Below are 57671 nucleotides of genomic sequence, written 5' to 3' on the forward strand. Positions count from 1 at the left end.
TGGTGGTGCATGTCAAAGAGCACCGTCAGCCTGAGCAACTGCCACTGGAAGCGGTGTCGGCGCCGATTCGCGCGCAACTGGCGAAAGAACATGCCAGCGATGCGGTGAAGGCCAAGGGCGAGGCGCTGCTGGCAGGCCTGCGTGACGGCAAGGTGCCGTATGCGGCGACCAAGCAGGAAGGTCAGAGCTGGAAGGTCGTGGAAGCGGCCTCACGCAGCCAGGAGGGTGTTGATCCTCAGGTGCTGCAGTCGGTGTTCCGTATGCCTAAGCCTGAAGGCAAGGACAAGCCGGTTTATGGCAGCCTGACGGCGGCGGATGGCAGCTTTGTGATTGTGCGTCTGAACGGCGTGAATCAAGCGGCTCCGGCGTCGGATGAGGAGAAGAGCCAGTACCGTCGTTTCCTGTCATCCCGTGAGGGGCAGCAGGATTTCGCGGCCTACCGTAAGCAGTTGGAAGCGGCGGCGAAGATCGAGAAGTATTGATCGACGCAGGATGCTGTTAACAGAAAGCCCCGATTCGCGAGAGTCGGGGCTTTTTTGTATTCGCTGGGGTAGGGCAAGATCAAGAGCGTCTGCCGTTAGGCAGAACCCAAGGCAAAAAAAACGGCAGATCATTCAGCCTCAGGGCCGTCTGATCCACCGCTTTCGCCAGCTAGCCGGCGCTTGCAGGTCTTGCGCCCGTTTTCAGAGCGTCATCACGCTGAAAACGGGCAGGCAACCATCAACCTTCCAGATCACCCATCGCCGTGGTGTTGAAACCACCGTCGACGTACATAATCTCGCCACTGACACCGGACGCCAGGTCAGAGCACAGGAACGCGCCTGCGTTACCCACTTCTTCGATGGTCACGTTGCGACGCAGTGGAGTCTGTGCCTCGTTCGCGGCCAGCATTTTGCGGAAGTTCGAGATACCCGACGCCGCGAGGGTACGGATCGGACCAGCCGATACTGCGTTGACGCGGGTACCTTCCGGGCCGAGGCTGCGGGCCAGGTAACGGACACCGGCTTCAAGGCTGGCCTTGGCCATACCCATCACGTTGTAGTTCGGCATGGTGCGCTCGGCGCCCAGGTACGACAGCGTCAACAGGCTGCCATTGCGGCCCTTCATCAGGTCGCGGCCGGCTTTGGCCAGGGCCACGAAGCTGTAAGCGCTGATGTCGTGAGCGATGCGGAAACCTTCACGGGTGGTGGCCTGGGTGAAGTCACCGTCCAGTTGGTCGCCCGGCGCGAAGCCCACGGAGTGCACGATGCAGTCCAAGCCGTCCCACTTCTTGCTCAGTTCTTCGAAAACCTTGGCGATTTCTTCGTCGCTGGCGACGTCGCAAGGGAAGCACAGATCAGCGTTCGAACCCCAGCTCTCGGCGAATTCCTCGACGCGCTTCTTGAGTTTTTCGTTCTGATACGTGAAGGCAAGCTCAGCGCCCTCGCGGTGCATGGCGGCAGCGATACCGGATGCGATGGACAATTTGCTGGCGACACCGACGATCAGGACGCGCTTACCGGCGAGAAAACCCATTGTTTTGTTCCTCTTCAGGTTAATCGACAGCTGCCGGCGCCAAGAAGGCGGCCTCCAGCAGCTGCTGTGTATAAGGATGTTGCGGCGCGGCGAAGATGTCTTCTGCCACACCCTGTTCGACCACTTGGCCTTGTTTCACCACCATCAGTTGGTGGCTTAACGCCTTGACCACCGCCAGATCATGGCTGATGAACAAATACGTCAGGTTGTACTTGGTTTGCAGGGAGCGTAACAGCTCCACCACTTGACGCTGAACGGTGCGGTCGAGGGCCGAAGTCGGCTCGTCCAGCAAAATCAGCGCCGGTTTTAACACTAATGCCCGGGCAATGGCGATCCTTTGCCGTTGTCCCCCGGAAAACTCATGGGGATAGCGGTGCCGGGTCGCTGGATCAAGACCCACTTCCTTGAGCGCTTCGATCACTGCCGCTTCCTGCTCCACCGGCGTGCCCATCTTGTGGATCCGCAGGCCTTCGCCAACGATGTCACACACCGACATGCGCGGGCTAAGGCTGCCGAACGGGTCCTGAAACACCACCTGCATCTGTCGCCGCAGCGGCCTGACCTGATGCTGATTCATTCCCGCCAGCGATTGCCCGTGAAAGCGTATCTCGCCTTCGCTGCGAATCAACCGCAGGATCGCCAGGCCCAGCGTCGATTTGCCCGAGCCGCTCTCGCCGACAATCCCCAGCGTCTGGCCCTTGGGCAGACTGAAGTGAATGCCGTCGACGGCCTTGACGTGATCGACTGTGCGCTTGAACACGCCTTTCTTGATCGGAAACCAGACCCGCAGGTCCTCGACTTCCAGCATCGGCGCGCCTGGCGGATTGTTCGCCGGCCCGCCTTTGGGCTCGGCGCTGAGCAGTTCACGGGTGTACGGATGCTGCGGCGCGCGGAACAGCTCTTCGCACGATGCCTGTTCGACGATGCAACCGCGCTGCATGACACATACTCGGTTGGCAATTTGCCTGACGACGTTCAAATCGTGGCTGATCAGCAGCAAGGCCATGCCCAGCCGGGCCTGCAATTCCTTGAGCAGCTCGAGGATTTTCAGCTGCACGGTGACGTCCAGCGCGGTGGTCGGCTCATCGGCGATCAGCAGCTCGGGCTCGTTGGCCAGGGCCATCGCAATCATCACCCGCTGGCGCTGGCCGCCAGACAGCTCGTGGGGCAAGGCTTTCAGGCGCTTGGCCGGTTCCGGAATCCCCACCAGCTCCAGCAGCTCCAGCGTGCGCCGCGTCGCGGCTTTGCCGGTCAGGCCCTTGTGCAGGCCGAGCACTTCGTTGATCTGTTTTTCGATGGACTGCAGCGGGTTCAGCGAGGTCATCGGCTCCTGGAAGATCATCGCGATGCGGTTGCCGCGAATGCCCCGCAGGCGTTTCTCACTGACTTTCAGCAGGTCGTCACCCGCGTAGCGAATCGTCCCGGTCGGGTGGCGCGCCAGCGGGTAGGGCAGCAATCGCAGAATCGAATGGGCGGTGACTGACTTGCCCGATCCGCTTTCGCCGACCAGCGCCAGGGTTTCGCCCTTGCGGATGTCGAAGCTGATGCCTTCGACCACCCGCTGCACGTTGGTGCCGTTCACGAATTCGACGGAGAGGTCGCGGATCTCGACCAGATTGTCCTGATTCATCTCATTTCCTCGGGTCGAATGCGTCGCGGGCGGATTCGCCGATGAACACCAGCAGGCTCAACATGATCGCCAGCACGGCAAAGGCACTGATGCCCAGCCACGGCGCCTGCAGGTTGGATTTGCCTTGCGCGACCAGTTCGCCCAGCGAAGGCGAGCCCGCGGGCAGGCCGAAGCCGAGGAAGTCCAGCGCGGTCAGCGTGCCGATGGCCCCGGTGAGAATGAACGGCATGAAGGTCATGGTCGAGACCATTGCGTTGGGCAGGATGTGGCGGAACATGATTGCGCCGTTCTCCATGCCTAGCGCCCGGGCGGCGCGCACGTATTCCAGGTTGCGGCCGCGCAGGAACTCAGCGCGCACCACGTCCACCAGGCTCATCCACGAAAACAGCAGCATGATGCCCAGCAGCCACCAGAAGTTGGGCTGGACGAAGCTGGCGAGGATGATCAGCAAATACAGCACCGGCAACCCGGACCAGATCTCCAGGAAGCGCTGGCCGATCAGATCGACCCAGCCGCCGTAGAAACCCTGCAGCGCGCCGGCGATCACGCCGATGATCGAGCTGAGGATCGTCAGCGTCAGGGCGAACAGCACCGACACGCGGAAGCCGTAGATCACGCGCGCCAGCACGTCACGGCCCTGATCGTCAGTGCCCAGCAGGTTCTCCCGCGAAGGCGGCGCAGGGGCCGGAACCTTCAGGTCGTAGTTGATGCTCTGGTAGCTGAACGGAATCGGTGCCCACAGCGTCCAGCCGTCTTTGGCCGCCAGCAGCTCCTTGATGTACGGGCTCTTGTAGTTGGCTTCCAGCGGGAATTCGCCGCCAAAGGTGGTTTCCGGGTAGCGCTTGAACACCGGGAAGTACCACTCGCCGTCGTAGCGCACGGCCAGCGGCTTGTCGTTGGCGATGAGCTCGGCGCCCAGGCTGGCGCCGAACAGGATCAGAAACAGCCACAGCGACCACCAGCCACGCTTGTTGGCCTTGAAGCGTTCGAAACGGCGTCGATTGAGAGGGGACAGCGTCATATCAATGATCCCTGCGGTCGAAGTCGATGCGTGGGTCAACCAGCGTGTAGGTCAGGTCGCCGATCAGTTTCACCACCAGCCCCAGCAGGGTGAAGATGAACAGGGTGCCGAACACCACCGGGTAATCGCGGTTGATCGCGGCTTCAAAGCTCATCAGGCCAAGGCCGTCGAGGGAAAAGATCACTTCCACCAGCAGGGAGCCGGTGAAGAAGATGCCAATGAACGCCGACGGGAAACCCGCGATCACCAGCAGCATGGCGTTACGGAACACGTGGCCGTAGAGCACGCGGCGCTGGGTCAGGCCCTTGGCCTTGGCGGTGATCACGTACTGCTTGCCGATTTCATCGAGAAAGCTGTTTTTCGTCAGCAGGGTCATGGTGGCGAAGTTGCCGATGACCAGCGCGGTGATCGGCAGCACCAGGTGCCAGAAGTAGTCGCCCACTTTGCCCAGCCAGCTCATCTCATCAAAGTTGCTCGACGTTAATCCGCGCAACGGGAACCAGTCGAAATAGCTGCCGCCGGCGAATACCACGATCAGCAGGATGGCGAACAGGAACGCCGGGATGGCGTAGCCGACGATGATCGCCGAGCTCGTCCAGACGTCGAAATGGCTGCCGTGTCGCGTGGCTTTGGCGATCCCCAGGGGGATCGAAACCAGGTACATGATCAGCGTGCTCCACAGCCCGAGGGAGATCGACACCGGCATCTTCTCCACGATCAGGTCGATGACCTTGGCATCGCGAAAGAAGCTGTCGCCGAAATCCAGCCGGGCGTAGTTCTTGACCATGATCCACAAGCGTTCCGGCGCCGATTTGTCGAAGCCGTACATGTGCTCGATTTCCTTGATCAGGCTTGGGTCCAGGCCCTGTGCGCCGCGATAGGTCGAGCCGGCCACCGAGACTTCCGCGCCGCCGCCCGCGATGCGGCTCGTGGCGCCTTCGAAGCCTTCGAGCTTGGCGATCATCTGCTCCACCGGACCGCCCGGTGCCGCCTGGATGATGACGAAGTTGATCAGCAAAATGCCGAACAGGGTCGGGATGATCAGCAGCAAGCGCCGCAGGATGTAGGCCAGCATGTTATTGCTCCGTGCCTTTTGATGACTCGGCGTCGGCCGGCACTTGATCTGGCGCGACTTGCACGGGAATGGCCGGCGTCGCGTCGGGTTTGACCCACCAGGTCACGGTGCCGATGTCGTACAGCGGGGTTTTACCCGGGTGGCCCAAGTGATCCCAGTACGCCACCCGCCAGGTCTTGATGTGCCAGTTCGGGATCACGTAGTAGCCCCACAGCAGCGCACGGTCGAGGGCGCGAGTGTGGTCGATCAGGCTCTGGCGCGAGTCGGCGTTGATCAAGCCGTTCACCAGCGTGTCGACCGCCGGGTCCTTGAGGCCGATCACGTTGTAGCTGCCCGGTTTGTCGGCGGCGGAGGAGTCCCAGTATTCGCGCTGTTCGTTACCCGGCGAGCTCGATTGCGGGAAACTGCCGACGATCATGTCGTAGTCCCGTGAGCGGCGGCGGGTGATGTACTGGGAGACGTCGACCCGACGGATTTCCAGGTCAATGCCGATGTCAGCCAGGTTGCGTTTGTACGGCAGCAGTACGCGCTCGAATTCGGTCTGAGCGAGCAAAAACTCGATGGTGACGGGCTTGCCTTCGGTGTCGACCATCTTGTCGCCGACGATCTTCCAGCCGGCGTCCTTCAGCAACTGGAACGCCTTGCGCTGTTGCTCGCGGATGATGCCGCTGCCATCGGTGACCGGCAGTTTGAATTCCTCGTTGAACACCGATTCCGGCAGCTTGCCGCGCAGGGGCTCGAGAATCTTTAGCTCGGCAGGCGTCGGCAGGCCTTTGGCGCCCATGTCGGAATTGTCGAAATAGCTTTTGGTACGGGTGTAGCTGCCGAAGAACAGCTGCTTGTTGGTCCACTCGAAGTCGAGCAACAGGCTGAGGGCCTGACGCACGCGCACGTCCTGAAACATCGGTTTGCGCAGATTGAAGATAAAGCCCTGCATGCCCTGGGGGTTGCCGTTGGGAATTTCTTCCTTGATCAGACGGCCCTGTCTGACAGCCGGAACGTCATAGGCCGTCGCCCAGTTCTTCGCCGCCATTTCCTGCCAGTAGTCGAAGGCACCGGCTTTCAGTGCTTCGAGGGCCACCGTGTTGTCGCGGTAGTAGTCAGTGGACAGCCGGTCGAAGTTGTAGAAGCCCTTGTTGATCGGCAGGTCCTTGCCCCAGTAATCCTTGACCCGCTCGTAGCGCACCGAGCGCCCGGCCTTGATCTCGACCACCTTGTACGGCCCGCTGCCCAGCGGAATTTCCAAGTTGCCCTTGCTGAAGTCGCGGGTAGCCCACCAATGTTTTGGCAACACCGGCAACTGGCCGAGGATCAGCGGCAGTTCGCGGTTGTTGGTGTGCTTGAACTTGAACAGCACCGTGGTCGGGTTTTCGGCGACGGCCTGATCAACGTCCGCGTAATAGCTGCGGTACAGCGGCGAGCCGTCCTTGATCAGGGTTTCGAAGCTGAACACCACGTCTTCGGCGCGCACCGGATGGCCGTCGTTGAATTTCGCTTCGGGGCGCAGGTAGAAACGCACCCAGCTGTTGTCCGGGGCTTTTTCGATCTTGCCGGCGATCAGGCCGTACTCGGTGAACGGCTCGTCCAGGCCCTGGCGGGCGAGGGTGTCGTAGATCAGGCCGATGTCGTCGGCAGGCACGCCCTTGCTGATGAACGGGTTGAGGCTGTCGAAGCCGCCAAAACCGGCGCTGCGCAGAATGCCGCCTTTGGGCGCGTCCGGGTTCACGTAATCGAAATGCTTGAAGTCCGCCGGGTATTTCGGCGCTTCGTTGTACAGGGTGATGGCATGTTGCGGGGCCGCGTGGGCTGCACCGGTCACGCCCAGCAGCAGCGGGGCCAGCACGAACGGACTCAGAAACAGGCCGCCGGCGCGGGTCAGGGAGCGCAGGGCAGTCATTGGGTTTTCTCCGAAGGCTTGAGCCACCACGCACGCAGGCCCAGGGTGTAGGGCGGGGTGGTGACCATGGCGAACCGGTTGCGGTACGCCAGACGATGATTATTGAGGTACCAGTTGGGGATCATGTAGTGCTGCCACAGCAACACGCGATCCAGGGCGCGGGTGGCCGCCACCTGGTCATCCCGGGTTTTTGCCGCCAGCAACTGGTTGAGCAGGTTGTCGACCACCGGGTTGGCAACCCCCGCGTAATTTTTGCTGCCTTTGATGTTGGCCTGGCTGGAATGGAAATACTGCCATTGCTCCAGCCCCGGACTGAGGGTCTGGTTCAGGGTCATCAGAATCATGTCGAAATCGAACTGGTCCAGCCGCTGTTTGTATTGGGCGCGGTCGACGGTGCGCAGGTGCGCGTCGACGCCGATCCGCGTGAGGTCTTCGATGTAAGGCTGCAGGATTCGTTCTAGGTTGGGATTGACCAGAAGTATTTCGAAACGCAACGGCTGCCCTGCGCTGTTGGTCAAGCCGCGCTCGGTGAATGTCCAGCCCGCGTCGGCCAGCAGTCCCAGCGCCTTGCGAATTGAGTCCCGGGGCACGCCGCCGCCGTCGGTTTTCGACACCGCGAAGGGCTGGGTGAACAGCCTGGTCGGCAACTGCTCGCGGTAGGGCGCGAGCATGAGGAATTCGCGGCCGGCGGGCAGTCCGCTGGAAGTGAATTCGCTGTTGGGGTAGTAGCTCGTCGAGCGCATGTAGGCGTCGTTGAACAGCGTGCGGTTGGTCCACTCGAAGTTGAACATCAGCCCCAGGGCTTCGCGCACGCGGATGTCGGCGAACGCGCCGCGACGGGTGTTCATGAACAGCCCTTGAGTCTGGGTGGGGATCTGGTGCGGGATTTGCGCCTTGATCACCTTGCCCTCGGTCACCGCCGGGAAGTCATAACCGGTGAGCCAGTTTTTCGCCTGATGCTCGATGTAGATGTCGAACTCACCGGCCTTGAACGCTTCGAACGCCACGTCGGCGTCGCGGTAGAACTCCACTTCCACTCGGTTGAAGTTGTACTTGCCGCGATTGACCGGCAGGTCCTTGCCCCAATAGTCCTTCACGCGCTCGAACACCAGACTGCGCCCCGGCCGCACCTGGGTGATGCGATAGGGGCCGCTGCCCAACGGAGGCTCGAAGGAGGTGGCCTTGAAGTCGCGGTTCTTCCAGTAATGCTGCGGCAGAACCGGCAGCTCGCCGAGACGCAGAATCAGTAATGGATTGCCGGAGCGCTTGAACACGAAACGAATGCGGTGGCGGTTGAGGATGTCCACCCGCTGCACTTCCTGCAACGCGGTGCGGTACTGCGGGTGACCGTCCTTCAGCAGCGTTCTGTAGGAAAACGCCACGTCGTAAGCGGTAATCGGCTTGCCGTCGTGGAAGCGTGCTTCGGGGCGCAGGTTGAACACGACCCAGCTGCGGTCGTCGCTGTATTCGACGGTTTTGGCGATCAGGCCATAACTGGAGGTGGGTTCATCGCCAGAGGGGTCGTACTGGCCGGTGCCGACCATCAGCGGTTCGTTCAGCTCGCTGACGCCATACTGGCCGAAGTTGGGCGTCGAAATCGGGCTGCTGCCCTTGAAGGTGTAGGGATTGAGGGTGTCGAACGTGCCGTTGGCCATGATTCGCAGGGTGCCAGCCTTCGGCGCCTCAGGATTGACCCAGTCGAAGTGCGTGAAGCTGGCAGGGTACTTGAGGACGCCGAATTGTGCGTAACCATGGCTTTCGCTGATGGTCGCGGCGGCTGTCGTGCTCAAGACCAGGCTGAAAGTCAGCAGCAGGTGACGTATCAAGTCGGCGGTCGATCCAGGCAGCGGTCGGTCACAGTAACAGCTTGTATCGGCTGGAAAAAGGGTGGGGCGGGCGGCTGGAGGGTGCCGAGCTGGGCGAGAGCCTGGGGGAGCGCGCTGGCTCCCACCAGAGCGCGGCGGGCGCTAGATCAATGGGGCAAATAAACCGTCAACGTCTGCCCTGGCTTGAGCGCCTGGCCGCTGCGCGGATTCCAGCGCTTGAGGTGCTGCATTTCGACGTTGAAGCGCTTGGCGACGAGGTACATCGAATCGCCTTTCTGAATCTTGTACTGCATTGACTTCTTGCCGGCGTCCTCGCCCCTGGCGCTGCTGTCGGCTTTGGCTACGGCACGGGAGCTCGCTTTCGCCGGTTTGCTGTTGTCCTGCATGACAAGCGTCTGGCCGACCTTAAGGTTCTGGCCGGACAGCTTATTCCAGTGCTGCAAATCCTTGACGTCGACCTTATTGATGCGCGCGATCTGCACCAGGTTGTCGCCCTTCTTCACCCTGTAGCTGCGGGTGCGCGCGGGCTTCTCGTCCACCTCGGCAACTTCTTCGAACACCGGCATCGCATATTGCATGCCCGGTTGCACCGGAATCGTCAGCGCCTGGCCGCGTTTCACCTGGTTGCCGGACAGCTTGTTGATGTCCTTGAGGGTGCTGGTCGAGACCTTGTAGCGGCTGGCGATGCTGGCCAGGCTATCGCCCGGGCGTACGCGGTATTGCTGCCAGTCGACCAGCTCTTCGGGCTTCATGTTCGACAGGTTCGCCGTCAGCAACTGGGATTTCGACGTAGGCACCAGCAAGTGCTGGGGACCATCGATGGTCAGGCGCTTCTTGAACGCAGGGTTGAGCTGCACCAGTTCGTCTTCGTCGATGTTCGCCATGGCGGCGACTTTCGACAGGTCCATGCGCTGATTCAGCTCGACCACCTGGAAGTACGGCTTGTTGTCGATCGGGTTGAGGTTGACGCCATAGGCGTCCGGCGACATGACCACTTGGGACAGCGCCAGCAGTTTCGGCACGTAGTCGCGGGTTTCCTGCGGCAGCGGCAGGTTCCAGTAATCGGTGGGCAGGTTGAGCTTTTCGTTGCGTTCGATGGCGCGGCTGACTGTGCCTTCGCCGGCGTTATAGGCTGCCAGTGCCAGCAGCCAGTCGCCGTTGAACATGTCGTGCAGCTTGGTCAGGTAATCCAGCGCTGCCGTGGTGGACGCCGTGATGTCGCGGCGGCCATCGTAGAAATTGGTCTGGCGCAGGTTGAAGTAGCGGCCGGTGGACGGAATGAACTGCCAGATCCCCGCCGCATCGCTGCGCGACAAGGCCATCGGGTTGTACGCGCTCTCGATCACCGGCAGCAGCGCCAGCTCGAGGGGCATGTTGCGCTCTTCCAGTCGCTCGACGATGTAGTGCATGTACAAGCTGCCGCGGTTCCCGGCCGTTTCGAGAAACGACGGGTTGTTCGCGTACCAGAGGCGTTGCTGATCGATGCGCGGGTTGAGGTCGTTGCCGTCTTGCAGCTGGAAACCCTGACGCATGCGCTCCCAGACATCATGGGGCGGGGCCAGCGGCACGGGTTTGCGCGCGATATAAACAGGTTTTGGTTTGGTGCTGGCGACGGGATGTGCAGCGCTGGCGCCGTTGCCGGATTCCAGGCCGCCGGTGCTCTGGCAGCCTGCCAGTGTCGCGCTCGCGACCACCGCGATTGCCTGGGCCAACCGAGTCAATGTGTCGGAATTGAAGGTTTTACGTATAGATGACGACATTGGCTGGGGGATAGTTCCAGGCGAAAATGTCGGGCGATTCTAGAAAGTGGCTGCTGAACGGTCAACCTTTCAGAATTTCCGTGCTGATTCGCCGCCTGTTTAGAACTTATCTTTCCATGCCCGCAGCACCGCAAAGACCTCTGTGGGCGTTGCGTTGTGGGTTCCGCTCCGTTCGTCTGCTTTTTGTTTCACGGAGATGACGGAGGCTCGCAGAAACGGATTGGTCTTGCGCTCGAGCGCCAGCGTCGACGGCACGCTGATGCGATTTTGCGCACGCCATTGCGTCACTTGCTCGAAGCGTTCCACTACGTCGGCATTCTCCGGCTCGACCGCGACGGCAAAGCGCAGATTGCTCAGTGTGTATTCGTGGGCGCAGTAGACAAGGGTGCTGTCGGGCAGCTCGGCGAGCCGGCTCAGGGAGTGATGCATCTGCTGCGGGGTGCCTTCGAACAACCGCCCGCAACCCGCCGCGAACAGCGTGTCGCCGCAGAACAGCAGCGGCTGTTGCGCGTCGGCGTGGTAAAAGGCGATGTGGCCCAGGGTGTGGCCGGGGACTGCATGGACGGCAAATGTCAGGCCGAGTACGGTGAGCTCATCGTTGTCGGACAGGGCCACGTCCCGCGCCGGAATGTTCTCATTGACCGGGCCGTAGACCTTGGCGCCGGTGAGCGTTTTAAGTTGCGCGACGCCGCCGGTGTGGTCCGCGTGGTGATGGGTGATGAGAATGTCGGTCAGGCGCCAGTCCGGGTTGCGTTCCAGCCAGGCAATGACGGGGGCAGCATCGCCCGGGTCAACCACGGCGCAGCGCTTGACGGCATTGTCTTGTAACAACCAGATGTAGTTATCGCTGAAAGCGGGCAGGGCATCGACCTGTATCATGGCGCGGTTCGCTTGGCTGGAAACATAGAGAAGCATCTTAGGGTCTGAACTGACTCGAGGCGAGTCTCTATCGCAATGACCCTCTCATGGAGACCGGAAATGACCGATGAAGCGTTCGCCCAGGCCGACCCCGAGTGGCTTGAGCTGATCAGCGCCGCCCGCGACTGGCTGTCCGGGCCCCTGGGGCAGTTGTTGCTGGAAGAAGAAAGCCGCGTGCTGGAGCAAGAGCTCGAACGTTTTTTTGGCGGCTATCTGGTGCATTACGGCCCGTCGGCACAAACGCCGCCAGCGGCGAAGCAAGTGCAGCGCAACGTGCGGCTGGGCGCGCCGTTGCCGGGCGTTGAAATTGTCTGCGAAGAGCAGGCCTGGCCGTTGAGCGAGCACGCCGCCGATGTGGTGGTCATGCAGCATGGCCTGGATTTCTGCCTGTCGCCCCACGGCCTGTTGCGCGAAGCCGCCAGCAGCGTGCGTCCCGGCGGGCACCTGGTGATCGTCGGGATCAATCCCTGGAGCACCTGGGGCATTCGTCATTTCTTTGCCAACGATGCCTTGCGCAGGGCCCGCTGCATCTCGCCTTCACGGGTCGGCGACTGGCTCAACCTGCTGGGCTTCGCGCTGGAGAAACGCCGCTTCGGGTGCTATCGTCCGCCGCTCGCTTCGCCCAAGTGGCAGGCCCGTCTGGCCGGACTCGAACGTCTCGGCGATGGCTGGCAAAGTCCCGGCGGCGGCTTCTATCTATTGATCGCGCGCAAGATGAGTGTCGGATTGCGGCCTGTGCGCATGCCGCGTCGCGAGCCGATGGGCAAACTGCTGCCGTTGCCCATGGCCAAGGTCAATCGGCGCACGCCCGAGCCTTGATTGTCCGGCTGGCGCCACGCTTTCTCAATTTTCTGGAAACATCGTAATGAGCGATACCGTAGAACTCTTCACCGATGGCGCCTGCAAGGGCAACCCCGGCCCCGGCGGCTGGGGTGCGTTGCTGGTGTGCAAAGGCGTTGAAAAAGAACTCTGGGGCGGTGAAGCCAACACCACCAACAACCGCATGGAGCTGCTCGGCGCCATTCGCGGCCTGGAAGAGCTGAAGCGGCCATGTGAAGTGATCCTGGTGACCGACTCGCAGTACGTGATGAAAGGCATCACCGAGTGGATGACCAACTGGAAGAAGCGCGCCTGGAAGACAGCGGCGAAGGAACCGGTTAAAAACGCCGATCTGTGGAAGCAGCTGGACGAGCAGGTCAGCCGGCACAACGTGAGCTGGAAGTGGGTGCGCGGGCATATCGGCCATCCCGGCAACGAACGCGCCGACCAGTTGGCGAACCGTGGGGTGGATGAAGTGCGCGGTATCAAGCACGGCTGATGGCTCAGTCCTGCGCGGGATCTCCGTCGTCCACATCCTGCGCGGTCGTGGAGCAAACACGGACCCTGTGGGAGTGAGCTTGCTCACGAATGCGGCATTCCGGCTGCTAGAGATTGAGTGGAGGCACTGACCTCTTCGCGAGCAAGCTCACTCCCACACTGGCAGGTGCGGTCTGGCAAGGCTGCCCACATCCCAAAACCCTCATGCTAATATCCGCGCCTGAAGCTGAGGCGGTAGGCAATGACTGTACAAAACATCATCACTGAACGAAGGGTTGTCCTCGATACCGAGACCACCGGTATGCCCGTCACCGATGGCCATCGGGTCATCGAAATCGGCTGCGTCGAGCTGGTTGGCCGGCGTCTGACCGGGCGGCATTTCCACGTTTACCTGCAACCGGACCGGGAGAGTGACGAGGGCGCCATTGGCGTTCACGGCATCACCGACCAGTTCCTGATCGGCAAACCGCGTTTCGCCGAAGTCGCCGACGAATTCTTCGAGTTCATCAAAGGCGCTCAGCTGATCATCCACAACGCGGCGTTCGACGTCGGCTTTCTGAACAACGAATTCGCCCTGATCGGCCAGCACGATCGCGCCAACCTCAGCAGCTACTGCACCATCCTCGACACGTTGGCCATGGCCCGCGAGCGGCATCCGGGCCAGCGCAATAGCCTCGACGCCCTGTGCAAACGCTACGACGTCGACAACTCCGGCCGCGAACTGCACGGCGCCTTGCTCGACTCCGAGATTCTCGCGGAAGTCTATCTGGCGATGACCGGTGGCCAGACGACCCTGTCGCTGGCCGGCAACAACGATGGAGAGGGCGGCGCTGATCGTCCTTCCGAGATCCGCCGGATCGCCAACCGCACGCCGGGCCGCATCATCGTCGCCAGCGAGGCCGAGCTGGCGGAGCACGAAGCGCGTCTGGCCGTGATCGCCAAATCCGCGGGTGCTCCGGCCCTGTGGACCCAGTTGCTCGAAGCGCAGACCCAGGCCCAGGCTGAAGCCTGAAGGCGGCAGCGGCTCACTCGCGGAGCAAACGCAGTAAGTGTGGGAGTGAGCTTGCTCACGAAGACGGTATTTCAGGCGCTACGGATGTTCCGGATGTAAGGGCCTCTTCGCGAGCAAGCTCGCTCCCACGAGTCATCAGTCGGCAGATACATCTGCGGTTGTTCGATGAGAGAGGCCCATGGTGAACACGTCCAGCCCGACTTTCAGCATTCGTGTCGCTGACGAGTGCTTCGAGGATTACATCCTCAACAGCGAATTCACGTTCACCGTTACCGGTTATGCCCGGGTGCAGATCGGCGAGCCCGTGGCGCAGTGGCCCGTCGAACCTGTCGAGCCCTACCTGAAAAACTACGGCATCGATTCCGAAGAGTTCTGCCATTATCGAGACGCCGCCGACAGCACTGTGCTGGTGGCCTGGCTCGATGAGCAGCCGGTCGGGCATGTGGTGGTCAGCCAGCACTGGAACGGTTTCGCCCACATCGACGAGCTGGCGGTCGACACCGGGGCGCGGCGCAATGGCGTGGCGCAAAAGCTGCTGGACGTGGCGCAGTTCTGGAGCCGCAAGCGTGGTCTGCCGGGCATCACCCTGGAAACCCAGAACAATAATCTGGCGGCGTGTCGGTTATATGAGCGCTACGGATTTGTGGTCGGCGGGGTGGATCATCTGCGTTATCGCGCGATAGATCCGGGTACGCAAGAGGCGGCGATTTTCTGGTATCTGCTGTTCGACGGGCCTGTCGTCGATTGAAGCTGCAAGCCCGTATGGCCTGACTCGTGGCCGCGCGACGTGAGCGGCCTGTGTGTAAAGAGCCGGGCTTGCAGCAGCGCCTCAGCGCTCTCTTGTCAGTACGACCTTGCTTTGAATCAACTCGAATTCCTCTCCGCTCAAGTGCTTGACGCGGTCGCCAATGGCCAGGCGATAAGTTGAAACGGGCTCCTTGCCATCAGCCTCATCGGGCTGTGATTCACGGAATTCATGCACCGAGTAAACGCGTCCCTCCGCGTCCCGCGCATGAAATTGCCCAACTAGAACTGAAGCCATTTGCTTTGTAACCTCTGGAAATAACTGCTCGTTTTCGCTCGCATCCTAACACCGCGAGTGAATAAACCGTGTCCGCTTGTAAGGTAATTCCCAAATTTCTATCAGGACCTTATTCGCCTAAGGCAGTCAGACCGCGGTTATCAGGGGGAGTTTTCGGCCCTCGGAAAAATAGTCGCGAGCGACGGTCGCGCGGCCCGCGCGACGCACATGCGCCGATAACCCACGCTACAGCATCGAACGCTTCGATGATTAGCAACGGAAAAACAACACAGAATGTCGCGCATGTTTCATCTATAACTGTTGTTTCCTCCAACAGCAGAAGGTCCGTCTCATGAGCCAGGTTCATTCGATTGCAGTCATCGTCGGCAGCTTGAGGAAAGATTCCATCAACCGCAAAGTGGCCCGTGCACTGGCCGAACTGGCGCCGCCAAGCCTGAAACTGAGCATCGTCGAAATTGGCGACCTGCCGCTCTATAACGAAGACATCGACCATGATTCGCCGCCCGCCGCGTACACCGCCTTTCGTGAAGCCTTGCAGGGTGCGGACGGCTTTCTGTTCGTGACCCCGGAATACAACCGCTCGGTGCCGGGCGCGCTGAAGAACGCCATCGACGTCGGCTCGCGCCCCTACGGCAAAAGCGCGTGGGGCAGTGCGAAGCCGGCGGCGGTGGTCAGCGTTTCGCCGGGCGCCATCGGCGGTTTTGGCGCCAACCAGCACCTGCGCCAGTGCTTCGTGTTCCTCGACGTGCTGTGCATGCAGCAGCCGGAAGCGTACCTGGGCAACGCGGGCACCTTCTTTGACGAACAGGGCAAGCTGAACGAGAAAACCCGTCCGTTCCTGCAGAACATCATCGACGCATTCGCCGGTCACGTTGAGCGCACGTCGAAAGCCTGATCGGCTGGACTGTCTTCCGATGAAAAGGCCTGCACGCCACTCAACGTGCAGGCCTTTCGCATTCATGGCCGGACGTCGCCGCGTCTTCGCCATTCAATCCTGAATTTCCCTCCCCGTGTACAGCGTTATGTACCGCAGTTGCGGTGGATTTCTTCCCTACGCTCCCAGCCTTTCCTGCCCCTGCCTGGCCGATGCCAGCCGCGGGCGTTTGTGCTCAAGGAGCTGCAATGCCTACCGTTACCACCACGTACTTCAACAGCGCGTCACTGCGACAGCGCTTTCTCGACGAAGTCGACCGCGCCGTTGCTGCCGGCGTGCTCCGCTCATCTGAACAGACCTGGCTTAAACGCGCGGCAGGCGCGATGGGCGCCGATGATCCCGATCCGGTCAGGGTCGATCGGTTGCTGCTCAATGACGGCCTGCCTACTTCGCTGGAACTCAGTGCTGCGCTGATGTTCAGCCACGGCCAGACCAGCGACCCACGGATATTCCTGTTCACGCTGGCGTCCGGCGTCGAAGCCTTCGACGGTCGCCAGCAGTTGCTGGAGGCGTTGCTCGGCCGGTTTGCAAACAACGACCCTTCGGCAGCGTTCGAGTACGAGAAAATCGACGACAACGTTTTTCAGGCCCAGATGCAGGCCATCGTCGAATATCAGGCAAATTCGGTCAGGCAGTTCACCGAGCGACTGAAGCTGACGCCAGACCTGGTCGGCGCTGTCACCTCCGCGTTGGCCCTGCAACTGCGTCGGCTCTTGCCGGATCAGCAGATTGATCCGGCGAGGCACCTCATGCGGATGGTGCAACCGGCTTTCGGTGCCGGCGACGAGCTTGTGCTGATGACCCAGACGCTCTCTCAAACGGCGTTTGAAGCGTTTTGCCATGCCGAGCAGGCGCCGGGCGTGACGCCGCAATTCATGGATGCACAGGGCCGAGTGGTGAGCGAACGCGATGCACAATTGTTCGCTCAGGCCATAACCGACACGATGTCTGCGCTGCCGGACCAATTCGCCTGGCTGCTGCGTGATTACTGGAGCCAGCAACGCGGGACCGGTTCCTGCCGCGACATGGCGGTTCAGGTCTACGCGACCAGCCTGTGCCATGAACTCTACCGTTACGGCCACGAGGGTAATCTCAGTCGGCAGGAGCACGAAATGTTGAGGCCGTTGCTCATGTCCGGACCGCAATACATTTCGTCGGAAGCTCAATTGCGCTGCAGACGTCTTGTGCTGCACCTGGCCGACGGAACAGCCACACAACTGGCCGGTACACTGGTGTTCGATTTCTCCCCGGCCGAGCTGCCGCTGCTGTGGTTTACCCCGGAGCACGGCCTGCGCCGATTTGCCAACCTGACGGCACTGAGTGCGTTTTGCTCAACCCCGGAAGGGCGCGAAATGTTGCGCCCGGTACTGGCCCTTGTGGACCAGCCGCTGTTACTGCGTGAAGGTGATTTGACCCTTACGCTGGATAGTATCGACGGGCCCTTGTTCCGCGAACGGGTGGACTCCGTCCTTGCGCTCCAGCTGCGTAACCTGCAGTACGTGAAGGGTTTGTCGGCTGAGCCCGTGAAGGTCTCAGCGATGTATGACGATGCGCTGGACGTGCGTTACCTGATCGACCCGCGTCAGAGGCATTTCACGGCGGGGCGCTGGCGGCACGACCAACCGATGGACTTTGCTGCCGTCTGGTGCAGCAGCGCCAACGATGACCTGATTCAGGTCGTCCCGGCGCCAGAGCCTGAGAGCGCCGTCCTTGAACCTTCCGCCTCCGGACCTTCCCAGCCCACTGCGCTACAGCCGTCGCCCCCGTCGTGGCTGGAGAGAACCCAGGTATCCGATGCCAGTGCGGCCCACCTGCGCCAGTTGGACAACTTTCTGGTCAGCTACGCCGAGCAGGCACTGCAACGCTATCTATGCGCGGCTTCGGCACGCGGCCTGCGCGCGAGTGAGATACGGGTGCGCTGGCTGGAATCGCTGCCGGTTGCCGCCTCCGATGTCGAGCCGAGTTCTGTCGCCATCAGTGAGTCCTTGCGCGCCACGTCAATGGATCTGGTGGCGCTGTTGCTTGAGCGCGTCAGTGGGCACCGTCCTGATCCCCTCTCGCGCACGGCGCAGGTGCTGCTCACTTCTCAAGCTGCAGGGGCGCACCTTGATGTCGAACTGATTAACGTCATGCTCGAGCGCGTTGCTTCGGACTTCGTCGAGCGCTACCTCGACCGATTTGGACGATCGCGCACGGCCCTTGCGCGTCTGGGCGACAGGCAGCTGCAACCGGTTGCCATGGCGTTGGTGCTCAGGGAAGACGCGTTGCGGCTGGACCTGGCGCTGAGGCAGCGAATGGAGGTGGTCCCGAGCGAGGCGGCGCACATGGTCATGCAAGTGCTCAACGCGCCTGTCCGTGCGCAGAGATCAGAATCGGGCCTGTCGATGACCGAGGTGTTTTCGCTGTCGGTGGTATATGGATCCGGCGCCGAGGCCACCCTCAGCGATTCAATGGTGCTCTGGCAACCGCGGCGGACCGGTGCAGGTTTGATGTTCTGGAGCAGCGTGCAGGGCTGGGAGCATTTCGAATCCGTGCAGGCATTGACCGACAAACTGGGCAGTCGATTGCGCAGCGTGCACAGCGAGCGCTGGTTGGCTCTGGTGGGGGAGCGCGACCGTACGCTGTTGCGCAACCACCTGCGGGCGCAACCGGCGGAGCAGGTCCGCTTTGATTTCAGTCGCTGCAATGGCCATGCGATCGAGGCGTTGCAACAGACTGTGTTTAACCGCCAGTTACAGAACCTCCAGCAACTGTGCGCCCGTGCCCGGCGTTGTCGTTTTGAAGCCGGGCTGTTCACTCGCGTTGCCCGCGCCACCGAACTGGATGCGCAATTGGTCGACATGCTCGACGCTCTGGCGGTCCGAATCGACAACACATTGTTTGAAGAGCTGTTGCCGGACTGGTTCAAGTCTGCATCGGCCAGCGACATTCGTGCGTATAACGAGATATGGCGTCGTTTTTTTCTCGCCAGCGAAGGTGACGAGGATTTTCTCTTTGACCTCCCGACCCTGACTGAATACGCGCGCAGCAGGCTGTTGGATCAGCTGGGCAAGGATTTCCCCGAGCGCGATCTGGACCCTGACCAGATCACCGTTACCCAGCGTCGCTACGTCGCCGCGCCCCCCGGCGTTGGGCAGATCCCGTCAGCGATTCCCGCCGCCACCCTTGAGCACAGTGAGTCTCTCACTGATTACGCCATCAATCGCTTCGTTGATTTTCCAGAAGCGGCGTTGAGTATCCACTCCGCCGAATACCCCGATATCGGCCGCCTGATGACCCCGGACTATGTGCGCAGGACTGCCCGTGGGCTGGACGTCGGCGCAGGGTTCCGAACGCTGTTGCGGCAGACGTTGACTCCAGCAGACATCAACTGGGGAAAGCGAAACACCCTTTTTGTCAATCAACTGCCACCGATGATGCAGGCGGTGGCGATGCAGCAGAAGCTGCAAGGAAAGCTGAGTCCCCGAGCCTGCGAATTCATCTCGCGGGTGGTTGAAATGCCCGACGGTATTGCCCGCGAACCGTTGGACGGTGAGCGCACGATCATCAGTACCCTGCGGCTGGTCGCCGATGAGGGAATGACGCCCGATCCTGTCAAGGGCGTTTACCTGATCTGTGCCGAGCACCCTGACAGCGGCCCGGTGATTTTGCACGCGGTGTTCCACCCGGATTTAGTCTTCCGCGAGTACGCCAGCCTGTCTGCACTGCTGGCCGATCTGCGCAGTGACGCAACGCTGCAACACCTGGTGCTCGAGCGACTGGACCCGGAGGTGCGCAAGCGATATGAGCACGGCGGGTTCATCGAGCCTCATCTGCCGTTCTTTGACCAGGGGCCGGGCGATGTGCCCACTCACACACCGGGGCCGGTCACGGTTTCGCTGGCTGAAGAAAAAGGCAACTCGCTGCAGTTCATGTTCACCGACACCGTGAGCCTGCTGGTGGACATTGGCGCGTCCGATACGGTCACCACCGAGGAGGCCGATCAGGCGTCGCGCAAGTTTCTGGCTTCGCTGGGGTTGGAGCAGGCGCTGAGCATTGTGCCCGGCAAGTTTGCCGCCATGGTCGCGTTTTGGCAGAGCCATACGCTGTTTCGTGCATCGGCTGCGTCGGCGGCCGGGCGTCACTGGGGCGAGGCTATTTCCGAATTTTCTGCCGCGTTGGGCGTGATGGTGACGGCCAGGGAACAGGCCGAGAAGGACGAGCTGATCGGGGGCGATCTGGTCACGGACGAGGAGTTGACGCCGCCAGAGTTTTCCTGGGGCGGCGTCACACTCACCGCCGAGCAACTGAAGCGTTTGCAGGCGCTGGAAGCCCGGAACATCTCGCTGAAAGACCTGCGTCGCGATGAATTGCTGAGTCTGTTTATGGACCCCGCCAACGGAAAGGCCTATGCGGCGGTCGCCGGACGGGTCTATGAGGTGCGCCGCCAGGCCAAGGATGGCAGATGGATGATCATTGGCGCTGACCGCACACTCGGCCCGCGCCTCAGGCTGGATGACAATCAGCGCTGGCAGTTGGACATCGAGTCCGGTCTAAAGGGCGGGGGCGGCGCAATGACCAAGCTGCGCACACACGCGGCGGACGTCAGCGCCGATGACGTGTTGCTCATCGAAGCCAGTGGCATGCCCGAGATACGCAAGTTTTTTCGGGAACGCGCGCAGCATATCGGCGAGGCTCATCTGCAGGCCAAACGCTACCTTGAAAACGCTCTGGATAACCTGAACGTGCATGAGCCTGGGACTCCACTGCACCCGCGCGTCTCGCAGATCATCGGTGATTTTTTCGGTGTCAGTACGCCCGATCACGAGTTGCTGGTCGATACCGAACGCGCGATCAAGACGCTGTTCGATGAGGTCATGGATGCGTCGTTGTCGCCTTACTCATCGCCCCGGTTTGTGGTGGGCACCAACCGCGCGGGCCACGCAGCCACCATGGGCTTTGTGATCAAAAGAGACCCGAAAAAGCGCGTGTTCCTGACTGACCGGTATTTCGATGCGCCGCAGTTTCCGCTCACGCCCGAGGCGGCCACCCAAGGCTTTGATTGCCCGGCCCATTACCGCGCCGCAACGCTGATCCACGAACTCTCGCACCTGGCGCTCGATACCCACGACATTGCCTATCTGGAAAGCACGGCACCGTATCCGGACCTGTTGCAGGAAAACAACGCCAACAACATCAAGCTGAAAGCGGATATCCAGCTCATGCAAACCCATGGCCTGTCGCATCTGAGCGCAAGAGATGAGCTGTTTTTGCATTTGAAGGAGGGCGAATGGCGTGATTTCGATGAGGAAGAGGGCTTCGAGCATGATGCAATCCTGAAGCTCACCCGCAGCAAAACCATGGATGAAGCCCGTGAGGCGTTTCTCGGCGATGCACGCAAACGCAGTCGAGTTCTCCTGGCCAACGCCGATTCGGTGACCCTGCTTGTCCTCCAGTTGGGAAGACGCAGCTTTGTCGCGCCAAGCCCCGCGCCGGGCGGTCGTTGAGTGACAGACGCCGAGCCCTGAGGGGCTCGGCGTTTCTGGGGGGGAGGGGCGTGACCCTTACAGCGCGTAGTGCCGCAGCTCGCGGGCGATCAGCAAACGCTGGATTTCGCTGGAGCCTTCGTATATCTGGGTGATCCGCGCGTCCCGGTAGTATTTCTCCACCGGATAATCCTCCAGATAGCCATAGCCGCCGTGGATTTGTATCGCTTTGGAGCAGACCCACTCGGCCATTTCCGAGGCGAACAGCTTGGCCTGGGACGCTTCGGACAGACAGGGTTTGCCGGCCGTTCTCAACCGCGCGGCGTGCAGGACCAAGAGGCGAGAAGCATTGATGCGGGTGTGCATGTCGGCCAGCAGATTGGCGATGCTCTGGTGCTCGATGATCGGTTTGTCGAACTGCACGCGGTCACGGGCGTAACCCAGCGCCGCTTCAAACGCCGCGCGAGCGATGCCCAGAGCCTGGGCAGCGATGCCGATGCGTCCGCCTTCCAGGTTTGAAAGGGCGATGGACAGTCCTTTGCCCCGTTCACCCAACAGGTTTTCCGCCGGAATCCGGCAATCGCTCAGGGTCACGGCGCAGGTGTCGGAGGCGCGGATGCCCATCTTGTGTTCCATCCGGTCGACGCGATAACCGGGGTTGTCGGTGGGCACCAGAAACGCTGACAGGCCGCGCTTGCCCAGGTCCGGGTCGGTGACGGCGAAGACAATTGCCAGCTGCGCGCGCTTGCCGTTGCTGACGAACTGCTTGGCGCCGTTGAGCACCCATTCGCCGTCTTTCAATTCGGCACGGGTGCGCAGGTTGTGGGCTTCGGAGCCGGCCTGGGGTTCGGTCAGGCAGAAGCAGCCGATGGCCTTTCCGCTGGCGAGCTTTTCCAGCCACTGTTGTTTCTGCCCGTCGCTGCCGTAGTTGAGCACCGGCCCGCAGCCCACTGAACTGTGCACGCTCATCAGCGTACCGGTGGCGCCGTCGGCGGCGGAGATCTCTTCGACCGCCAGCGCGTAGGCGACGTAGTCGATGTAGCTGCCGCCCCATTCGTCCGGGACGATCATGCCGAGCAGGCCCAGTTCGCCCATCTTCGCCACCAGCGCGTCGTCGATCCAGCCGGCTTTTTCCCAAGCCTGGGCATGGGGCGCGATTTCATTGCGCGCGAAGTCCCGCGCCATGTCGCGGATCATCACTTGCTCTTCGGTCAGTTCAAGATCTTGCATAGGTCACCCCTCATGACCGCTGAAGAAGCTTGCCACGTGCTCGGCATCCAATGCCTGCACGCTGGAAGGGCTCCAGTGCGGTTTCTTGTCTTTGTCGACGATCAAGGCACGAACGCCTTCGATCAAGTCACCCCGTTCAAACCACTGGCGGTCCAGATGCAGCTCCAGGGCGAAACAACGCTCCAGCGGCAGATGCCGGCCGCGGCGCAGCAGCTCCAGAGTGACCGCCATCGCCAGCGGTGAACGGGTTTGCATCAGATGCGCCGTGTCGAGGGCCCAGGCATGGGTGTCGTAGACGCTGACTTCCAGCAATTGTTCGATGATGCTCGGGACGTCCGGCAGGCCGAAGAAATGATCGATGGCCGGGCGCAGTTTTGCCAGCGGCGGCGCAGGCAAGTGCTGCACGCCGAGTTTCGCCAGCGCGCCCTGCAAATCCTTGAGCGGGGTCAGGCTCCACTTCAGGTTATTGAGCTGCAGATCGAGGTCATTGAGGCGTTCGCTGTTGAGGTACCAGTCCGCCATCCCGCAATACAGCGCATCGGCGGCCTGGATCTGCACGCCCGTAACGCCCAGATAAATCCCCAACTCGCCGGGCACACGGGGCAGAAAGTAGCTGCCGCCCACGTCAGGGAAATAACCGATCGCCACTTCCGGCATCGCCAGACGGCTGCGCTCAGTGACCACGCGCAGGTCCGCGCCCTGGGCCAGGCCCATTCCACCGCCGAGCACGAAGCCGTCCATCAAGGCGACGACGGGTTTGCGGTAATGATGAAGGGTGAGGTCCAGCGCGTATTCTTCGACGAAGAAATCCAGGTGCTCGGTCCGACCGGCCTGAAAGCTGTCGTACAGCGAGCGGATGTCGCCGCCGGCGCAGAAGGCCTTTTCGCCGGCACCGCGCAGGACCACGGCGTAAACGTTGTCATCCTTTGCCCAGGCGTCGAGCTGGTACTGCAGCTGCCGGACCATGTGCAGGTCGATGGCATTGAGGCCCTGGGGGCGGTTGAGGGTGAGGTGACCAATGTGATTGCGTACGTCGGACAGAACGCTCGCGCAGGCGGATTGCTGCGCCGCGTATTCGGCAGGTATGACCTGAGCCGTCATCGCTGACTCCCTGTTGATTATTGTTGTACTCAATCCCCGGCTGTACCGCCGGGGTCCGTGAGGGTGCTAACGGATGCTACCAGCGCCATTTTGCAAATGACAATGAAGTTTCCGGCAGGGATGAGCACATCAGCGCCGTCACGCCTGCAAGCTGAACAACGCCATCGCTGGCTGACCACCGACTTGTGGGAGCGAGCTTGCTCGCGAAGAGGCCCTTACACCCGATATATCTTTAGCGCCTGAGATGCCGCCTTCGTGAGCAAGCTCACTCCCACAGGGTCCGCGTCTGCTGCGCCATCTGTGGTAGCCGAGCCACATTGGGAAATCCTGGAAGTTGGAGGATTTCCGTTGCCCCCTGTCACGCCTGCAAGCTGAACAACGCCGTTTGTGGCGCGTCGCTGATCCAGCATTCGCTGACGGTCCAGCCCGCACGCGCGGCCAGTTCGGTGAACGATTCAACCGTGAACTTGTGGGAGTTCTCGGTGTGCAGGCGTTCCCCGGCGGCGAAGCGGAAGGTGTGTCCGGCGACCGTGACGCTTTGCTGTTTGCGGCTGACCAGGTGCATTTCCATGCAGGCCTGTTCGGCGTTCCACACGGCCAGATGATCGAAGGCAGACACGTCGAAGTCGGCGTGCAGCTCGCGATTGATGCGGGTCAGCAGGTTCTTGTTGAACTGCGCGGTCACGCCGTCGGCGTCGTCGTACGCGGCCACCAGCGTCTGCTCATCCTTCACCAGATCGACACCGACGATGAAGTGGGCGTTTTCCCCCAGCACATCGTGGGCGCTGTGGAGGAAATCCACGGCCTGCTCATGGCTGAAGTTGCCGATGGTCGAGCCCGGGAAGAAACCCACGCGGGTGTGGCCGTCGGCTTCTTCAGGCAGGGTGAGCACCCGGGTGAAGTCGTCGACTTGTGGCGCGACGATCAGCGCCGGGTAACGCTGGCGCAATGACCGCGCGGCCTTGTTCAGTGCTGTCGCACTGATGTCGATCGGCACGTACACCGCGATGTGCGGCGCGGCATCCAGCACCAGACGGGTCTTCTCGCTGGCGCCACTGCCAAATTCCACCAGTGCTGCGCCCGCCGGAATGGTCGCAGCGATCTCGCCGGCGATGCGTTTCAGCAACCCGGTTTCGGCGCGCGTCGGGTAGTACTCAGGCGTTTCGCAGATGGCTTCGAACAGGTCGGAACCCGCAGCGTCATAGAAATACTTGGGCGACAGTGTTTTCTCCGGGGCGCCGAGACCGGCCACCACGTCGCGGGCGAATTCGCTGTCGTTCGGGTCAACCACGCCGGGTTGACGGCTATCACGGGCCAGGCGCAGGCCCGAAACCATCCAGCGTTTGTCGGCGTGGAAGAAGTTGCGGTAGGTCAGGCGGCAATGATCGGGCGACGTGACGCTGGCACCGCCGCGCAGGACCATCTGATTGACCATGAACTTGCCGTTGTACTCACCGACTGCGCCCACTGAGGGCTTGAAGCCGGGGTAGGCGCTGTAGGCACTTTGCGTCCACTGCCAGGCGACGTCGTCCACTTGCTCCAGCAAACCGGCGCGGGCGGCGGCTTCCCATTCGGCTTCGGTGGGCAGGCGCGCATCGGCCCATAGCGCAAAGGCGGCGGCTTCGTAATAACTGATGTGGGTGACCGGCGCCGAAGGGTCGATCGACTCAAGGCCGCGCAGGCTCATGCGCTTCCAGCCGTTCTCGTCGTGCTGCCAGTACATCGGCGAATTCCAGCCGTTTTCCTGCACCAGGGTCCAGCCTTCGGACAGCCACAAGGCTGCGGTGTGATAGCCGCCGTCGGCAATGAAGCTCAACCACTCGCCGTTGGTCACCAGCCGGTCGCTGATTTCGAAGGACTGCAGATAGGTGGTGTGGCGCGGGCCTTCGTTGTCGAACGAAAAGCCGTCACCGTCGTGGCCGATTTCGGTCAGGCCGGCGCTCAGCGGCTTGAAATGACCGCGACGGCCCGACAGGTCTTTCGGCCAGCGCGGGCTGTAGGCCGGTTTCAGCGACGACAGGCTGAACAAATGAAGGATGTCCATCAGCAGCAGTTCCTGATGCTGCTCTTCGTGGGCCAGGCCGAGTTCGATCAGGCTGGTCATCTCGTCGCTGAGCGGCGTCATCAGCAGCGTCGTCATGTTTTCGTCGACGTGCCTGCGATAGGCCAGGACCTGATCGACGCTCGGCCGGGTCATCAGGCCGCGCTGCGGACGCGGATGACGCGGGCCGACAGCTTCGTAATAAGAGTTGAACAGGTAGCCGAACGTCGGATCGAACGCTTCGTAGGCCGGCAGGTTCGGCGCCAGCAGAAAGGTTTCGAAGAACCATGTGGTGTGCGCCATGTGCCATTTGGCCGGGCTGGCATCGGGCATCGACTGCACCACCATGTCCTCGGCGCTCAAGGGCTCGACCAGAAATTCGGTACGGTCGCGCACGCTCTGAAAGCGCTGGCACAGGGTGTGGGTGGAGGATGTTTCGCGAAGCTGGCGTAATTGGCGCGTCATCAGGTGCTCTCCGGCGTAGCCGATGCCCGGTGGACCCGGTGGAGTGATTCCACGCAGCCAGGCGGTACGGCGATTCAGGGTTTGAGGCGTGCGTTGTGCGGAATGTTCAACCGAAATATCCAAATGAAGGACGGCCACTTCCCACGAGTACGTTGATCCCTTGGATCATCAGCGTTTTGCATGGATTTAACGGCACGCACCGAGTGTAGTCCCGGCACGGGCTGATTCGCGCAGTCGGTGACCGATGGCCAATCTGCGCGCCGTCTGCGGTAACCTGCTGGCCATTCGCTGCAAGTGCACGGCGCACAACACGTGTTTCGCGGGCAAAAGCTGAACCTGCGCGGCGACTCACAGTCTGCACAACAGCACTTGCGTCACGGATGGCAGTGGCTTTTCAGGGTATGTGTCAGGTGACAAATGAATCACGCCAGATGAATGAACCGGTTTTTGGGGACGCGCATGAATGATCTATCCAGTCTGCTGGGGGCGCTTGATGAAGCGCAGACCGGGCAGCAGGAAGTGGTGATCGCCACAGTGGTCAAGGTCGAGGGTTCGGCTTACCGACGCCCGGGTGCGCGGATGGTGATCGCGCCGATGGGCGAGGCGACCGGCACCGTCAGCGGCGGCTGCCTCGAAAGCGACGTCAGCAAAAAGGCCTGGTGGCTGACCGCCAATGGCAAGCCGTCCCTGCGCACGTACAGCACCGGCGAGGACGACGACGAACTCGAAGACGCCGAGCTCAGCTTTGGCCTGGGTTGCAACGGCACGGTGCACATCCTCTTCGAACGGATAGATCCCCAGGCGGCAAGTCTGGTGGCGGACGTGTTGCGCGAGGTCAAGGCCAGCGGTGTTGGCGCTGCGCTGGCGACGGTGATCGGCACACAAAGCGAACGTCATACGGCGCTGGGCGAGCGGGTGGCGATTCGTTCATCCGGGCAGGTGCAAATCGACATGCGTGAGCGCTGGCTGGCGACGGCGGTGGCCGAGGACCTGAAAACGGTGCTCGCTGCCCGCCGCTCCGCCACCCGTACCTACGACAGCGCGGACGGCGCCGTTGAGGTGCTGTTGGAGTACATCGCAGCGCCGCGCCGGCTTGTGATCTTCGGTGCCGGGCATGACGCGATGCCCTTGGTCAGCATGGCGCGGCTGCAGGGCTGGCACATCACGGTGATCGATGCGCGCTCGCATTTCGCCCGTCCCCAGCGTTTTCCGGAGGCCGATCAGGTGCTGTCGGCGCCGCTGCAGCCAATGCCCGAATTGCACGCGATGGTCGCCGACGCTGCCGTGGTGGTGATGACCCACAGCCTGAGCCAGGACCGCCACTGGCTGGGGCAGGTGCTGCAATCGACGCCGCGCTACATTGGCCAGCTCGGACCACGCAGCCGCACCGAACGTTTGCTCGACGAGCTGCCGGATCAGGCCCGTGAAGCCGCTGCGCAGGCCAGCCTGCATTACCCGGTCGGGCTGGACCTGGGCGGTGACGCGCCCCACAGCGTGGCGTTGTCGATCCTCGCCGAGATCAACGCGGTGTTCAACGGCCGCAGCGGCGGGATGCTCAAGCACCGGCAGGCGAGCATTCATGCGGTGGATGTCACACTGGAGCAGGCGCGGGAACTGAGAATGATTAGCTGAGCATGATCAGCTAGCCTTCACAGGCGGCCGCTTTCATAGCGGCTGGCCCCATCGCTTTTCAGTGGCTCGGCACGGCATTCATCAGGTCCGCTCAATGAACGACAAGTACAGACCCCACGACTGGGCTCCCCACGAGCGACCAACGTTGCCGGGCTCGCCGTCGACGCCCTTGCACGCAACGCCCAAGCGCTGGGCCTATGCCATCGTCGGGGTGATCGTGGCGTTGACCGGCGGGCTGGGCAACGCGCTGGTGGTCGCCAACCTTCAATACCTGCAAGGCTCGCTGGGCGCCACCCAGGCCGAGATCGCCTGGCTGCCCGCCGCGTATGTCATGACCAATGTGTCGATGAACCTGCTGCTGGTGAAGTTTCGCCAGCAGTTTGGTCTGCGCGCGTTCACCGAAGTATTTCTGGTGCTGTACGCGCTGGTCACCTTCGCGCACCTGTTCGTCAACGACATCGAATCGGCCATCGCGGTTCGCGCTGCCCACGGCATGGTCGGCGCGGCACTGAGTTCGCTGGGCCTGTACTACATGATTCAGGCCTTCCCGCAGAAGTGGCGCATGAAAGCCTTGGTGCTGGGCCTCGGCACCGCTCAACTGGCCACGCCGCTGGCGCGACTGGTTTCCGAAGACCTGCTGCAGATTGCCGAATGGCGCGGGCTTTACCTGTTCGAACTGGGCATGTGCCTGCTGTCCCTGGGTTGCGTGCTGATTCTGAAACTGCCCCCAGGCGACCGCTTCAAAGCCTTCGAGAAACTCGACTTCCTGACCTTCGCCTTGCTCGCTTCAGGCTTCGCTGCGCTCTGTGCGGCGTTGTCGCTGGGGCGGATTGAATGGTGGCTTGAAGGGCCCTGGATCGGCATCGCCCTGGCGTCGTCCATCGTGCTGATCCTTGCCGGGCTGTGTATCGAGCACAATCGCACCCGACCGTTGTTGATCACCCGCTGGCTGGGCAGTGGCCGGATGATCCGCTTCGCCTTCGGCGTGCTGCTGACGCGGATCGTGCTGTCGGAGCAATCCACCGGCGCGGTCGGTTTTCTTCAGGGGATGAATCAGGGCACCGAGCAGCTGCACACGCTGTACCTGTTCATGCTGTTGGGCAGCGTCGCGGGCCTGGCGGTCAGCGCGCAGACGATTGATCCGCAGCACCTGTTCAAGCCGCTGATCATCTCCCTGGCGCTGATGGCGATCGGTTCGAGCATGGACAGCTTTTCCACCAGCCTCACCCGTGAACCGCAGATGTATTTCAGCCAGTTTTTGCTGGCGTTCGGCGGCACCTTCTTTCTAGGGCCAACCCTGGTGCTGGGGATCAGCGGGGTGATCAGCAACCCGCGCAACATGGTCAGTTTTTCGGTGATGTTCGGGATCACCCAGAACGTCGGCAGCCTGATCGGCTCGGCGCTGCTGGGCACCTTTCAGGTCTGGCGCGAGAAATTCCACTCGGCGCACATCGTCGAGCACGTCACGCTGATCGACGCTCAGGTGCAATCGCGCCTGCAAAGCGCGAGCGGTGCGTATATTTCGGCCATCGCCGACCCGGCCGCGCGTACCAGCCTGGGCATTCGCTCGCTGGCAACCGCCGCCACCCGTGAGGCCAATACCCTGGCCTACAACGACGTATTTATGCTGATCGCAGTCATCGCGGTGCTGACCATGATCTGGATCACCAGCCGCGCCACCTGGCTGTGGATCACCACCGAGCCGGTCGCGCCGTTTACGCCGGCCACACCTTCGGCATCTCCCTTAACACCTTCTGGCGCTCAACCTTCATGACAGAACCTGGCAAACCTTCTGGCACCCCTCCAAACAGCGCTTCAGGCGGCTCTTCTGGCAATGCGGCGTCCAACGCCGCCCCGTCACAGGCAACTTCTGCAGCGCCCGCGCCGGCGGTCATGCCGGCCACCACGCAACCGCGTTCGGCGCGCATACGCCTGGTCTCGGCGATTCTGTTCGGCGGCATTGCCCTGGCGGGTGTGCTGGTCGTGCTGTACGCGTGGCAGCTGCCTCCGTTCAGCAGCCCGATCGAAAGCACCGAGAATGCCCTGATTCGCGGGCAGACCACGATCATCGGCCCGCAACTGAGCGGCTACGTCTACGAAGTGCCGGTGCAGGATTTCCAGTGGGTCAAGCAGGGCGATCTGCTGGTGCGCATCGACGACCGGATTTACCAGCAGCATCTGGATCAGGGCATTGCGCAGTTGGGCGTTCAGCAGGCCGCGCTGGCCAATAATCTGCAACAGCGGCGCAGCGCCGAGGCCACCATTGCCCAACGTCAGGCCGCTATCGCGAATGCCCAGGCGCAGAGTGACAAGGCCGCTGCCGACCTTCGCCGCGGTCAGGCACTGGTGACCGATGGCTCGGTGTCGAAAAGCGAATTTGACGTGACCCGCGCGGCAGATGCACAAGCAAAGGCAGCATTGGCCGAAGCCAAGGCGGCGCTGGAGATTTCCCGTCAGGACCTGCAAACCGTGATCGTCAATCGCGGCTCGCTGGAAGCGTCGGTGAAGAATGCCGAAGCTGCCATCGAGCTGGCGCGGATCGACCTGACCAACACGCGCATCACTGCGCCTCGGGACGGTCAGCTGGGGCAGATCGGGGTGCGCCTGGGGGCGTACGTCAATTCCGGCGCGCAGTTGATGGCGCTGGTGCCGCGCCCGCGCTGGATTATCGCCAACATGAAGGAGACCCAGATGGCCAACGTGCGTCTGGGCCAGCCGGTAAGCTTCACCGTCGACGCCCTGGAAAATCTGAAGATGCGCGGCCGGGTGCAGCGCATTTCCCCCGCAGCGGGGTCCGAGTTCAGCCTGCTGCCTGCCGACAACGCTACCGGCAACTTCGTCAAGATCGCCCAGCGCATTCCGGTGCGCATCACCATCGACGACGATCAGCATGACGTGGACCGCCTGCGCCCGGGGATGTCGGTGGTGGTCAGCATCGACACCAGTCAGGACGGCGCCGTGCCGCCGGACCCCGTGGATGGCAAGGTGGATTCGGTGAACGGCCGCTGAATCGGCCCGCCTGTCTCGCCGTGTATCCCGCTCCACGGCAGATACGTGCTGATTCATTGATTGAGTTTTCCGACACACCGGCGACACCTCCCGTACGTTGAATGGCGGCTTCGAGGCAATACGCCTCGGCCGCTCTTTCAACCAACGCGCCCAGTGCCCGGAGCCCGCCATGAACTGGAAAAACCTCACCACCGCCTTTCTGTCCGCCACGCTCATCAGCGATGAGGGTGACCGGCCATGTTTCTGATCGCCTTTCTCGGCGGCATCGTCACGGTGCTCAGCCCCTGCATCCTGCCAGTCGTACCCTTTCTGTTTGCCCGGGCCGATCGGACGGCGGGGTCGGTGCTGATGACCCTCTTGGGGCTGACGCTGACGTTTGCGCTGGTCTCAAGTCTGGCGGTGGTCAGCAGTGACTGGGTCGTGGCGGCAAACGGTATCGGCCGCAATATCGCGCTGGTGATCCTGACGCTGTTTGCCCTGTCGCTGCTTTCCGCCCGCGTGGGCCACTGGCTGATGCTGCCGCTGGTGTCGCTCGGCAATAGGCTCGACCCGGCGACGCGGCGCTTGTCCGGTCCGTCTGCTTCATTACTGATCGGCGTTGCCACCGGGCTGCTGTGGGCGCCGTGCGCAGGGCCCATTCTGGGGATCATCCTCACCGGGGCCATGCTGCAAGGGCCCAGTGCGCAGACCAGCCTGTTGCTGCTGGCGTACGGGCTAGGCAGTGCGGTGTCGTTGGGGGGGTTGATCTTCGCCGGACGCGGGTTGCTCGCGCGGCTGAAACTGTCGCTGCCGGTCACTGCCTGGCTGCGCCGTGGCGTTGGGTTCGTTGCTTTGCTGGTGGCCGTGACCCTCGCCACGGGCTCGCAGAATCAACTGCTTGCCGGCACCTCATCCGAGGGCGCAGCAGCGGTGGAAAAGGGCCTGCTGAGCGGCGTGCCCAAAGTCATCGATTACGTCGTCTCCAGCGTCAAAGCTGCAGCGGCACCGGACGTCAGCAGCCAGGGCGCGATGCCTTCGTTGTCCGGGGCTACCGCGTGGCTTAACTCGCCGCCGCTGAGTGAGGCATCCCTGCGCGGCAAGGTTGTGCTGGTCGACTTCTGGACCTTTGACTGCATCAACTGCCAGCACAGCGTTCCTTACGTCAACGAATGGGCGAAGAAGTACGAAAAGGACGGCCTGGTGGTGATCGGCGTGCACACGCCCGAATACCCGTACGAACGGCTCATCGACAACGTGCGCAAGCATGTCGCCAGGCTGGGCCTGAATTACCCGATCGCCATCGACAACGACTACGCCATCTGGCGCGCTTTCGACAACCAATACTGGCCCGCACATTACCTCATCGACGCCAGGGGGCAGATCCGCTACACCCACTTTGGCGAAGGCGCCTACGACACCCAGGAGCAAGTCATCCGCCAGCTGCTCGACGAGGCCCACGCAAAGGGCTGAAGCGAGAGGCGCTGACGAATGAAAGGTCGCGCTTACACCATGCGTTTGACAGTGTTGTCCTTGCGCACGAAGTGGTGCCAGATCGCCGCGACCACGTGCAGGCCGATGACGTAGTAAAAAATCGTGCCCAGCAGGATGTGGTAATGCTCCAGTGTTTCGGCGGTGTCCTTGGACATGTCGAACGGCGCCGGAATGCTCAGGGAGGTCAGGGGGATGGGCAGGGCGCCGCGTTCCAGCAGCACGGTGAACAGACCCAGCAGGGGTTGCGCGAACAGGAAAGCGTACAGCGCGTAATGGGACAACGTGGCCGCCAGACGCAATACGCCCTCCAGGGGCGGGGTGATGCCCGGCGGCGTATGGCGGTGGCGCTCGGCGATGCGGAAAAACGCCATGACCAGCACGACGATGCCGACCCAGAAATGCGTTTGCACGACGAAGGTTCGCGCGTCACTGCCACGGGCCAGTTGGGTACGGCTCAGGATCAGCGCGTAGGCGAGCACAATCAGGATCGCCATCACCCAGTGAAACCAGCGGGCTTTGTAGCTGTAGCGTTCGGTATCGGAAGGTTTGCTCACGGTCAGGTCTCTTGGTCTGTTTTTTTGATCTGGCGCGGCGCAGTCACTGCCGCAGCGCTTTCATAACCCAACGTCTGGCGGCCGTCGAGGAGAACGTGCAATTCGAACGGCGCTTGGGGCCTTACCCACTTGCCCTTGAAGCCTGCCCGTCCCATTAACTCCTCCTTCCGAAAGCCTAACTAACTTGAATGGTATGACTAATTAATTCAGAGATTATGGCGCCCGATATTCAATTTGCTTATTTCAGCTCCATACTATTTTGCACCTGTTCCTGTACTTCATTTTTAATGTCATTCGTTTGAGTAACTTCAAATAGTGGAAGAATTTTAAATATCCCTTCATATTCATATTAGAAATAAACAGCGCCGTTACTTATTCTGATTTGGCATTAAAATTCCGTTGAATTCCGTTTGACAGGTTTCCCGCTTGGATCCATCTTAATGCCTCGACGGCTCAGATCCCTGACTATCAGCTTGAAAAAGCTGGCATTTTGCCCATATGCAACCGGGGCCTCGAAGTTTGTGAATCTATCGAAAAGGAAAGGGCATCTTCATGGATGTTTCAGGCTTCGTTCACCTTTTAAAACGTCATAACTCTGATGCGCAAGTCTGGTTTGATTCGTCGCCGACTGTATATAAAGGCTGCGTGAAGAAGTTGCTGTGGGCTTATCCGGATGCGTACAATTTTATTACCGGATTATTGCCCAATGAACCGGATAGTTCGGATGCCGGCGTCAGCGGGGCCACCACCAACCCGACGCTGATCAGTCAGGCGGTCATAAGCAATGCAGCTCATTACCGTGATTTTCTCCACACCCTGCCCCCTTCGATGTCGGCAGACGCTCGGCTGAGACAGCTCTACGACCAAGTGGTCATCGACAGCGCCCAACCGTTGCTGCCGCTGTTCAAGCGTTCAAGAGCCCGATACGGCTGGCTGTCGGCGCAAATCGAGGGCGGGCACTGGATGAATCAGGACGCGCTGGTTGTCCGCGGGCTTGAGCTGGCGGCGCTGGCGCCGAACATCATGATCAAGATCCCGGGCAGCGCCCAAGGCTATCGCGCCATCGAACAATTGGTGGCGCGGGGTTGCTCGATCAACAACACCTTCTGCTTTACCGTCTCCCAGCTGGATGCCTGCCTCAAGGCCATTCACGCCGGGCGTCAGCGGGCGCTCGCCAACGGCGTGAGCACGGAGCGGGCGCGTTACGTGGTCAGCTTCATGATCGGTCGGCTGGGTGCGGAAGCGGAATTCGAGCGGCAAGCGCGGGGCAGTCGTATCTACCTCAGCCGCACGGATAAACGCTGGGCCGAGCTGGCGGTGTATCAGGCGATGCAGGCCCTGATGCGGCGGCGCGAGACACCAGCGCAACTGTTGTTGTGCAGCATCAGGGTCGACACCGATGCACGTGGCCGCGAGCATTGCTGGCACCTGCAGCGCACCGGCGCCGACACCACGCTGTACACGCTGACACCCCAACTCATCGAGTTCCTCGTACGCCGTCAGCAGGCCGGGCGTGGTATCACCCCGTCGACGGAGTGGGTGCAGATTCCCGGCAAAGTCCTTGATCGTCTCCTGGCCATTCCGTATTTCAACCAGGCGTACTTTGAACGCGGCCTCACCCCGGACGAATACGCCCGTCATCCGGCGTTCCTGACTGCAGGCAATGACGTACGCCTGGGCGTGCAGCGCCTGCGGGGTTTCATCAACGACACCCTGGATCCGCCAGGTGTCACGCCTCGCATTGCGCGTCGTCCAGCGACCGTGGAGGGGCGGGCATGAACCGGATGATTGGCCTCTGGGCCCATCCGCGCTCGCGATCGACGGCGCTGAAAAGGGTGTTCATCGAGCGCGGTGATTTCGAGGTTTTCCACGAGCCGTTTTCGCACATGGCGTTCGACGAACAATCAGCCATTCCCCATGGGGACCTCAACTGCGGGATGCCCCGTGACTACGAGTCGATCAAGGCCCTGTTGCGTAACACCCGCCAGCGCACCCATGTTTTTCATAAAGACATGGCCTATCACTGCCTCGACCGGTTGAAGGCCGATGCCGAGTTTCTAACGGAGCAACAGAACGTCTTCATCATTCGCGATCCGGCCCGGGCGATTCTGTCCCATCACGCCATCTTTCCGCAGATGCCGGCGCACGCGATCGGTCATCAAGCGCTGTACGAAATCTTCCGGGAGGTCAGGCGGCTGACCGGCCACACCCCCTGTGTGATCAACGCCGAAGACCTGGCCAGCCACCCGGAGCGCACCGTGCGCAGGCTTTGCGACCACCTGCAACTGGATTTCATGCCCGAGGCATTGAGCTGGAGTGCAACGTGCCCCGAGCAATGGAAGGCCTGGCGCAGCTGGCACAAGGAGGCCGAGAACAGCACCAGGATCAAGCCCGGCAGTGCTGATTTCGATGAGCGTCCTCTGCACGCCAATCCCCACCTCATGACGTATTACCAGCTGCATCGACCTTTCTACGAGCGTATGAATCAGTTCACCGAGCAGGGACAGCCATGAAAAAAATCGTCATCACCGGCGCCGCCAATGGCATCGGCAAGGCCACCACCATAGCCTGCGTCAAAGCCGGCTATTACGTCATCGCAGCGGACATTGACCGGCTGGGCCTGCAGTCGCTTCAGGCAAGCCTGCCGCTGCACCGACTCGAAACCCACCTGGCGGATTTCTCCCAGGCGCACGTCTATCAGTCGTTTATCGGCAACCTGTACGACCTTCACAAACACCGGGCGCTGTATGCCCTGGTCAACAACGCCGGGATCTATCACGGCAAAAGTGTCTACGACTACAGCGACTCGGAAGTGGACGAGATCTGGGCCGTCAACCTCAAGTCGCTGGGGTTCCTGTCCAAGGACTTCGCGCGGCGGGAGTCGGCGGCGGGCTACTCGCGCAGCATCGTCAACATCACATCGGTGGCAGGGGAGGTCGGGAGCATGGATGCGTGGTACGGCGCGACCAAGGCGGGCGTGATCGGCCTGACCAAATCCAACGCCTGGAACTTCGCTCCCCGGATCAGGGTGAACGCCGTGTCCCCGGGGCTGATTCGAGACACCTCGATCCATGACCGTATTCCCGATCCCCGCCGCAGGGAGTACGAGCGACAGGAAATCATCAAGGAGCCCATCCAGCCAGACGGCGTGGCCGACGTCATTCTGTTTCTGCTGTCCGAACAGAGCCGCCACCTGACCGGAAAAGTCATCGCAGTGGATAACGGCGCTTACCCGCGCTAGTGATCGGGAACACCACCGTCCCTCACGTCTTTCAGGGAGAACACCATGCACCGCAAAAAACTGCTCATCGTTGGCGGCGGCAACCTGTGCCTGCAAATCCTGCAGATCCTGGCCCCGCGCAACCAATTTGAATTCCACGTCGCCAGTCGCGATCTCGAAAAGGCCACGCGGATGTGCAATCTGATCCGACTGGCCGCGCTGCAACAGAACGTCACGGTCCAGATTCACAGCCATCAGATGGACCTGCGCGAATCGTGCATCAGCCGCAATGCGGAAACGCTGTTACAGATCCGGCCGGACATCATTCTCAACTGTGCCTCGCTGCAATCCTGGCGGGTGATCACGCAACTGCCGGCCGAACGCTTTGCTGCTCTTGATCAGGCGCAGCTCGGGCCCTGGCTGCCGATGCACCTGGCGCCGGCCTACGCACTGATGCGAGCCGTCAAACAGTCCTGTCCGAAAAGTCTGGTGGTCAACGCGGCGTTCCCCGATGCAGTCAATCCGATTCTTTACAAGGTCGGTATGGCGCCGGACATCGGCATCGGCAATATCGCCAACCTGATTCCGGCCACCCGCAGCGCCGTAGCGCATCTGTCCGGCTGCCTGCCAACGCAGGTCTGCGCCAAACTCGTTGGCCACCACTATTTCAGCCACAGCGTCCCCCGCCATGGCCTGCCGCCGCAACGGCTCGAAGCCAGCTTCAACCTGACGTACTGGATTGATGGCGAAGAGCGCACCGACGAACACACGGCGGAGGCTATTTTCGGTTGCGTCGCCCGTGAATTCAGCCGATTGGGCGGCGTCGACGGGCAATATCTCACCGCCATGTCGGCCGTGACGGTGCTGGAAAATCTCCACGCCGAGCATGAGGTGCGGGTCCACGGTCCAGGCCCCCAGGGGTTGCCCGGCGGTTATCCGGTCAAGGTCGGCATGGGCAAGGTGCTGCTCGACCTGCCGTACGGCGTGACCCGGGAAGAGGCGATCAAGGTCAACGAAGCGGGGCAGCGGCTGGACGGCATCAAACTGATTCGCGCCGACGGCACGGCGGTGTTCGGTGAGGCACAGATGCAGGTCATGCAGCGTGAGCTGAATTTCGCCATGGCCGAGATGCGCGTCTGCGACGCCGCCGCCTGGGCGGAGGAACTGGGTAGCAAATACCTGGCGTATGCCGAGGGCGCTCAGCACAACAGCGGTCATCACACAGGAGTCGCCGCCCATGCCGCCGGTCATCGCGCTTTCGCCTGCTGACCGACTGGCCGTCGCCGATCACGACTATGCCGGGCAATACGCCGTGGACTTCGTCGAGCGCTGGGATGAATTGATCGACTGGGACAAACGCGCGGCCGGCGAGGGGTCGTTCTTTTATGATCTGCTGCGCCGGACGGGGGGCTGGCGTGTGCTGGATGCCGCGACGGGCAGCGGCTTTCATGCGGCGCAGTTGCACAAGGCCGGCTTCGACGTCACCGCCTCTGACGGGAGCCCGACCATGGTGCAGCGGGCCCGACGCAACTTCGATCGGCTGGGCGTCGACGTGCCGGTCCATCGTTGCGACTGGCAAGCGCTGGATGCCCGCGTACTGGGGAAGTTCGACGCGGTGCTGTGCCTCGGCAGTTCGCTGTGCCACGTGTTCGACCGCGAGGCTCGCATCGCCGTGCTGAAAAGGTTTCGGCAGATGCTCAAACCCGGTGGACTGCTGCTGATCGATCAGCGCAATTTCGAAGCCATCCTCGCCGGCCGCTTCAGGTCATCGGGGCGCTATTACTACTGCGGCGACACCGCCAGCGTCAGCCTCGGCGAGCTGGACGAGTCGGTGTGCGAGTTCGTCTACCGCTTTGCCGACGGGGCGCAGTATCGGCTGCGGGTGTGCCCGATTCGTCCGCGCCAGTTGCAGGACGAACTGCGCGCGGCCGGCTTCCGCGCCCCCCATGCGTACGGCGATTTCAAACCGATCTACGACGTCATGAACGTGGACTTCATTATCCACCAGGCCCACGCCTGACCCTGACTCAAGGAGGAGCATTGTCATGATCAGCCATACCCCTGGCCTGACGCAGCACCACAATCTGGTGCCGTATCCGTTCACTCCGATCATTCCGGCCACGTGCGTCGCCAGACCCCGGGTCATCTGGTTGACCGGCCTGTCGGCGGCGGGCAAATCCACCATCGTCGACAGCCTCAACCCGGTGCTGCGCGCACGCGGGTTGACGACCTGCATTATGGACGGCGACTCCCTGCGCACCGGTCTGTGCCGCGACTTGAGTTTTTCTGCGGAGGATCGTGAGGAAAATGTGCGGCGGGTGGCGGAAGTCGCGGCGTTGATGGTTGAAGCGGGGTTGACGGTGATGGTGGCGTTGATTTCGCCGACCCGCTCGGCTCGGAAGTTGGCCCGCACGATTGTTGGCAGTGCGCGGTTTGTGGAGGTGTTTGTGGACGTGCCACTGGCGGTGGCTGAAGCGCGGGATCCGAAGGGGTTGTACCGCAGGGCCCGGGCTGGGGGTGTTCCGGGGTTTACCGGCGTGGATTCGGCGTATGAACCGCCGGTGTTTCCGGAACTGCATATTCGCAGTGATCAGGTTGAGGTGGGGCGGGCGGTGAGGATGATTGATGACTGGTTGTTGGCGCGGGGGTAGGCGATGGCCGCATGGGTTGCGATCCAACACCCCCGCCGTGCGAGTCCGTGATTCCCCTCGCCCAGATCGATCTCCCCCGGCTGAAGGCGGCCCCACTAAATCAACGTATTCATCCGGTGGGGCCTTCTTGAGACGAGCCGCTCCCATAGCCGCTGAGCGCGCAGTTACTTCTCCTTGATGTGGGACAACGCCTTGTTCGCCTGGTCGGCGCATTTCTTGAAGTCGCCCGATTCATGGGCTGCTTTGGCCTGTTGATGCTCATGGTGACCTGACGAGGTGAAGTCAGCCTCCGTCGCTGCCTTCAGCTTTTCGAGTGCCGCTTCGCACTCGTGGTGATCATCCTTGGCAAACGCAGGTCCTGCGACGATAAGTGCTGCAAGCAGAGATAAAGAAAGAAAACGCATTGACCACTCCTTTCAAATAACAGCCTTTAATAAGCGGAAATTGGCGTAATCAAAGATGCTTCTTGGCTTCTTTATCCAGATGCTTATCCGCTTTATGACGCTCCTCGTCGTCATGTTTAACGCCTTTATCCACCTCGCTGGCGTCACGCTTGACGCCTTTGTCGGCTTCTTTGGCATCATGATCGATGCCGTTATCCAGCTCACGGTTGTCATGACGAATGCCTTTTGCCACGTCGTCTTCGGCGAGGGCCAAAGGAACAACGGACGCAGTTATCAGCGCCGTGATGAGCGCAGACGAAACGAGCTTGTGCATGGTAATACTCCTGAGCGAACGTCGAGGTCCTCATGACCCCATCGCTTTTCAGCGTAGACAAAGTCCAGCAAGATGAAAGGGGTTTGGCGACCTCATCGGTGGCGGGGCCTCTTCGGTTGGAATCTACTCAAAAAAAGACCCGAACAATGACCGCACATTCTCACCTTCAAGCATTCCTGTGATCGGTCATGGCGGGAATGTGCTTGGGTTTAGCGCAACCACGTGGTGGTTCGAAGAAACCGACTGCGCTCGACCGATCAGACGCGCATTCCCGCGGAACTCTTCAAGCATGCTGGCTACTGAGTTTAAGCGCGTACCCGTACATTCCTGGTCAGCACGCGACCTCACTGCGCAGCCTCGGAGAACATGTCCATGCTTCAGCTTGATTCCCGCACCAAAGTCATCACTTTTGACTGCTATGGCACCCTTGTTCAATGGCATGACGCCGTACGGCGCGCGGCTGCCTCCATCCTTGAGCGGCATCTGACGGGTAAGGCCTCGAAGGAAAGCATCGCAAGTTTCGCGGCTCGCCTGCGTGAGATAGCGATGGAGCATCAGCAACAATCGCCTTTCCTTGAGTACGAAACGGTACTCGGTGCGAGCCTGAACCAGGCGTTGCGTGAAACCGGTCATGACGCCACGGCGGCAGATCTGGAAACATTGCTCGCGACCCTGAGGAGGATCGAGCCCCACCCTGACGTACCCGAAGCCCTTGCCAGGCTGCGCCAGCATTACCGGATCGCCGTCATCAGCAACACCTCGGATGAGCTTATCGCCGACACCATTACGGCAATCGGTACGCCAATCGATTTCGTTATCACGGCCCGGCAGGCGAGGGCTTACAAGCCTGATCACGCGCTTTTCCGCCACGCTTACGCCACGATGGGTGTTACAAAAGAGGAGACGATCCATGTCGCCATGGGCCAGTTCAGTGACTTGAAGGTCTGCCAGGAACTGGGGATCCGGTGCGTCTGGATTGATCGAGAGAGCGAACCCCTCGATCCCGCCTGGAAACCTGACGCCGTATTGAAGGACCTTTCCGGACTGCCGCAGTTGCTGATGCCGTCCTGACACGCCGGCTCGACTGTCGGACACCACGCTTATAAGGGGGGCTCACGTGCTGGTTACCGGAATCCTCTGGATAGCGTTTTTCATCATCAACTTCAACGTAGTGATGATGATTCCGCTGCTGCCTTTCATTCAGCGTGATTTGCACCTTTCTCCCAGCGAGTCCGGGTGGATTTTGGCTGCTTTTCCAGTGGTGGCGCTGATCAGTAACCTGGCGCTTGGCCCGCTGATTGATCGCCTCGGCAGGAAGCTGTTCATCATCGTGGGGGGCGTGGCTTGCTGCCTCACGCTGTTGCTCACCGCCGCATCCCACAGTGCTTCGATGATCGTGCTGAGCCGTGCGGCGACAGGCCTGTTCATGCCGATGATCGGCGCATCCATTTTTGCCGCCCTGGCGGACTATGTCCCCGAGGCCAAGCGCGCCAGAGCGGCCGGGTATGTCACCACCGCAGCGCCGATTGCCTTTCTGTGCTCACTCTCCATGGGCGTCGTTGTGGGAGGGCTGCTGTCGTGGCAAGTCACGGTCATCGGCCTGGCGGTTGTCTGCGCCGCTCTTGCCGGTCTGGCGCTCACCTTCCCGGCACCGCCTTCAGCCTCGTTGTCCTCCTCCACAATTAGCCGGGCCATGTACAAGGAGCGATTGACGTCGCTGTCGGCCAACCCCGGAACCCGCCCGTTGATGGCGGCGTACTTTTGCTGGTCGATTGGCGTGTACGTCTTTCTGGGGCTTTACCCGAGCTGGCTCGTGCAACACGGGCTTTCATCATTTAGCGTCGATACCGTCGGCTCGGTCATCTTCATTGGCGAGGTCGGCGGACTCTTCGGCGCGATGCTTTCCGCGAGGCTTGCCAGCCGATTCAACAATCCGTTGCGTTTGTGCGCCGTTGCCTCGGTAGCGATCGCGGCGGTGATTCAGGTGATCCCATGGGGCGAAGGCTCGCCGTTTGCACAAGGCGCGGCCTACATGGCCTTCGCGTTCGGACGAGACCTGATGCTGGCGCTGATATTGGGCGATGCCATGCGGCTGGTTGAAGCGTCGCGAAGAGGAAGTCTTAATTCATCGCTCAATGCGGTGTATCAAACGGGGGGCACGCTGGGTGGGTTGTTGAGCGCCTGGCTGTATGGCTTGAGCGCCGGGTATTTTGCGAATGTGATGTTCGCTTCGTTGGCGTTTGTGGCTTCTGGGGTTTTGTTGCGTGGAATCTCTGGGGCGAGGTTTCGATCGTGAGGTTGTCGTTTTCTCCTTTTAGTGGCGGAAGCATCAACGGCGGTGCGTCAGGAATCGGCTGGCCGAGGCGGCACGTGTGCCCGGTCACTCAGTCGGTCATCGTCGGCGGCGTCTAAGTGGCTGATGTTGGTAACGGCACGATCACACGTTTGTGGAAGTTGCTGGATGCACCGCAATGGTGAACATCCTTCGCCGCCATTTATTCCCCGGAACCGATCTGCCCTCCAGCGCCACACAAGGGCTACCCACTCACCACGCGAACCCCACAGCGATCGCCCCGTTACAACATCCAGCACGCCTGCACCTGTGCAAGCGGTCATGAGTGGGCTTGGGGCACTGCCAACCGACCTTTCAGTTTGGAGAAAAAACGTGAAATTACCCGGACTCGGCGCCTCGCCGCCCAAGACACCTGATATCACCCCCCATGACTCCAAGCCCGACGGCAAACCAACCCCTGACGCTGCAAAGCCGTCGAACACCCCCACTGATTCCGGCAATGGCGGCAGCCGAGCCACCGGCAACTTCAGCAACGTGGCTCAAGGCACCGGGGCTCTTGCCAGCGGCGGCTCGGCGATTTATCGGGCTGATCAGAGCACACAGAATTCGCAGTACGCCACGCAGTCCGCCACGGGCGCGGTCAACTATGGCAGCCCTGCCGGGAATGGCGGGCCGGTCGTTATGCAAAACAAGTCGCTGGCTGAGCAAAGTCAGGGGCTGAGCAACAGCGGTGAGGCGTCGAAGCCGTCTTCTCCCTTGATGGAGCTGCTTGATAAGTTAATCGGGGCGCTGCTGCAGCCGTTCGGCGGCGGGGCGAGTGCGCATTCCGCCGGCGATTCTGCACGGAGTCAGACCAGGGATGCCCATGTGGACGAGAAAGGTGCTGACAAGAACGGCCTGGCTTCCGCCGCTGGCGAAGTGGGCAAGGCAATGTGGATGGTCCCCGGTTTGAGTGGCGTGGCGACAGGCATCGGTGAGTCTGATGGCAGTGTTGGCGGGATACTCAAAGGCGGTGTCGAAGGCGGTTTGCATATCGCCGAAGGTGGGGCCAAAGGCCTGATCGGCGGGGGCGGCAATCCGGTAGCCATGGCGGCTGGCGCCTATGCCGGCGCCTTGTCAGAAACCAAAGCTGCACCAGAAGAGGTGCGCACCGCAGCGGGCACGCTCTAAACGATTCTTGCCGCATGCTTCTTTCTGGGAGGCATGCCTGGCAGGAGCGGCAGTCAGGTTGGCGCGCGTCGGCTGTGGATGTTTCCTTCCCCTTTCCCCTTTGCGCCCGACGTGGGCTTCCAGGGTGGCCTGTTGGCGGGCGACAAGGTAGCGCGAGATCGAGGCGAGGCACGGTTTAATGCACACCGACCCTGACCCTGACCCTGACCATTCGAAGCGAATTTCCCCCCCCCCCGAAGGCATCACGCTGAACAGGTAAGTACAGCGAAGATGCCTTGCGCTGCATGAAAGCCACCGCGCGGCGACCTCATATATTTCCTTTCCGATACATAACGGGCTTGCAACTCGACATATATTGTCAGACACTCTCGCTATCGGTTTCGACAATATACAGGCGCCATTAGGGTGACTATCGAAAGTGCATTGGATTAACTGTCTCTATGCAAACCCTGGTATAGCTTTCGTCGCGACAACGGTATATAAGAAAAGATCCAATTTTGCAGACGAGCGGCGCGTGTTAATGCTCGTTTCCCCGGGAACACTGGCGCAAACGCCTGTTTAGTTGCTTCGTAAGTTACCCTTCTCAACTAAAACAAAACCCCTAAGTGACTGTCCATTACTTCGAAAGTTTCACACTGGCGAATTAAACATTCATTTTGCATATCTGCCTTTGCAGTCATCGATATTAATGTTAATAATCCGGCCTGCTCCGGGAAGCAAGGCAATGCGCCATCTCACACGAAGTGAAATATCAAGCCTCCATTCTGATTAAGTCCCCGGCCCCATAAACTCAATATCTCTGTTTGCTCAAGAGGCGATCACGCCTGGAGCATCGAGAAGGCGCGGACAAGCCGTGTGAGGAGGGCATCATCGCTCGTAGTCATTCCGGGATTAAAATCCTGTCGATTTTCGGTACACGTCCGGAAGCCATCAAGATGGCGCCGTTGGTGAAAGCGCTGGCTGCAGAGCCGGGTATTCACTCGCAGATCTGCATCACCGGCCAACACCAGAGCATGCTCAAGCAGGTGCTGGAGCTGTTCGATCTGAAAGCCGATTTCACGCTGGATGTGATGACGCCGCATCAGACCCTCAACTCGCTGACCGCCGCGCTGTACGGAGCGATTGATCCGGTGCTGGAAATCACCCGGCCCGACCGCGTGCTGGTGCATGGCGACACCACGTCCGCCATGGTGGCGTCGATGTGTGCCTTCCATCGCCGCATCCCTGTGGGTCATGTCGAAGCCGGCCTTCGCACTGGTGACATCTACAGCCCGTGGCCTGAAGAAATGAACCGCCGCTGCATCGATTTGAGTGCCGACCTGCTGTTCGCCCCGACCGATGAGTCGCGCCGCAATCTGCTGGGCGAGCGCTTGCAAGGGCGTTCGTTCGTGACCGGCAACACGGTCATCGATGCCCTGCAGTTGACCGCTCGACGCATTGAGGAAAACGCTGAACTGCGTGCCCGGCTGGATCAGCAATTCTCGTTCCTGCGGGGCGACCGCAGAGTCCTGCTGGTGACCGGCCATCGTCGGGAAAACTTCGGTGACGGCTTCCTGGACATCTGCAAAGCCTTGCGTCAACTGGCCAAGCGCAGCGATATCCAGATCGTTTACCCGGTGCACTTAAACCCTAACGTCCTGGGCCCGGTGACCGAGCACCTGGGCGATCTGGCCAATGTGCACCTGATCGAACCGCTGGATTACCTGGCGTTCGTGCGCCTGATGCAGCGCGCCCACGTGATCCTTACCGATTCCGGCGGCGTGCAGGAAGAAGCGCCGAGCCTGGGCAAACCGGTACTGGTCATGCGCGAGGTGACCGAGCGGCCCGAAGCCGTTGCCGCCGGCACCGTGCGGCTGGTCGGGACGTCACCGGACTCGATCATCAGCGGCGTCAACGCGCTGTTTGACGATGACCTGCTGTGGCGACGCGCGTCCCAGGCGGCCAACCCCTATGGCGACGGCAAGGCCAGTTCGCGCATCGTCGATGCCTTGATGGGCCGCCCGGTCAACGACTTCGTGGTCGGCCAGCTGCACGTGCCCAAATACCTTGAGCATGGGCAACGCGCCCCGACACCGGATAGCGACCGTCCGGCTTCCACGTACCAATAACGACCGATCGAACGACCGCCCCTCTATCAGCTTGAGATCTGCCTTAATGAAGTCTTCCGTTGCCACCCAAACGGGCGCGCTTAGCGCCCTTGTCTGTGGCGTGAGCCTGCTCGCGCTCGTGCCCAACTTTGCCCTGGCGGCGGACAGCCCGCTCACCGAGGCGATCAACCGACTCAACGCCGATACCCAGCAACACCGGGAGATTCGCCTGAGCGATCTGGGCATCGATGCACCCATCGTGCTCGGTTCCACGGATTCGCGCCGCGAACTGTACCTGCCGGTTCCAGCCGGTGTGCCATTGACCGACGCGTCGCTGACCTTCGATGCCAGTTACCTCAACGGGGAGGGCGGTCGCAACACCTTGCTGTTGTCCCTGGACGGTTATCCGGTACGGGCCGAAGGGCTCAGCGAAGCGCAAGGCAACGCCAGCTCCACGCTGGGCGTCGACAAAGCCGCTCGCAACAGCGGCTCGGTGCGCCTGGGCGTGGCGTGGTCGTCGATCGTGTCTCGCGTGTTGTGTGAAGACGAACGCGCGATTGGCAACGTGCTGCGCATCGAACCCGACACCCGCCTCAATTACAGCTACGACGCCAACCTGTTGCAGGACGTCGGCGCTGCCTGGGCCGCCTTGCCGGGCAAGCCGGGCATCATGGTCGCTCCGGGCAGCCTGACAGCCGGCTCTTACGACGCCGCCTGGCGCCTGGGTGTAGCCCTGGAACGGATCGGCAAACATGCGCGCATCCTGTCGTTCCCTGCCGTACAGGACAGCGTTGACCTGAGCGCCCTGCGCATTCCGGCCGAACTGCAGAGCATTCCGGCCTTCGCCGCCCTCAACGGCAAGGGTTCGCATACGCTGGCGAACCCGGCGGAAATCGGCGCATTGCTGATGCTCGGCCAGACCCCTGATGTGCAGGCCGACCTGGCCATCAACGACCCGCAATTGCTCAAGGCAATCAACGAATCTCTGGATGCCCTGCAAAGTCAGATTCAAGGTCTGGATGCCTCAGCGGGCGGTGCGTTTACTCAATGGCGCGAACGTCACGTGAACGCCGGTATGGCCGCCAAGGGTACGGACAATGTGCGTCTGGCGCTGCTCGGCACTCGTCCGGTACTGATGATCGCCCCTGACGCGGCCGGCAAGGCCATGGCCCTGTTCAGCAGCGCCTGGAACAAACTGGCCCGCAGTCGCACGCTGACCGTCAGCGAAGCGCAGATGCCATTGAGTGCCGACGGCCGTGTGGCCCTGAGCAATCTGGGCGGCAACCCCGGCACCATCGACGTGCTCGCCAAGTCCGACTGGAGCGCTTCGTTCCCGCTGGGCAGCGTGGCCTACGACGGTCGTCTGCCCGTCAAGGCCGTCATCGATGTGTCCGCCGCCCCTGGCGCTTCGGACACCGCACCGGTGGCGTCACTGTTCCTCAACGACTACCTGATCGGCGCGCAACAGTTGCTTGCCAACGGCGAGAAGCAACGCATCGAAGCGCGCATCCCAAGCTACGCCCTGGGTTCCAGGAACGTCCTGCGGGTCTCGTTCCAGCGTCAGCCCGTCAGTGATCGCTGCCTGGAAACGCCGCAAGCGTTCCCGGTTTCCGTATTGCCGACCAGCCACATCGTGCTGGACAAGATTTCTCTGGATGACGGTTTCTCCGGCATGGCCGCCCGTTACGCAACGAACACGCAGATCCTCGTGCCTCAGGCTTACCTGGATCACCCGGCCAGCAGCTTGCCGCAGGTGATCTCGGTGGCTGACGGGGCGGGCGTTTCGCCGCTGCGCGCTGAACTGAAAGTCAGCAGCGATCCTAAAGCCACGGTCACGCCGGACAAAGACTTCCTGGCCTTCGAGCTGCCGCTCAAGGACAGCAAGGAATCGGTTCAGGTCGATGACCAGGGTCGCCTGCGTATCAACCACAAGGACCAGCCGCTGCTGGACCTGTCGCCGCTCAACCACCTGGCGTCATTGCAGGCGGTGGATGCCGGTGGTCAGCACGGTCTGGTCTATCGCGTTCTTGGCAGCGATGCCCCTGTGTTCGCCAAGCCGGTGCTGTTGACCCGCGGCGACGTGTCAATCCTGGGCGACAACGGTGTCGTGAACACCTTCGATACCCAGGATCCAAACGGCAGCCAGTTCATCGACAGAGAAGAGCCCAAGGGCCTGGACGCCTGGCGCACACCTTCGATGTTGTGGCTGATCCCCGGCGGCATCCTGTTGGTGCTCATCCTGATGTTGGCCGGCCGTAGCGCCCGTCGCAATCGCCAGTAACGGAACCCTTCGATGACGTCGCTTTATTGGCCGTACTGGCTGGCCCATTACTACAGCTTCCTGGAGGTCGCGACCATTGTGGTCGCGGTGCTGATCCTGATCTCCAGCCTGGACGATCTGTTCATTGACCTGTGGTACTGGTCTCGCCGCCTGTTTCGCAAGTTCACTGCGGACCGCAAATACCGGCCACTGACCGCCCGGCAATTGCTGGACCGGGACGAACAGCCACTGGCGATCATGGTTCCGGCCTGGCTGGAATACGACGTCATCGCGCCGATGATCGAGAACATGGTGTCGACCCTCGACTACCAGAACTACGTGGTCTTCGTCGGCACTTACATCAACGACCAGCGCACCATCGATGAGGTGGAGCGCATGCGTCGGCGTTACAAGCAATTGCATCGCGTGGAAGTCCCCCATGCCGGTCCGACCTGCAAGGCTGACTGCCTGAACTGGGTGATTCAGGCGATTTTCCTGCATGAACAGACCCACGGCATGACCTTCGCCGGCGTCGTGCTGCACGACAGCGAAGACGTGCTGCACCCGCTGGAATTGCGCCTGTTCAACTACCTGTTGCCGCGCAAGGACATGATCCAGCTGCCGGTCGTTTCCCTGGAACGCAACTGGTACGAATGGGTAGCCGGCACGTACATGGACGAGTTCGCCGAATGGCACGGCAAGGACCTGGTGGTCCGCGAAAGCATGACCGATACCGTGCCCTCAGCCGGCGTCGGCACCTGCTTCTCGCACCGGGCCTTGAAAGTGCTGGCCGGGGAAACCCAGAACCAGCCGTTCAACACCGACAGCCTCACCGAGGACTACGACGTTGGCGCGCGCCTGGCCAAAGTCGGCATGAACGCCATTTTCGTACGCTTCCCGGTGGAATTCCGGGTGCTGCGCAAATCGTGGTTCCGCAAACCCTACGAATCCACCCTGAAAATGCCGCTGTGTGTCCGTGAATTCTTCCCGGACACCTTCCGCACGGCGTTTCGCCAGAAAGCGCGCTGGACCCTCGGCATCGGCCTGCAAGGCTGGGAGCAGATGGGCTGGAACGGCTCGCTGGCCAACCGATACCTGCTGTTTCGCGACCGCAAGGGCGTGGTGACAGCGTTTGTCAGCATCCTGGCCTACGTGATCCTGGTGCAACTGGTGGCGCTGATCATCCTGCGCCAGAGCGGGTTGTGGAACGTGAGTTTCCCGACGCCGTTCGAATCCAACGGCTGGATCAAGTACCTGTTGATTGCCAACGGTCTGGCCTTGGGCTGGCGCATTCTGCACCGCTGCTACTTCACGACGGTGCTGTATGGCTGGCAGCACGGTTTGCTGTCGATCCCGCGCATGGTGGTGGGCAACTTCGTTAACTTCATGGCCGCCTCCCGGGCGTGGCGCATGTTTCTGGTCGGCAAGGCGCTCAATCGCAAGCTGGTCTGGGACAAGACCATGCACGACTTCCCGTCCACCGATTTAGTGGCCGCCGCACCGCGCAAGCTGGGCAGCGTGTTGCTGTCCTGGCAGGCGATCAACGACACCAACCTGCAGACGGCACTCGACGAACAACAAACCCGCCACATGCCACTGGGCCGCATTTTGCTCAGCCATGGCTGGCTGGATGACGAAACCCTGGCTGAAGCCATCGCGTTCCAGAACGATCTGCCGCGGGTGTTCGATGTCGCCCACAAAGCCGACGCCTCGCTGCTGGCCGACGAGTTTGCGCTGCGCTGGCGTGTTGTGCCGCTGGGGACCAACGAGGCAGGCCGTGCGCAGATCGCTGTCGCCAGCCCGCTGTCCGCCGAAGGCCTGCAACAGATCAGCGATGAGCTGGGCAGCGAGCCGGTGCAACTGATTGCCCGTGAAAGCGAGATCGTCGCGCAGCTGCGCAACGTCAACGCGCTCGACGGCCAGCCGGTGCCCAACGCCCGCGCGCCGATGCTGGGCGACCTGTTGATCGAAATGGGGCTGCTGGACCGCGATGTGTTTAGCCGCACCATGCTCAATTACCGCCCGCAGCACCACGGCCGCATTGGCGACTATCTCGTCGACAGCGGCGTGCTGCCTCGGACCACCATCGAACAGGCCGTGGCCCGTCAGCACAGTCATTACCCAACGGAGCTCCCGGCATGAACCGCCCCTTCCTGACGCTCATGGCCACGGGGCTGACCCTTTTGCCTGCGCTGGTCCATGGCGAAGTGCTGCCCCTGCCGTTGACCGGTCCCGCTTACCAGGCGGCCAGTGAGGCCTACAGCGCCTACGACCGCAAGGACTACGACCTGGCCATCGCCAAGGCCCGCGAAGCCTTGCGTCAGCGGGCCGATGTCACCCGTCTGAACCGGCTGATCGTGCAGGCACAACGTGACAAGGAACAGCGCGACAACCCCAAGCGCTACCCGCCGTCGCAGTCGCCGTCGCGCCCGGCCCCCGGTTTCAGCGCGGCGGCCCAAGCGTTCAAGGCCTATGATCGCGATAACTTCGGCGTCGCCGCGCAGTCCGCTCGCAAAGCGATCGCCCAGGCACCCAAGCGCATGGATTATCGCCTGCTGCTGATCGAATCCCTGCAACGCCAACAGCATCTGGAGGAAGCCGATCAGGCCACCACCGAAGCCCTGCGGGTTTTCCCGGATGACGACACCCTGCTGATGCGCCGCGAAGCCATCCGCCGCCAACTGGCCGCGCCACTGGCCATCGCCGGTTATCGCGCGCTGGAACAAGGCAACCTACCGCTGGCCGTGGATCAAGCCCGCAAGGCCGTGGCCTGGGCACCGGAAATCGGCGCTCACCAGCAGTTGCTGATCAGCGCGCTGATCGCGACCCAGGATTACCGCGCCGCCGAACTGGCCGCGACCGGCGCGCTGGCCCAGGACGATGGCGAAACCGCGCCGTGGATTCTGCGCAGCTATGCACTTGATCGTCAGGGCAAGACTCAGGCGGCACAGGCCGACCTGAACCGGGCCTTGTCCATCGAAGGCTTGCTGGATTCTGAGGTGCGCGAGATTCGCTTTTTCGCCGCCGACCTGGCGCTGGCCAACAACGAGCCGCAACAGGCTCTGGACCAGTTGCAGAAACTGCCCGCCGACACGGGCGGTGAAGTTGCCCGCCGTCGCGCCGCCGCCCAGGTCGCGTTGCGCCAGAAGAACAATGGCCTGAAAACCGCGACGCGTTTTCCGGCGCCGGCCCTTAACTGCCAGGAAAGCGCATTCGGTTTGATCTGCGATATCTGGCCGGGCAACCAGCGCGATGGCGGCACGGACACGGCGGTGCAGGCTTACGCTGCGCTGGCCCGAAAGGACGCCGCTTCGGCTGCGGCCCTTGCCGGCGAAGCCATTCGCCGGGCGCCGGAGAATCCGGCGTATCGCAGCCTCTTGGTCAGCGCCCTGACCGAGCAGAAGCGCCTGCCCGAAGCGATAGCGGCGGCCAGCGATGGCCTGCAAGCCAATGGCGACGACGCCCGCCTGCTGGCCCAGCGCGGTCGGTTGCGCCAGCAGACCGGTGACGATGCCGGTGCCCGCAAGGATTTCACCCAGGCCCTGGCCCTGGGCAGCCTGCCCACGTATGAAGAAGCCAGCCTTTATGCCGAGCTGGGCCAACGTCGCACGGCGCGGGAACGTTTGCAGGTAGCCCGCGACGCTGGCGAGCTGGACGGCATGAGCGACCTGCAAGTGGCTTACCTGTCGGTGCAGGCCGGCGACGATGACAGCGCCCATGAGTCATTCCGCAAAGCTGACGCCGCAACGCCTCTAGCGCCGACGGCGACTCAGGACGCGGCCTACAACGCGATGCGGGTCAGTGACGACGAACACGCTGTGGGTTATTTCAAGCGGGTTATCGACGCCAAAAATGCCGGCGAACTGGACATGACCGACCAGCAGCTGTTCGACACCCGCCGCGCCGTGGCCGATGTGTCGCGCACCTGGGGCCTGACCAGCACCACCAGTTATCGCGGCAACAGTTCCAGCAGTGGCTTGAGCTCGGCGCCCAGCACCGGCACCAGCAATGGCAATAACGGGAGCGGCAGTAGCAGCAACGACAGCCTGCAAAACAGCACCGAACTGTCGTGGCGTCCGCTGGGTTACCGCAACGCCCGTTTCGTCGAACTCTATGGCCGGGTCACCGACACGCTGTGGAGCAAGAACAGCGACTCGGACACCGGCCTGGATGCGCTGCAAGGCGCCTTGGGCGTGCGGGTCAAGCCGTTCACCACACTGAACGTCATGGCGGCCGTGGAACGCACCTTTCCACTGGGGTCCTCCGACATCGACGGCGACTGGCTGTTGCGCTTGGGTTATGGCTCCAGCATCGGCACCGATTTGCGGGTTGATGTCCCCAGCTGGTGGACGTCGCAGTTGTTCGCCGAGACCGGTCATTACGTCAACGACTCGCGCAACTACATCAACAGCGAATGGCAAGGCGGTCGCAGCTACGCCATCGGCGGTGCCGGCTCGCGCTGGGTGACATTCCCCCACGTGGTGGCCGCGTACGACTACGACTCGAAGATGGACAGCGAGACCCGCTCCGACGGCAGCACCGAATACGCTTCCGGCCATGCTGCGGGCGTTGGCGTGGGCAACAACGTGCGCTACTGGTTCCGCGAAGACGCGTACAACGCGCCGCGCTCCTATGTGGATTTTTCGTTGCAATACCGAGTGAAAGTGTCTGGCGATGACCGCGCCAAAGGTGTTTTCGCTCGCCTGACTTACTCCTATTGAGGACGGATATGCACCCTCGTATGTATTGGCTGATGGGGCTCGGACTGAGCCTGGGCATGGCGTCGACAGTGGCTCAGGCTGCGTCGGAAATCGCTCAACTCTATGCGCCGAAACTGCCGGAAGGCTCGGCTTGGGTGCGGGTGGTCAATCCCGCCGACGGCGCCGTGCAAGTGAGCGTGGACAAAAAGCCCGGCGTTGCCCTGTCTGCGCAGTCGGTGGTGGCCGGTCCTTTCCAGGTGGTGGATTCGCGGCAACCGCTGCGCATTACGGTCAACCAGCGTGAGCTCAAGGGCCTGAACGTGCCGAAAAACGCCTTTGTCACGGTGATTCTGAACAGCGATCCGGTGGCCGCCCCCCGGGTGGTGATCGACCCGCAGCCGCGGGGCAAAGACTTGCGCGCCGAACTCAACGTCTACAACCTCAGCGCCGGCTGTGACAAAGCCGAGATCAAGCTGGCCAACGGCTCCAGCGTGTTCAGCCAGCTGCCGCTCAATGGCCAGGCGCAGCGCACCATCAATCCGGTGCAGGCGACCCTGATTGCCAGCTGCGATCAAAGCGCCAGCCTGCCGCTCAAGCTTGAGCCCTTCAAGGCCGGTGACCGTTACAGCCTGTTCCTGGTCGGCTCACGCCAGACCCCCCGCCTGATCGGCCTCGTTGACCAGACTGCCCCATGACCTTTCTAGTAAAACCTCGCCACATCCTGCGCCGCCCTTCGGTATCCGGCCTGATTGCCGGCGCGCTGCTGAGCCTGTCCGGCACCGCTGCCCAGGCCGATTCGGCAGTGATCACCGGGCAGGGCGGCTGGTTATTTCCTGCGTGGGAAAGCCTGAACACCGTCGATAACCCCGGCATTGCGCGCGACATCGCCCTGATCAAGGACGTCCAACACCAACTTGAGCGCGAGAAAATCGCGCTCGTGGTGCTGGTGGTGCCGATGAAAGCGCCGTTCTACGCCCAACGGCTACCCGCCGACCATCCGTTGAGCCCGGCCGTGGTGCAGCGCTATGACCGTTTGCAAGGCGAACTGGCCAAGGCTGGCCTGACGACCCTGAACATCAAGCCGATACTGCAAGCCACCGAGCAAGGCAAGCAGACGGCGTTTTACCGGGCCGACTACCACTGGACCGCCTGGAGCGCTGAAAACACAGCCGATGCCACTGCGAAACTGATCACCGCACGCTATCGCCTGGAGGGTGAGCCCGGCGGCGGTGCAGTGCTGGGGGAATGGTTCGACAGGCGCGCCTTCGGCGATCTGGCCAGCAACTTTCTGCCGTCCATCAAGCGCAAGGCCATCGGCCGAGACATTTACACCGTGCGCCATCAGGTCGAGAAAGACCTGCTGATCGACGACGCCCCGGCACCTGTTCAGGTCATCGGCAACAGCTTCGTGCAGCCTTACCTTGGCTATACGCAGAAACTGTCCAACGCCCTGGACCGCCCGGTCACACTGACCTGGAACCCCGGCGACGTCGGCCCCTGGGCGACACTGCTGCAGTACCTGGAATCACCGGACTTTGCTCAGCACAAGCCGCAGGTGATCGTGTGGCAATTCAACGAGGGCCAGTTCCACCTCGGCCCCGATGCAGCCGCCCAGTGGAATGCCAAGGGAGTGACGTCGTTGGGCCAGTGGCGCCAGCGCATCAAAAAGGCGCTTCCTTGAAAGTTCTCGGCAGGACCCCCCGGCGTGCCACTCTAGGTGTTCTGCTGCTTGCAGCGACACTGGTCACAGGCACCGCCATGTTTTACGCCACCACGCAAAAACGGCTGGACCCGGGCATCGTTGGAATTGTCTGGCAGCCCGATAACAAAACAGTCGGCATCAAGGGGCAATGGGACCAGCTCGGTGCCAGGGAATTGCTGGTGCAATGGACAGTGGTCGACGATCAGGCGTTCGTGCCAGGCACCGGTCTGCCGAACGTACCGGTGCTGCCTGATTGGGCACGTATTGCCAAAGAGCCTTGGGCCCAGGATGTAATCATCGGCCTGGCCGGATATTTCAGCGAGAACCGCTCCCGGGACAACATCGAGCAACTGGCTGCCGTCTCGGAGCGCATCGCCAGACTGCCGACGCCGTTGCACGTCACCGGCTATTACTTCCCGGCTGAAGTCGACCCCAGCTGGACCCGCGCCAAGGAGCTGCCTGCGCTGCTGGCCAAGCTTCCGCGTCCGTTGTGGATCAGCGTCTATGACGGCGCCAACATCGGCCCAGCCGCCACAGCCGACTGGCTCAAGCAATGGCTGCCAGACGACATCGGCGTGTTCTTTCAGGACGGGGTCGGCGTCTACGCCCGCACCGCACCGGTCGCCCGCACTTACGCCGACACCCTGCGCGAACGCCTGGGCAAGGACCGCGTGCGCATCATCGTCGAAGCCTTCCGCCCCAACTACGGCGGCGGTTTCCGCTCCGCAACGGCCGCCGAGCTCAAACCGCAGCTGGCCGCCTACGACGGCTATCCGTTGTACCTGTTCGATGGCCCGCATTACGTGACACCGGCGTTGGTGAAAGCGTTGGCGAAGTAATGATCGAAGTCATGTCTTCGCCAGTGGAACACGTCACCAGACAATAGGTTTGTCGTTCCAGTCCCAGAAGGTCCCGCTGTCGGCCGGCCCGTGTGCGCCGACCACCTCAAGAATGCGGTCCGCCGAGTACGCCGGTTCGAACAGTTGGCCCTCAGGCACGTTCGCCTGGAATGGCCGAGACAGCTCCGTGTCGGTCGTGCCCGGGTGTATGGCCAGGACGGTCGAGGCAGGGTTCAGGCGTTTCAATTCGATACTGGCCGTGTGCAGCAGCTGGTTGAGCGCCGCTTTGCTGGCCCTGTAGCTGTACCAGCCACCCAATCGGTTATCGCCGATTGAGCCAACCCTCGCGGAGAGCGCCGCGAACGTAGCAGGCTGTCTGCGCAGTAGCGGAAGCAGGTGTTTAAGCAGCAGGATCGGCGCAAAGGTGTTGGTCGCGAAGCTCGCTTGCAGGCCCGCAAGGGTCAGTTGTGCCAGCCCCTTTTCTGCTCGGGCGCCGTCCTGATGAAGAATGCCCAGCGCACTGATAACCAAGTGCAGATGGCCGCATCCGGCAAGCGTTTCGCTCACGAGCGCTTCGAGGGATTGCTCATCCCGCGCGTCGCAGTCGACGCGTTTCAGACGGTCGCCATATTGCGCTGCAAGGGTTGCCAGCTCTGTGGAGGTGGTGGCGCTTCGCGACACCGCCCACACCTCAGCCACCTCATCGCGAGCCAGCAATGCCGCGCAGAGTGCCAGGCCGATACCTCGACTGGCGCCGCAAATCAGCACGTGAGCTTCGCTGTTCAGTTCGGGTATCAAACGCATAAGGCACCTTGATGGGCGTGGCTGAAGTGTTTTTATGACTTCGGAGGAGGGCATGACGTTCAGGGGGCGCTTGCCAGGAAATCGGCACCTCAACGAACGGGGCCGAATGTTGAGTGTTCACTTGGCCAGGTGAGTGGCTCAAGTACGTCTCTGGGACGGCTGCGACTTCCACAGCCTGGACGACAGCGACACTCAGGACATCAGCGCCGAGCCTGCGAACGACCGTTATTGCTCGATCAGCGCCTGTCGCAGTGGAAAGCCATCGACCCAAACTCGCCCGTCATTCCTGACGGGGGGGAGAGCATGAGCGGATTTCAGACCAGTGTGAAAACACTCGCTTCTCCGGTCTGAATGTCATACGCCACCAATGCCTCGTTATCGGCATCGGCGCTGCACACGAGTTCACCGTGACTGTTCCAGATTGAAGAGCCACCCGCGGCGACATAATCGTCGGCGGGACCTACGCAGTTCGCCATCACCACCGTCATGGAATGCGTTTTGGCAATCATCGGATAATGACTGTTTGCCAGTGCAGTCCCTCTCGCAGACTTCGCCACGCTCGCTAAATACACCTGAGCGCCAGACGCTGCGGCTTCTTCTGCATGGCTGGGTTGCAGTGATTCGTAGCAGATGGCGGGGGCCAGGACAAAATCTGCCTGACTCAGCACACGCTTCCGAGTGCCCGGTGTGAAAAAAGGTAATTCGTCAGGGTGCAGATGCTGTTTCGAATAGCAGGAGCGCTCCAGCCCGGGCTGGAAACTGATCATGCTGATCTCGGTGCCTTTAGCTCCCCTGGTTGGTGCACCCACAGCGATGAGCATCCCGTACCGGTCGCTCAATCTCTGGAACTCATCAAAACGGCTATCACTCGGATGCACCGCCAGGACGTTAGCCAGCCTCGGCTCGTAACCCGTGAGGGAAAGCTCGGGAAACAGCACGAGATTGGCACCCTGGCTTGCCGCCAAGTGGATGACCTCAATGTGTCTGGCGATGTTTTTTTCGTATTCCCCCGGCACAGGGAGAATCTGCGCAGCGATTAGCTTCATTTCCCGTCTCGCGTCCTTGTTTAGGGTTTGCTTGAAGAGCGACTGAACGGTTGTTCCGCCGCTGCTGTTAACGTCAACGTATGCTGCATGACCGTTGGCATTTTGAACAGTGAGTGGTCGTGAGTGTGTACCGACGCCAATGGCCGCTTCTGGCCTGAGCGCTGAGGTACCTCTCGGCCATCACGTCCCCTGACGCAGGACTTGGATCAGCTGTTCAGCAACAAAGGCTTCGACCGCTCCTTCACTGGCGTTCACTTCAAACGCGGCGCAACACGCCGATGTGTCACTGTCGTAGATACGGTAAACAGCGATGACGCTGCCAGGTCCGCAGCCGGTGTGTCCGCACAGGGTAAAACCGCCGTCAATCGAACCCTGCATGACACCAAGGCCATAGCCGGCAGTGACCCACGGACGCCCGGGAATCGCGCCGCCCAATGCTCGTGCTGTCTGCATTTCCTGAAGCAGGTTTGTCGGTAGCAGGTCACCGGACATGAGTCGATCCAAGAATACCGCCGCTTGCGAAATCGGACCGATCAGCAAGCCATGGTAGACCCAGGCGGGGTCGTAGTCAGAGGTGCTTCCGAGATGGGTGGTTTGTAAGTCTGCTCGCGTTTTGGCGAAGCGAATGTTCGACAGGCCCAGAGGGTTAAGTGCTCGTTGACTCACCGCATCATCAAGCGCCAGGTCCGTTAGCCGCTCTATAAGCTTGCCGATCAGCATGTATCCGACATTCGAGTAGCGCCAACCGGTTCCGGGGTTGTATCGAAGTCGAGTGCCGTCAAGCCGTCGCATCATTTCGTCTGTTGACCAGGCTGACTCGCTGTTTGAAACGGCGGCGTGATACTCCGCCAGTTCGCCATAATCAGCGAGACCTGCCTCATGCCGCAGTAGCTGGCGCAATGTGAAGAGCTGATCGGGAATAGGTTCGTCCAATCCGATCTGCCCATCACGCACTAAGGAGAGGGCCGTTGCCGCCAAGACTGTTTTCGTAAAGCTCCACCAAGGCACCATCAGTTCTGATGGGGCGGGGGGTTGTGGCTGACCATTTGATATGAGCGAACTGAGCATTGGCGTCCTTGGGTTATCTGCAGATCCAGGGCTCGACAAGATATCTCATTCAGTCTTTTTCGCCGGAGCCTTCTGATGCACATCTGGTGGACTCATCCATCCTTTGTAGGACTTTGTTTCATGCAGGGAAAAATCGCTATTCTGGCCGGTGTAGTCGCTTTTATTGAAGACTGTTCTGATCCACTGCAGATGTTCCCCAA

The 57671-nt window shown here is 61.6% G+C and carries 46 protein-coding genes (2 of these 46 only partly in view); 27 read left to right on the plus strand and 19 right to left on the minus strand.

Annotation, left to right across the window (positions count from 1 at the left end; translation table 11 throughout):
- Positions 1-482: the end of a SurA N-terminal domain-containing protein gene (locus AC07RO_RS10610; RefSeq protein ID WP_495085966.1), read on the plus strand. It extends 1393 nt beyond the left edge of the window; only the last 482 of its 1875 coding nucleotides appear in the window; its start codon lies off the left edge, out of view; its stop codon occupies positions 480-482.
- 238 nt (positions 483-720) lie between these two features.
- Here the strand turns inward: AC07RO_RS10610 and fabI are convergent, their stop codons facing one another.
- From fabI to gloB, 8 genes are all read right to left on the minus strand, one after another.
- Positions 721-1515, minus strand: a complete 795-nt coding sequence (gene fabI / locus AC07RO_RS10615) for an enoyl-ACP reductase FabI (RefSeq protein WP_037013635.1) — start codon at positions 1513-1515, stop codon at positions 721-723.
- A gap of 19 nt (positions 1516-1534) precedes the next feature.
- On the minus strand, positions 1535-3145 hold the full coding sequence (locus AC07RO_RS10620; protein ID WP_495085967.1) for an ABC transporter ATP-binding protein: 1611 nt from the start codon (positions 3143-3145) through the stop codon (positions 1535-1537).
- A gap of 1 nt (position 3146) precedes the next feature.
- Positions 3147-4166 (minus strand): ABC transporter permease, encoded by a 1020-nt coding sequence (locus AC07RO_RS10625; protein ID WP_074891214.1) that lies wholly within the window; start codon positions 4164-4166, stop codon positions 3147-3149.
- 1 nt (position 4167) lies between these two features.
- Positions 4168-5241: a microcin C ABC transporter permease YejB gene (locus AC07RO_RS10630; RefSeq protein WP_237252271.1), complete on the minus strand. Its 1074-nt coding sequence runs from the start codon at positions 5239-5241 to the stop codon at positions 4168-4170.
- 1 nt (position 5242) lies between these two features.
- Positions 5243-7138 (minus strand): extracellular solute-binding protein, encoded by a 1896-nt coding sequence (locus AC07RO_RS10635; RefSeq protein ID WP_346625394.1) that lies wholly within the window; start codon positions 7136-7138, stop codon positions 5243-5245.
- Positions 7135-8964 (minus strand): extracellular solute-binding protein, encoded by a 1830-nt coding sequence (locus AC07RO_RS10640; RefSeq protein WP_346625393.1) that lies wholly within the window; start codon positions 8962-8964, stop codon positions 7135-7137. The genes AC07RO_RS10635 and AC07RO_RS10640 overlap by 4 nt, the downstream gene beginning before the upstream one ends.
- Positions 8965-9110: 146 nt before the next feature.
- Complete coding sequence (locus AC07RO_RS10645; protein WP_346625392.1) at positions 9111-10724, minus strand: lytic transglycosylase; 1614 nt, start codon at positions 10722-10724, stop codon at positions 9111-9113.
- Between the two features lie 99 nt (positions 10725-10823).
- On the minus strand, positions 10824-11603 hold the full coding sequence (gene gloB, locus AC07RO_RS10650) for a hydroxyacylglutathione hydrolase (RefSeq protein WP_346625391.1): 780 nt from the start codon (positions 11601-11603) through the stop codon (positions 10824-10826).
- A 99-nt stretch (positions 11604-11702) separates the two neighbouring features.
- Between gloB and AC07RO_RS10655 the strand changes: the two genes are divergently transcribed.
- The 4 genes from AC07RO_RS10655 to AC07RO_RS10670 all read left to right on the plus strand — a co-directional run bounded on the left by AC07RO_RS10655 (position 11703) and on the right by AC07RO_RS10670 (position 14719).
- Complete coding sequence (locus tag AC07RO_RS10655) at positions 11703-12461, plus strand: class I SAM-dependent methyltransferase (RefSeq protein WP_065986459.1); 759 nt, start codon at positions 11703-11705, stop codon at positions 12459-12461.
- A gap of 46 nt (positions 12462-12507) precedes the next feature.
- The gene (rnhA, locus tag AC07RO_RS10660) at positions 12508-12960 is read left to right on the plus strand and encodes a ribonuclease HI (RefSeq protein WP_495085968.1); all 453 of its coding nucleotides are present in this window, start codon (positions 12508-12510) and stop codon (positions 12958-12960) included.
- A gap of 258 nt (positions 12961-13218) precedes the next feature.
- Entirely contained in the window at positions 13219-13971 is a 753-nt protein-coding gene (dnaQ, locus tag AC07RO_RS10665; RefSeq protein WP_495009570.1) for a DNA polymerase III subunit epsilon, read from the plus strand.
- Positions 13972-14149: 178 nt separating this feature from the next.
- Positions 14150-14719, plus strand: coding sequence for a GNAT family N-acetyltransferase (locus AC07RO_RS10670; protein ID WP_495085969.1), 570 nt, complete (start codon positions 14150-14152; stop codon positions 14717-14719).
- Between the two features lie 81 nt (positions 14720-14800).
- Here AC07RO_RS10670 and AC07RO_RS10675 read toward each other — a convergent pair whose 3' ends face one another.
- On the minus strand, positions 14801-15013 hold the full coding sequence (locus tag AC07RO_RS10675) for a hypothetical protein (RefSeq protein WP_192174094.1): 213 nt from the start codon (positions 15011-15013) through the stop codon (positions 14801-14803).
- Positions 15014-15344: 331 nt separating this feature from the next.
- Here AC07RO_RS10675 and AC07RO_RS10680 point away from each other — a divergent pair, with 331 nt between their 5' ends.
- Together AC07RO_RS10680 and AC07RO_RS10685 are read left to right on the plus strand one after the other, a co-directional pair.
- Positions 15345-15908 carry an NADPH-dependent FMN reductase gene (locus tag AC07RO_RS10680; protein ID WP_282372575.1) on the plus strand — a complete coding sequence of 188 codons (564 nt, stop codon included), beginning with the start codon at positions 15345-15347 and terminating at the stop codon, positions 15906-15908.
- Positions 15909-16135: 227 nt separating this feature from the next.
- Positions 16136-21433 carry a hypothetical protein gene (locus AC07RO_RS10685; protein WP_495085970.1) on the plus strand — a complete coding sequence of 1766 codons (5298 nt, stop codon included), beginning with the start codon at positions 16136-16138 and terminating at the stop codon, positions 21431-21433.
- Between the two features lie 57 nt (positions 21434-21490).
- On the opposite strand, the gene AC07RO_RS10690 is transcribed toward AC07RO_RS10685, so the two are convergent.
- The 3 genes from AC07RO_RS10690 to egtB form a co-directional block, all read right to left on the minus strand.
- Positions 21491-22642: an acyl-CoA dehydrogenase family protein gene (locus AC07RO_RS10690; protein WP_495085971.1), complete on the minus strand. Its 1152-nt coding sequence runs from the start codon at positions 22640-22642 to the stop codon at positions 21491-21493.
- Positions 22643-22645: 3 nt separating this feature from the next.
- A complete protein-coding gene (locus AC07RO_RS10695; RefSeq protein ID WP_192174091.1) occupies positions 22646-23743 on the minus strand; it encodes an enoyl-CoA hydratase/isomerase family protein in 1098 nt (365 codons plus the stop codon).
- Positions 23744-24101: 358 nt separating this feature from the next.
- Positions 24102-26249 carry an ergothioneine biosynthesis protein EgtB gene (gene egtB, locus AC07RO_RS10700; RefSeq protein WP_495085972.1) on the minus strand — a complete coding sequence of 716 codons (2148 nt, stop codon included), beginning with the start codon at positions 26247-26249 and terminating at the stop codon, positions 24102-24104.
- A gap of 459 nt (positions 26250-26708) precedes the next feature.
- Between egtB and AC07RO_RS10705 the strand changes: the two genes are divergently transcribed.
- The 4 genes from AC07RO_RS10705 to AC07RO_RS10720 all read left to right on the plus strand — a co-directional run bounded on the left by AC07RO_RS10705 (position 26709) and on the right by AC07RO_RS10720 (position 32339).
- The gene (locus AC07RO_RS10705) at positions 26709-27881 is read left to right on the plus strand and encodes an XdhC family protein (RefSeq protein WP_282371709.1); all 1173 of its coding nucleotides are present in this window, start codon (positions 26709-26711) and stop codon (positions 27879-27881) included.
- 94 nt (positions 27882-27975) lie between these two features.
- Positions 27976-29655: an MFS transporter gene (locus tag AC07RO_RS10710; RefSeq protein ID WP_495085973.1), complete on the plus strand. Its 1680-nt coding sequence runs from the start codon at positions 27976-27978 to the stop codon at positions 29653-29655.
- A 119-nt stretch (positions 29656-29774) separates the two neighbouring features.
- Complete coding sequence (locus AC07RO_RS10715; protein ID WP_244656017.1) at positions 29775-30890, plus strand: HlyD family secretion protein; 1116 nt, start codon at positions 29775-29777, stop codon at positions 30888-30890.
- A 237-nt stretch (positions 30891-31127) separates the two neighbouring features.
- Positions 31128-32339 (plus strand): cytochrome c biogenesis protein DipZ, encoded by a 1212-nt coding sequence (locus tag AC07RO_RS10720; protein WP_495085974.1) that lies wholly within the window; start codon positions 31128-31130, stop codon positions 32337-32339.
- A gap of 32 nt (positions 32340-32371) precedes the next feature.
- On the opposite strand, the gene AC07RO_RS10725 is transcribed toward AC07RO_RS10720, so the two are convergent.
- Positions 32372-32914, minus strand: a complete 543-nt coding sequence (locus AC07RO_RS10725) for a cytochrome b (RefSeq protein ID WP_192174085.1) — start codon at positions 32912-32914, stop codon at positions 32372-32374.
- 645 nt (positions 32915-33559) lie between these two features.
- On the opposite strand from AC07RO_RS10725, the gene AC07RO_RS10730 reads away from it, so the two are divergent.
- Genes AC07RO_RS10730 through cysC form a run of 6 tightly spaced genes read left to right on the plus strand, consistent with a single transcriptional unit; the run spans position 33560 to position 38785 of the window.
- The gene (locus tag AC07RO_RS10730) at positions 33560-34693 is read left to right on the plus strand and encodes a transaldolase family protein (protein WP_495085975.1); all 1134 of its coding nucleotides are present in this window, start codon (positions 33560-33562) and stop codon (positions 34691-34693) included.
- Positions 34690-35427, plus strand: a complete 738-nt coding sequence (locus AC07RO_RS10735; protein WP_495085976.1) for a sulfotransferase-like domain-containing protein — start codon at positions 34690-34692, stop codon at positions 35425-35427. The genes AC07RO_RS10730 and AC07RO_RS10735 overlap by 4 nt, the downstream gene beginning before the upstream one ends.
- Positions 35424-36155 (plus strand): SDR family NAD(P)-dependent oxidoreductase, encoded by a 732-nt coding sequence (locus AC07RO_RS10740; RefSeq protein WP_423572602.1) that lies wholly within the window; start codon positions 35424-35426, stop codon positions 36153-36155. Before AC07RO_RS10735 ends, AC07RO_RS10740 begins: the two co-directional genes overlap by 4 nt.
- 45 nt (positions 36156-36200) lie before the next feature.
- Complete coding sequence (locus AC07RO_RS10745; RefSeq protein ID WP_495085977.1) at positions 36201-37403, plus strand: hypothetical protein; 1203 nt, start codon at positions 36201-36203, stop codon at positions 37401-37403.
- The gene (locus AC07RO_RS10750) at positions 37372-38154 is read left to right on the plus strand and encodes a class I SAM-dependent methyltransferase (RefSeq protein ID WP_192174079.1); all 783 of its coding nucleotides are present in this window, start codon (positions 37372-37374) and stop codon (positions 38152-38154) included. Before AC07RO_RS10745 ends, AC07RO_RS10750 begins: the two co-directional genes overlap by 32 nt.
- Before the next feature lie 25 nt (positions 38155-38179).
- Positions 38180-38785 (plus strand): adenylyl-sulfate kinase, encoded by a 606-nt coding sequence (gene cysC / locus AC07RO_RS10755; RefSeq protein WP_495085978.1) that lies wholly within the window; start codon positions 38180-38182, stop codon positions 38783-38785.
- Positions 38786-38949: 164 nt separating this feature from the next.
- Here cysC and AC07RO_RS10760 read toward each other — a convergent pair whose 3' ends face one another.
- Together AC07RO_RS10760 and AC07RO_RS10765 are read right to left on the minus strand one after the other, a co-directional pair.
- Complete coding sequence (locus tag AC07RO_RS10760; RefSeq protein ID WP_346631072.1) at positions 38950-39189, minus strand: PA2433 domain-containing protein; 240 nt, start codon at positions 39187-39189, stop codon at positions 38950-38952.
- Positions 39190-39238: 49 nt separating this feature from the next.
- Positions 39239-39502, minus strand: coding sequence for a hypothetical protein (locus tag AC07RO_RS10765; protein ID WP_495085979.1), 264 nt, complete (start codon positions 39500-39502; stop codon positions 39239-39241).
- Positions 39503-39874: 372 nt separating this feature from the next.
- Between AC07RO_RS10765 and AC07RO_RS10770 the strand changes: the two genes are divergently transcribed.
- The 10 genes from AC07RO_RS10770 to AC07RO_RS10815 all read left to right on the plus strand — a co-directional run bounded on the left by AC07RO_RS10770 (position 39875) and on the right by AC07RO_RS10815 (position 54553).
- Positions 39875-40573 (plus strand): haloacid dehalogenase type II, encoded by a 699-nt coding sequence (locus AC07RO_RS10770; RefSeq protein WP_495085980.1) that lies wholly within the window; start codon positions 39875-39877, stop codon positions 40571-40573.
- A gap of 46 nt (positions 40574-40619) precedes the next feature.
- On the plus strand, positions 40620-41798 hold the full coding sequence (locus tag AC07RO_RS10775; RefSeq protein WP_495085981.1) for an MFS transporter: 1179 nt from the start codon (positions 40620-40622) through the stop codon (positions 41796-41798).
- A 369-nt stretch (positions 41799-42167) separates the two neighbouring features.
- Positions 42168-42965, plus strand: coding sequence for a hypothetical protein (locus AC07RO_RS10780; RefSeq protein ID WP_495085982.1), 798 nt, complete (start codon positions 42168-42170; stop codon positions 42963-42965).
- An 890-nt stretch (positions 42966-43855) separates the two neighbouring features.
- Positions 43856-45073, plus strand: a complete 1218-nt coding sequence (wecB, locus tag AC07RO_RS10785; RefSeq protein WP_423572722.1) for a non-hydrolyzing UDP-N-acetylglucosamine 2-epimerase — start codon at positions 43856-43858, stop codon at positions 45071-45073.
- 46 nt (positions 45074-45119) lie between these two features.
- A complete protein-coding gene (locus tag AC07RO_RS10790; protein ID WP_495085983.1) occupies positions 45120-47333 on the plus strand; it encodes a hypothetical protein in 2214 nt (737 codons plus the stop codon).
- Positions 47334-47345: 12 nt separating this feature from the next.
- Positions 47346-49454, plus strand: a complete 2109-nt coding sequence (locus AC07RO_RS10795) for a glycosyl transferase family protein (protein WP_495085984.1) — start codon at positions 47346-47348, stop codon at positions 49452-49454.
- Entirely contained in the window at positions 49451-52033 is a 2583-nt protein-coding gene (locus AC07RO_RS10800) for a bacteriophage N4 adsorption protein A (protein ID WP_495085985.1), read from the plus strand. Before AC07RO_RS10795 ends, AC07RO_RS10800 begins: the two co-directional genes overlap by 4 nt.
- Positions 52034-52041: 8 nt before the next feature.
- The gene (locus AC07RO_RS10805) at positions 52042-52707 is read left to right on the plus strand and encodes an alginate O-acetyltransferase AlgF (RefSeq protein ID WP_495085986.1); all 666 of its coding nucleotides are present in this window, start codon (positions 52042-52044) and stop codon (positions 52705-52707) included.
- Positions 52704-53693 carry an alginate O-acetyltransferase AlgX-related protein gene (locus AC07RO_RS10810; RefSeq protein WP_495085987.1) on the plus strand — a complete coding sequence of 330 codons (990 nt, stop codon included), beginning with the start codon at positions 52704-52706 and terminating at the stop codon, positions 53691-53693. The genes AC07RO_RS10805 and AC07RO_RS10810 overlap by 4 nt, the downstream gene beginning before the upstream one ends.
- 77 nt (positions 53694-53770) lie before the next feature.
- The gene (locus tag AC07RO_RS10815; RefSeq protein WP_495085988.1) at positions 53771-54553 is read left to right on the plus strand and encodes an alpha-amylase family protein; all 783 of its coding nucleotides are present in this window, start codon (positions 53771-53773) and stop codon (positions 54551-54553) included.
- 33 nt (positions 54554-54586) lie between these two features.
- Here the strand turns inward: AC07RO_RS10815 and AC07RO_RS10820 are convergent, their stop codons facing one another.
- From AC07RO_RS10820 to AC07RO_RS10835, 4 genes are all read right to left on the minus strand, one after another.
- Complete coding sequence (locus AC07RO_RS10820; protein ID WP_495085989.1) at positions 54587-55357, minus strand: SDR family NAD(P)-dependent oxidoreductase; 771 nt, start codon at positions 55355-55357, stop codon at positions 54587-54589.
- A 314-nt stretch (positions 55358-55671) separates the two neighbouring features.
- Positions 55672-56403 carry a carbon-nitrogen hydrolase family protein gene (locus AC07RO_RS10825; RefSeq protein ID WP_495085990.1) on the minus strand — a complete coding sequence of 244 codons (732 nt, stop codon included), beginning with the start codon at positions 56401-56403 and terminating at the stop codon, positions 55672-55674.
- Between the two features lie 180 nt (positions 56404-56583).
- Positions 56584-57471: a serine hydrolase domain-containing protein gene (locus AC07RO_RS10830; RefSeq protein WP_495085991.1), complete on the minus strand. Its 888-nt coding sequence runs from the start codon at positions 57469-57471 to the stop codon at positions 56584-56586.
- Between the two features lie 45 nt (positions 57472-57516).
- Positions 57517-57671, minus strand: the 3' portion of a protein-coding gene (locus tag AC07RO_RS10835) for a hypothetical protein (RefSeq protein ID WP_282371993.1). It continues 46 nt past the right edge of the window; only the last 155 of its 201 coding nucleotides appear in the window; its start codon lies off the right edge, out of view; its stop codon occupies positions 57517-57519.

This window comes from Pseudomonas sp. GW821-FHT07F05, assembly GCF_059418765.1.

Excerpts from the sequence above, each read along its gene's own strand:
- fabI (WP_037013635.1), bottom strand. The coding sequence starts at position 1,515 with ATGGGTTTTCTCGCCGGTAAGCGCGTCCTGATCGTCGGTGTCGCCAGC.
- AC07RO_RS10620 (WP_495085967.1), bottom strand. The coding sequence starts at position 3,145 with ATGAATCAGGACAATCTGGTCGAGATCCGCGACCTCTCCGTCGAATTC.
- AC07RO_RS10625 (WP_074891214.1), bottom strand. The coding sequence starts at position 4,166 with ATGACGCTGTCCCCTCTCAATCGACGCCGTTTCGAACGCTTCAAGGCC.
- AC07RO_RS10630 (WP_237252271.1), bottom strand. The coding sequence starts at position 5,241 with ATGCTGGCCTACATCCTGCGGCGCTTGCTGCTGATCATCCCGACCCTG.
- AC07RO_RS10635 (WP_346625394.1), bottom strand. The coding sequence starts at position 7,138 with ATGACTGCCCTGCGCTCCCTGACCCGCGCCGGCGGCCTGTTTCTGAGT.
- AC07RO_RS10645 (WP_346625392.1), bottom strand. The coding sequence starts at position 10,724 with ATGTCGTCATCTATACGTAAAACCTTCAATTCCGACACATTGACTCGG.
- gloB (WP_346625391.1), bottom strand. The coding sequence starts at position 11,603 with ATGATACAGGTCGATGCCCTGCCCGCTTTCAGCGATAACTACATCTGG.
- AC07RO_RS10655 (WP_065986459.1), top strand. The coding sequence starts at position 11,703 with ATGACCGATGAAGCGTTCGCCCAGGCCGACCCCGAGTGGCTTGAGCTG.
- rnhA (WP_495085968.1), top strand. The coding sequence starts at position 12,508 with ATGAGCGATACCGTAGAACTCTTCACCGATGGCGCCTGCAAGGGCAAC.
- AC07RO_RS10670 (WP_495085969.1), top strand. The coding sequence starts at position 14,150 with ATGGTGAACACGTCCAGCCCGACTTTCAGCATTCGTGTCGCTGACGAG.
- AC07RO_RS10675 (WP_192174094.1), bottom strand. The coding sequence starts at position 15,013 with ATGGCTTCAGTTCTAGTTGGGCAATTTCATGCGCGGGACGCGGAGGGA.
- AC07RO_RS10680 (WP_282372575.1), top strand. The coding sequence starts at position 15,345 with ATGAGCCAGGTTCATTCGATTGCAGTCATCGTCGGCAGCTTGAGGAAA.
- AC07RO_RS10685 (WP_495085970.1), top strand. The coding sequence starts at position 16,136 with ATGCCTACCGTTACCACCACGTACTTCAACAGCGCGTCACTGCGACAG.
- AC07RO_RS10690 (WP_495085971.1), bottom strand. The coding sequence starts at position 22,642 with ATGCAAGATCTTGAACTGACCGAAGAGCAAGTGATGATCCGCGACATG.
- AC07RO_RS10695 (WP_192174091.1), bottom strand. The coding sequence starts at position 23,743 with ATGACGGCTCAGGTCATACCTGCCGAATACGCGGCGCAGCAATCCGCC.
- egtB (WP_495085972.1), bottom strand. The coding sequence starts at position 26,249 with ATGACGCGCCAATTACGCCAGCTTCGCGAAACATCCTCCACCCACACC.
- AC07RO_RS10705 (WP_282371709.1), top strand. The coding sequence starts at position 26,709 with ATGAATGATCTATCCAGTCTGCTGGGGGCGCTTGATGAAGCGCAGACC.
- AC07RO_RS10710 (WP_495085973.1), top strand. The coding sequence starts at position 27,976 with ATGAACGACAAGTACAGACCCCACGACTGGGCTCCCCACGAGCGACCA.
- AC07RO_RS10715 (WP_244656017.1), top strand. The coding sequence starts at position 29,775 with ATGCCGGCCACCACGCAACCGCGTTCGGCGCGCATACGCCTGGTCTCG.
- AC07RO_RS10720 (WP_495085974.1), top strand. The coding sequence starts at position 31,128 with ATGTTTCTGATCGCCTTTCTCGGCGGCATCGTCACGGTGCTCAGCCCC.
- AC07RO_RS10735 (WP_495085976.1), top strand. The coding sequence starts at position 34,690 with ATGAACCGGATGATTGGCCTCTGGGCCCATCCGCGCTCGCGATCGACG.
- AC07RO_RS10740 (WP_423572602.1), top strand. The coding sequence starts at position 35,424 with ATGAAAAAAATCGTCATCACCGGCGCCGCCAATGGCATCGGCAAGGCC.
- AC07RO_RS10745 (WP_495085977.1), top strand. The coding sequence starts at position 36,201 with ATGCACCGCAAAAAACTGCTCATCGTTGGCGGCGGCAACCTGTGCCTG.
- AC07RO_RS10750 (WP_192174079.1), top strand. The coding sequence starts at position 37,372 with ATGCCGCCGGTCATCGCGCTTTCGCCTGCTGACCGACTGGCCGTCGCC.
- cysC (WP_495085978.1), top strand. The coding sequence starts at position 38,180 with ATGATCAGCCATACCCCTGGCCTGACGCAGCACCACAATCTGGTGCCG.
- AC07RO_RS10760 (WP_346631072.1), bottom strand. The coding sequence starts at position 39,189 with ATGCGTTTTCTTTCTTTATCTCTGCTTGCAGCACTTATCGTCGCAGGA.
- AC07RO_RS10765 (WP_495085979.1), bottom strand. The coding sequence starts at position 39,502 with ATGCACAAGCTCGTTTCGTCTGCGCTCATCACGGCGCTGATAACTGCG.
- AC07RO_RS10770 (WP_495085980.1), top strand. The coding sequence starts at position 39,875 with ATGCTTCAGCTTGATTCCCGCACCAAAGTCATCACTTTTGACTGCTAT.
- AC07RO_RS10790 (WP_495085983.1), top strand. The coding sequence starts at position 45,120 with ATGAAGTCTTCCGTTGCCACCCAAACGGGCGCGCTTAGCGCCCTTGTC.
- AC07RO_RS10795 (WP_495085984.1), top strand. The coding sequence starts at position 47,346 with ATGACGTCGCTTTATTGGCCGTACTGGCTGGCCCATTACTACAGCTTC.
- AC07RO_RS10800 (WP_495085985.1), top strand. The coding sequence starts at position 49,451 with ATGAACCGCCCCTTCCTGACGCTCATGGCCACGGGGCTGACCCTTTTG.
- AC07RO_RS10805 (WP_495085986.1), top strand. The coding sequence starts at position 52,042 with ATGCACCCTCGTATGTATTGGCTGATGGGGCTCGGACTGAGCCTGGGC.
- AC07RO_RS10810 (WP_495085987.1), top strand. The coding sequence starts at position 52,704 with ATGACCTTTCTAGTAAAACCTCGCCACATCCTGCGCCGCCCTTCGGTA.
- AC07RO_RS10815 (WP_495085988.1), top strand. The coding sequence starts at position 53,771 with ATGTTTTACGCCACCACGCAAAAACGGCTGGACCCGGGCATCGTTGGA.
- AC07RO_RS10820 (WP_495085989.1), bottom strand. The coding sequence starts at position 55,357 with ATGCGTTTGATACCCGAACTGAACAGCGAAGCTCACGTGCTGATTTGC.
- AC07RO_RS10825 (WP_495085990.1), bottom strand. The coding sequence starts at position 56,403 with ATGAAGCTAATCGCTGCGCAGATTCTCCCTGTGCCGGGGGAATACGAA.
- AC07RO_RS10830 (WP_495085991.1), bottom strand. The coding sequence starts at position 57,471 with ATGCTCAGTTCGCTCATATCAAATGGTCAGCCACAACCCCCCGCCCCA.